The organism is Aliivibrio sifiae, from assembly GCF_002954715.1.
GTDB lineage: Bacteria > Pseudomonadota > Gammaproteobacteria > Enterobacterales > Vibrionaceae > Aliivibrio > Aliivibrio sifiae.
In genome coordinates, this window is the sequence record NZ_MSCP01000002.1 from 483,970 (window position 1) to 541,640 (window position 57,671).

At 38.2% G+C, this 57,671-nt stretch carries 53 protein-coding genes and 1 riboswitch (2 of these 54 only partly in view); of the genes, 27 read left to right on the plus strand and 26 right to left on the minus strand.

What is annotated here, in order from left to right; translation table 11 throughout:
* Positions 1-83, plus strand: partial view of a pyrimidine 5'-nucleotidase gene (gene yjjG, locus BTO23_RS13480; RefSeq protein ID WP_061003750.1) — the 3' portion only. The gene continues 598 nt to the left of window position 1, outside the view; the window shows 83 of its 681 coding nt (coding positions 599-681); its start codon lies off the left edge, out of view; the stop codon is at positions 81-83.
* Between the two features lie 99 nt (positions 84-182).
* Here the strand turns inward: yjjG and BTO23_RS13485 are convergent, their stop codons facing one another.
* On the minus strand, positions 183-371 hold the full coding sequence (locus BTO23_RS13485) for a DUF2986 domain-containing protein (protein ID WP_060992253.1): 189 nt from the start codon (positions 369-371) through the stop codon (positions 183-185).
* A 4-nt stretch (positions 372-375) separates the two neighbouring features.
* Positions 376-894: a DUF2058 domain-containing protein gene (locus tag BTO23_RS13490; protein ID WP_060992254.1), complete on the minus strand. Its 519-nt coding sequence runs from the start codon at positions 892-894 to the stop codon at positions 376-378.
* An 87-nt stretch (positions 895-981) separates the two neighbouring features.
* On the opposite strand from BTO23_RS13490, the gene BTO23_RS13495 reads away from it, so the two are divergent.
* The 8 genes from BTO23_RS13495 to BTO23_RS21365 all read left to right on the plus strand — a co-directional run bounded on the left by BTO23_RS13495 (position 982) and on the right by BTO23_RS21365 (position 12,113).
* On the plus strand, positions 982-1,290 hold the full coding sequence (locus tag BTO23_RS13495) for a cysteine-rich CWC family protein (RefSeq protein ID WP_061003752.1): 309 nt from the start codon (positions 982-984) through the stop codon (positions 1,288-1,290).
* Positions 1,291-1,620: 330 nt separating this feature from the next.
* On the plus strand, positions 1,621-1,797 hold the full coding sequence (gene torE / locus BTO23_RS13500; RefSeq protein ID WP_060992256.1) for a trimethylamine N-oxide reductase system protein TorE: 177 nt from the start codon (positions 1,621-1,623) through the stop codon (positions 1,795-1,797).
* Positions 1,798-1,856: 59 nt separating this feature from the next.
* Positions 1,857-3,035 carry a pentaheme c-type cytochrome TorC gene (gene torC / locus BTO23_RS13505; RefSeq protein ID WP_060992257.1) on the plus strand — a complete coding sequence of 393 codons (1,179 nt, stop codon included), beginning with the start codon at positions 1,857-1,859 and terminating at the stop codon, positions 3,033-3,035.
* Positions 3,036-3,058: 23 nt separating this feature from the next.
* Positions 3,059-5,521 carry a trimethylamine-N-oxide reductase TorA gene (gene torA, locus BTO23_RS13510; protein ID WP_061029579.1) on the plus strand — a complete coding sequence of 821 codons (2,463 nt, stop codon included), beginning with the start codon at positions 3,059-3,061 and terminating at the stop codon, positions 5,519-5,521.
* 241 nt (positions 5,522-5,762) lie between these two features.
* On the plus strand, positions 5,763-7,748 hold the full coding sequence (locus tag BTO23_RS13515; RefSeq protein ID WP_061003753.1) for a methyl-accepting chemotaxis protein: 1,986 nt from the start codon (positions 5,763-5,765) through the stop codon (positions 7,746-7,748).
* A gap of 255 nt (positions 7,749-8,003) precedes the next feature.
* Positions 8,004-9,743: a glycoside hydrolase family 36 protein gene (locus tag BTO23_RS13520; protein ID WP_105063767.1), complete on the plus strand. Its 1,740-nt coding sequence runs from the start codon at positions 8,004-8,006 to the stop codon at positions 9,741-9,743.
* Between the two features lie 219 nt (positions 9,744-9,962).
* Positions 9,963-11,933 (plus strand): methyl-accepting chemotaxis protein, encoded by a 1,971-nt coding sequence (locus BTO23_RS13525; RefSeq protein WP_061029575.1) that lies wholly within the window; start codon positions 9,963-9,965, stop codon positions 11,931-11,933.
* A 21-nt stretch (positions 11,934-11,954) separates the two neighbouring features.
* Entirely contained in the window at positions 11,955-12,113 is a 159-nt protein-coding gene (locus BTO23_RS21365) for a hypothetical protein (RefSeq protein ID WP_170066745.1), read from the plus strand.
* Positions 12,114-12,125: 12 nt separating this feature from the next.
* Here the strand turns inward: BTO23_RS21365 and BTO23_RS13530 are convergent, their stop codons facing one another.
* The 7 genes from BTO23_RS13530 to pspF form a co-directional block, all read right to left on the minus strand.
* Positions 12,126-13,247 (minus strand): winged helix-turn-helix domain-containing protein, encoded by a 1,122-nt coding sequence (locus BTO23_RS13530; RefSeq protein WP_105063768.1) that lies wholly within the window; start codon positions 13,245-13,247, stop codon positions 12,126-12,128.
* Positions 13,248-13,256: 9 nt separating this feature from the next.
* Positions 13,257-14,081, minus strand: a complete 825-nt coding sequence (locus tag BTO23_RS13535) for a peptide ABC transporter ATP-binding protein (protein ID WP_060992263.1) — start codon at positions 14,079-14,081, stop codon at positions 13,257-13,259.
* Positions 14,065-15,078, minus strand: a complete 1,014-nt coding sequence (locus BTO23_RS13540) for a peptide ABC transporter ATP-binding protein (protein WP_060992264.1) — start codon at positions 15,076-15,078, stop codon at positions 14,065-14,067. Before BTO23_RS13540 ends, BTO23_RS13535 begins: the two co-directional genes overlap by 17 nt.
* Complete coding sequence (gene sapC, locus BTO23_RS13545; protein ID WP_105063769.1) at positions 15,078-15,965, minus strand: putrescine export ABC transporter permease SapC; 888 nt, start codon at positions 15,963-15,965, stop codon at positions 15,078-15,080. The genes BTO23_RS13540 and sapC overlap by 1 nt, the downstream gene beginning before the upstream one ends.
* The gene (locus BTO23_RS13550) at positions 15,952-16,914 is read right to left on the minus strand and encodes an ABC transporter permease (protein WP_060992266.1); all 963 of its coding nucleotides are present in this window, start codon (positions 16,912-16,914) and stop codon (positions 15,952-15,954) included. Before BTO23_RS13550 ends, sapC begins: the two co-directional genes overlap by 14 nt.
* On the minus strand, positions 16,914-18,539 hold the full coding sequence (sapA, locus tag BTO23_RS13555; RefSeq protein WP_060992267.1) for an ABC transporter substrate-binding protein SapA: 1,626 nt from the start codon (positions 18,537-18,539) through the stop codon (positions 16,914-16,916). The genes BTO23_RS13550 and sapA overlap by 1 nt, the downstream gene beginning before the upstream one ends.
* Positions 18,540-18,623: 84 nt before the next feature.
* Positions 18,624-19,640: a phage shock protein operon transcriptional activator gene (gene pspF, locus BTO23_RS13560; RefSeq protein ID WP_060992268.1), complete on the minus strand. Its 1,017-nt coding sequence runs from the start codon at positions 19,638-19,640 to the stop codon at positions 18,624-18,626.
* Between the two features lie 184 nt (positions 19,641-19,824).
* On the opposite strand from pspF, the gene pspA reads away from it, so the two are divergent.
* The 12 genes from pspA (at position 19,825) to thiE (ending at position 29,515) form a co-directional block, all read left to right on the plus strand.
* Positions 19,825-20,490, plus strand: coding sequence for a phage shock protein PspA (gene pspA / locus BTO23_RS13565; protein ID WP_023603015.1), 666 nt, complete (start codon positions 19,825-19,827; stop codon positions 20,488-20,490).
* A 33-nt stretch (positions 20,491-20,523) separates the two neighbouring features.
* On the plus strand, positions 20,524-20,748 hold the full coding sequence (pspB, locus tag BTO23_RS13570) for an envelope stress response membrane protein PspB (protein ID WP_012551815.1): 225 nt from the start codon (positions 20,524-20,526) through the stop codon (positions 20,746-20,748).
* Positions 20,748-21,134 carry an envelope stress response membrane protein PspC gene (gene pspC / locus BTO23_RS13575; protein WP_017021854.1) on the plus strand — a complete coding sequence of 129 codons (387 nt, stop codon included), beginning with the start codon at positions 20,748-20,750 and terminating at the stop codon, positions 21,132-21,134. The genes pspB and pspC overlap by 1 nt, the downstream gene beginning before the upstream one ends.
* Before the next feature lie 105 nt (positions 21,135-21,239).
* Entirely contained in the window at positions 21,240-22,637 is a 1,398-nt protein-coding gene (locus BTO23_RS13580) for a YcjX family GTP-binding protein (protein WP_105063770.1), read from the plus strand.
* Positions 22,634-23,671 (plus strand): YcjF family protein, encoded by a 1,038-nt coding sequence (locus BTO23_RS13585; protein ID WP_105063771.1) that lies wholly within the window; start codon positions 22,634-22,636, stop codon positions 23,669-23,671. Before BTO23_RS13580 ends, BTO23_RS13585 begins: the two co-directional genes overlap by 4 nt.
* 63 nt (positions 23,672-23,734) lie before the next feature.
* Positions 23,735-23,832: riboswitch (TPP riboswitch) on the plus strand.
* 103 nt (positions 23,833-23,935) lie between these two features.
* The gene (gene thiD / locus BTO23_RS13590; protein ID WP_105063772.1) at positions 23,936-24,790 is read left to right on the plus strand and encodes a bifunctional hydroxymethylpyrimidine kinase/phosphomethylpyrimidine kinase; all 855 of its coding nucleotides are present in this window, start codon (positions 23,936-23,938) and stop codon (positions 24,788-24,790) included.
* Positions 24,791-24,795: 5 nt separating this feature from the next.
* Positions 24,796-25,542, plus strand: coding sequence for an ABC transporter ATP-binding protein (locus BTO23_RS13595; RefSeq protein ID WP_105063773.1), 747 nt, complete (start codon positions 24,796-24,798; stop codon positions 25,540-25,542).
* Positions 25,535-26,353 (plus strand): ABC transporter permease, encoded by an 819-nt coding sequence (locus BTO23_RS13600; protein ID WP_105063774.1) that lies wholly within the window; start codon positions 25,535-25,537, stop codon positions 26,351-26,353. The genes BTO23_RS13595 and BTO23_RS13600 overlap by 8 nt, the downstream gene beginning before the upstream one ends.
* Before the next feature lie 28 nt (positions 26,354-26,381).
* The gene (locus tag BTO23_RS13605) at positions 26,382-27,329 is read left to right on the plus strand and encodes an ABC transporter substrate-binding protein (RefSeq protein ID WP_105063775.1); all 948 of its coding nucleotides are present in this window, start codon (positions 26,382-26,384) and stop codon (positions 27,327-27,329) included.
* 34 nt (positions 27,330-27,363) lie between these two features.
* Positions 27,364-28,026: a thiaminase II gene (gene tenA / locus BTO23_RS13610; protein WP_105063776.1), complete on the plus strand. Its 663-nt coding sequence runs from the start codon at positions 27,364-27,366 to the stop codon at positions 28,024-28,026.
* 54 nt (positions 28,027-28,080) lie between these two features.
* Positions 28,081-28,884: a hydroxyethylthiazole kinase gene (gene thiM / locus BTO23_RS13615; protein WP_081092015.1), complete on the plus strand. Its 804-nt coding sequence runs from the start codon at positions 28,081-28,083 to the stop codon at positions 28,882-28,884.
* A gap of 10 nt (positions 28,885-28,894) precedes the next feature.
* Positions 28,895-29,515, plus strand: coding sequence for a thiamine phosphate synthase (gene thiE, locus BTO23_RS13620; RefSeq protein ID WP_105063777.1), 621 nt, complete (start codon positions 28,895-28,897; stop codon positions 29,513-29,515).
* 18 nt (positions 29,516-29,533) lie between these two features.
* Here the strand turns inward: thiE and BTO23_RS13625 are convergent, their stop codons facing one another.
* Complete coding sequence (locus BTO23_RS13625) at positions 29,534-30,340, minus strand: GGDEF domain-containing protein (RefSeq protein ID WP_105063778.1); 807 nt, start codon at positions 30,338-30,340, stop codon at positions 29,534-29,536.
* A 340-nt stretch (positions 30,341-30,680) separates the two neighbouring features.
* Between BTO23_RS13625 and BTO23_RS13630 the strand changes: the two genes are divergently transcribed.
* Positions 30,681-33,467, plus strand: coding sequence for a bifunctional diguanylate cyclase/phosphodiesterase (locus tag BTO23_RS13630; protein WP_105063779.1), 2,787 nt, complete (start codon positions 30,681-30,683; stop codon positions 33,465-33,467).
* A gap of 54 nt (positions 33,468-33,521) precedes the next feature.
* Here BTO23_RS13630 and BTO23_RS21600 read toward each other — a convergent pair whose 3' ends face one another.
* The 4 genes from BTO23_RS21600 to BTO23_RS13645 form a co-directional block, all read right to left on the minus strand.
* Positions 33,522-33,644, minus strand: coding sequence for a hypothetical protein (locus BTO23_RS21600; RefSeq protein ID WP_281260279.1), 123 nt, complete (start codon positions 33,642-33,644; stop codon positions 33,522-33,524).
* A gap of 9 nt (positions 33,645-33,653) precedes the next feature.
* A complete protein-coding gene (locus BTO23_RS13635; protein ID WP_061003783.1) occupies positions 33,654-34,196 on the minus strand; it encodes a protein disulfide oxidoreductase in 543 nt (180 codons plus the stop codon).
* Entirely contained in the window at positions 34,196-36,214 is a 2,019-nt protein-coding gene (locus BTO23_RS13640; RefSeq protein WP_105064273.1) for a protein-disulfide reductase DsbD family protein, read from the minus strand. Before BTO23_RS13640 ends, BTO23_RS13635 begins: the two co-directional genes overlap by 1 nt.
* Before the next feature lie 147 nt (positions 36,215-36,361).
* A complete protein-coding gene (locus tag BTO23_RS13645) occupies positions 36,362-36,688 on the minus strand; it encodes a hypothetical protein (RefSeq protein WP_245922112.1) in 327 nt (108 codons plus the stop codon).
* 266 nt (positions 36,689-36,954) lie between these two features.
* On the opposite strand from BTO23_RS13645, the gene BTO23_RS13650 reads away from it, so the two are divergent.
* Positions 36,955-38,616: a methyl-accepting chemotaxis protein gene (locus BTO23_RS13650; protein WP_105063780.1), complete on the plus strand. Its 1,662-nt coding sequence runs from the start codon at positions 36,955-36,957 to the stop codon at positions 38,614-38,616.
* A 98-nt stretch (positions 38,617-38,714) separates the two neighbouring features.
* Here the strand turns inward: BTO23_RS13650 and BTO23_RS13655 are convergent, their stop codons facing one another.
* Positions 38,715-39,413, minus strand: coding sequence for a metal-dependent hydrolase (locus BTO23_RS13655; protein WP_061003789.1), 699 nt, complete (start codon positions 39,411-39,413; stop codon positions 38,715-38,717).
* Between the two features lie 56 nt (positions 39,414-39,469).
* Between BTO23_RS13655 and BTO23_RS13660 the strand changes: the two genes are divergently transcribed.
* Positions 39,470-39,640 carry a hypothetical protein gene (locus BTO23_RS13660; protein ID WP_105063781.1) on the plus strand — a complete coding sequence of 57 codons (171 nt, stop codon included), beginning with the start codon at positions 39,470-39,472 and terminating at the stop codon, positions 39,638-39,640.
* 165 nt (positions 39,641-39,805) lie between these two features.
* Here BTO23_RS13660 and BTO23_RS13665 read toward each other — a convergent pair whose 3' ends face one another.
* Entirely contained in the window at positions 39,806-40,474 is a 669-nt protein-coding gene (locus tag BTO23_RS13665; RefSeq protein ID WP_060992284.1) for a YiaD family glycine zipper/OmpA-like lipoprotein, read from the minus strand.
* Between the two features lie 159 nt (positions 40,475-40,633).
* Positions 40,634-41,101: a transcriptional regulator OhrR gene (gene ohrR / locus BTO23_RS13670; protein ID WP_061029547.1), complete on the minus strand. Its 468-nt coding sequence runs from the start codon at positions 41,099-41,101 to the stop codon at positions 40,634-40,636.
* 149 nt (positions 41,102-41,250) lie between these two features.
* On the opposite strand from ohrR, the gene ohr reads away from it, so the two are divergent.
* Both ohr and BTO23_RS13680 read left to right on the plus strand, forming a co-directional pair.
* Complete coding sequence (gene ohr / locus BTO23_RS13675; protein WP_105063782.1) at positions 41,251-41,673, plus strand: organic hydroperoxide reductase Ohr; 423 nt, start codon at positions 41,251-41,253, stop codon at positions 41,671-41,673.
* Between the two features lie 18 nt (positions 41,674-41,691).
* A complete protein-coding gene (locus BTO23_RS13680) occupies positions 41,692-42,084 on the plus strand; it encodes a DoxX family protein (RefSeq protein WP_105063783.1) in 393 nt (130 codons plus the stop codon).
* Between the two features lie 100 nt (positions 42,085-42,184).
* On the opposite strand, the gene ygjK is transcribed toward BTO23_RS13680, so the two are convergent.
* The 3 genes from ygjK to BTO23_RS13695 all read right to left on the minus strand — a co-directional run bounded on the left by ygjK (position 42,185) and on the right by BTO23_RS13695 (position 45,853).
* Positions 42,185-44,569 (minus strand): alpha-glucosidase, encoded by a 2,385-nt coding sequence (ygjK, locus tag BTO23_RS13685; protein WP_061029543.1) that lies wholly within the window; start codon positions 44,567-44,569, stop codon positions 42,185-42,187.
* Between the two features lie 188 nt (positions 44,570-44,757).
* Complete coding sequence (locus tag BTO23_RS13690) at positions 44,758-44,952, minus strand: hypothetical protein (RefSeq protein WP_245922151.1); 195 nt, start codon at positions 44,950-44,952, stop codon at positions 44,758-44,760.
* Between the two features lie 130 nt (positions 44,953-45,082).
* Complete coding sequence (locus BTO23_RS13695; protein WP_105063784.1) at positions 45,083-45,853, minus strand: AraC family transcriptional regulator; 771 nt, start codon at positions 45,851-45,853, stop codon at positions 45,083-45,085.
* A gap of 93 nt (positions 45,854-45,946) precedes the next feature.
* Between BTO23_RS13695 and BTO23_RS13700 the strand changes: the two genes are divergently transcribed.
* Positions 45,947-47,185, plus strand: a complete 1,239-nt coding sequence (locus BTO23_RS13700) for a CynX/NimT family MFS transporter (protein WP_105063785.1) — start codon at positions 45,947-45,949, stop codon at positions 47,183-47,185.
* 97 nt (positions 47,186-47,282) lie between these two features.
* On the opposite strand, the gene BTO23_RS13705 is transcribed toward BTO23_RS13700, so the two are convergent.
* The 6 genes from BTO23_RS13705 to ebgR form a co-directional block, all read right to left on the minus strand.
* Positions 47,283-48,704 (minus strand): amino acid permease, encoded by a 1,422-nt coding sequence (locus BTO23_RS13705; RefSeq protein ID WP_105063786.1) that lies wholly within the window; start codon positions 48,702-48,704, stop codon positions 47,283-47,285.
* A 362-nt stretch (positions 48,705-49,066) separates the two neighbouring features.
* Positions 49,067-51,982 (minus strand): HD domain-containing phosphohydrolase, encoded by a 2,916-nt coding sequence (locus BTO23_RS13710; protein ID WP_245922113.1) that lies wholly within the window; start codon positions 51,980-51,982, stop codon positions 49,067-49,069.
* A 160-nt stretch (positions 51,983-52,142) separates the two neighbouring features.
* Positions 52,143-53,570 carry an amino acid permease gene (locus BTO23_RS13715; protein WP_105063787.1) on the minus strand — a complete coding sequence of 476 codons (1,428 nt, stop codon included), beginning with the start codon at positions 53,568-53,570 and terminating at the stop codon, positions 52,143-52,145.
* Between the two features lie 143 nt (positions 53,571-53,713).
* On the minus strand, positions 53,714-54,166 hold the full coding sequence (locus BTO23_RS13720; protein ID WP_061003797.1) for a beta-galactosidase subunit beta: 453 nt from the start codon (positions 54,164-54,166) through the stop codon (positions 53,714-53,716).
* Positions 54,166-57,267: a beta-galactosidase subunit alpha gene (ebgA, locus tag BTO23_RS13725; protein WP_105063788.1), complete on the minus strand. Its 3,102-nt coding sequence runs from the start codon at positions 57,265-57,267 to the stop codon at positions 54,166-54,168. The genes BTO23_RS13720 and ebgA overlap by 1 nt, the downstream gene beginning before the upstream one ends.
* A gap of 347 nt (positions 57,268-57,614) precedes the next feature.
* On the minus strand, positions 57,615-57,671 hold the 3' portion of the coding sequence (ebgR, locus tag BTO23_RS13730) for a transcriptional regulator EbgR (RefSeq protein WP_105063789.1). The gene runs 939 nt beyond the window's last position; the window shows 57 of its 996 coding nt (coding positions 940-996); its start codon lies beyond the right edge, outside the window; it ends in the stop codon at positions 57,615-57,617.

Genomic DNA, 57,671 nt, shown 5'->3' on the forward strand with positions numbered 1-57,671 from the left:
AACAAGCATGTCCTGAAGGTGTTGAACCAACATATACCGTTAAGACACTTAATGATTTGCAAGAACTGCTACATAGTGCTTAGAAGTCTTTTTATGCAGTAAATTTGCTGTGCTGCTATTATAAAAAAGCCTCATTGTTTATTATAACAATGAGGCTTTTTTGTATCACTTGACCAGAAATATTATTCTTCTGATGGTGTTACTTGTTCTGTGTTTTCAGACTCTACCGTTACTTGCTCTGCTTCAAGTGCCATTTTTTCACGATCAGCTTTACTGATGTATTTGGGCTTGTTATGCGAACGGCTGTTTTTAGTTTGGGTTCTGCGGTGTTTCTTTAAAAGAGTCTCTTTAACTTTGTTTTTACGGCTCATTGTATTACCACATTAGATCATCAGGAATAACGAATTCCGCATACGGGTCGTCTTCATCCTGTGCATCTTCCGCTATTACGTTGTTAAGCACAACAACTGATTCATCACGTAAGGTAATCTTATCAGCAACACCAGCAGGAACAATTTCATAATCGTCGTTGAAATGAACAATCGCTAGGCGACCTGCAACCAATTGAGTTTGCATTGTTTTATCAACATACATTTTTTTGACTAGCGTACCATCGGTAAAGTTATAACCAATGTCACCATGAGTACGATCAAGTTTATTTGCTGTGATCAATTGTTTGATTTGAGCTGTTAATTCTTTTTGATCTTTCTCGGCTTTGTGTTTCAAGCTTAGTTCTTTGTCTTTTTCAGCTTGAGCTGCTTTGTTCAATTCAACGGCCGCTTTTGCTTCACGATTTTGAACACGAGATTTTTTTGAAGCTTTTTTTGCTTTTGCTACTTTCTTTTGGTTCACTAACCCAGCTTTTAGCATTTGCTCTTGTAAGCTTAGTGCCATAAATAATTCCTAATAATAACGATGTCGAATTCCGACGATTATCCCATGAGTTGTATGGGATTTAAAGGACAATAGAGAGAAGTAAAGATGAAAACACCTTGTATTGCGGCTTGTAAAAACGAAGGCGGTATCTGTATTGGCTGTAAACGTACAATCACTGAAATAATTGAGTGGAAATCAATGACGGATATTCAGAGAGAAAACGTGATGGATCGATTATCAGGAAAAACATCCACTCATACTTGTCCAGAATGTGAACAACCAGCCCAATGTGATATCAAAATGGGCAAAGAGACGTGCTGGTGTTTTGAGGTTGAAACTCGTGATGTAGGTATCATTTCTGAGAACTCAGAGTGTTTATGTCAGCATTGTTTATCAAAGAAACCGATAGCGTAGTTTTTACGTGCTACTTTATAAAATAAGCTGCTAAAATTGATGTAGATCAATTAGTAAAGTTACCAAGTTGACCTATCCTTTAGGGGTATTTAACATTATTAACAATTTTCACATAAAATTAATTTGTCACAAATGTTAATATTTTTATACATTATTTTTCAATTAAATACATCTCTGGATGAACGCAAAAAACTAGTAGATAAAAGGGTTTATCTTGAAAATTTAATTGAAGCACTATTTGTGAGGGATTAAAATCTATGTCAGATAGGTTCGACAACTTGTTAACATTTTCTATATTTATAAAGTAGAAAGATAACTAGGAATAAAATTATGAGCAATGCAATAAAGCAAAACGATGGAGCTGAACGTTCATCTGAATGGAAAGCCTTTTTCTTCATCACAGTTGTTCTTTTCCCAATTCTAAGTGTGGGTGTGGTTGGTGCGTACGGTTTTTCTGTGTGGTTAATGCAGGCACTGTTTTTTGGTATGCCAGGTCACGGTGGTTAATTCTTTTTAAGAATCCTGCTGCTACAACAAATTAGAATTAGATAAAAAGAGAAGCAATTATGATGTCATTACTTAAAAGAGCTTGGGCGGTTTTTGCTCGTCCGAGTGTACATATCAGCTTGGGTGTTTTAACCCTTGGTGGTTTCATCGCAGGTGTTATTTTCTGGGGTGGCTTTAACGTTGCGTTAGAAGCAACAAATACAGAAGAATTCTGTGTTAGCTGTCACGCAGATAACATCCAACCTGAATACGCAGGAACTATTCACGATAAAAACCGTTCAGGTGTTCGTGCTACTTGTCCTGACTGTCACGTTCCACATGAATGGACTTCTAAAATTGCTCGTAAGATGCAAGCAAGTAAAGAAGTATTTGCTCACGTATTTGGTTTTATCGATACGCCTGAGAAATTTGAAGAGCGTCGTATCGTTTTAGCCCAGCATGAATGGGACCGTTTTAGCGCAAACAAATCTCTTGAATGTCGTAACTGTCATGACTATGACGGAATGGATTTCTCTAAAATGCAACCAACGGCTCGTATTCAAATGCAAGGCGCGAAAGAACGTGACCAAAGTTGTGTAGATTGTCATAAAGGTATTGCTCATAGTCTTCCTGCAAACATGGATAGCTCTGGCGGCATGGTGAGTGAATTAACTCAACTAGCAGGCAACACTAAATATGAAGACGGTCAAACTTATGTTTCTGTTCGTCACCTTCCTATGTATGAAGATGCGAAACTGACTGTTGAAGCGGGTCTATTAAACCCTGCCTCTCAAGTAACTGTACTTGAAGAGAAAGGCGATGCAATGAAAGTTGCTATTGAAGGCTGGCGTAAAGTTAAAGGTTTCGGTCGTGTTATCCAAGAAGATTTTGGTATGAACATTGCGGTTGGTGCTTTACTTAAAGATGCAGCTCAAAACGATAAATTTGTTCAGAAATTTGAAACGAAAGAAGATGACCTAACCGGTCTACCTTGGCAGCGTGTGACTGTAAGTTTATGGATGAAGAAAGAAGATTTCTTACCTGACTACACGACAGTTTGGCAGAAAGCGGAAGAGTCATACAAAACTAACTGTTCTGTATGTCACACTCAACCAGCAGAAGCACACTTCGATTCTAACACATGGCCTGGTATGTTTGACGGTATGATGGCATTCGTTAACTTCGATACAGACAGCAAATCACTTGTATTGAAATACCTACAAAAACACTCTTCAGATTTTTCTGACGAAAAACACTAAGAATTAATGGAGTAGATAGAATTATGTCTATTAGCAGAAGAAGTTTTCTAAAAGGTGTTGCAACAACAAGTGCAGTATCTTTAGTAGGTCCAAGCCTACTAATGTCTTCAAAAGCAAACGCCGCTGAAACTACTGGCACATGGCGTATGTCTGGCTCACACTGGGGTGCGTTCCGTGCGCACATCTATGGTGGCAAAGTACAAGAAATTAAAGCGCTAGAAATGGATAAGCATCCAACAGATATGTTGAATGGTATCAAAGGGATTATTTACAGCCCAAGCCGTGTTCGTTACCCAATGGTACGTCTAGACTGGCTGAAAAAGCATAAGTACTCAGCAGAGACTCGTGGTAACAACCGTTTTGTTCGTGTAACTTGGGATGAAGCGTTAGATTTATTCTACCGTGAGCTTGAGCGTGTTCAAAAAGACTACGGTCCATGGGCGCTTCATGCAGGTCAAACAGGTTGGAACCAAACAGGTTCTTTCCACAACTGTACTGCTCAAATGCAACGTGCTGTTGGTATGCATGGTAACTTCATCAAGAAAGTAGGTGACTACTCGACGGGTGCAGGTCAAACAATCATGCCTTACGTTCTTGGTTCTACAGAAGTATACGCACAAGGTACTTCTTGGTCTGAGATCATCGAGCATTCAGATAACATTATCTTATGGGCAACGGATCCAGTTAAAAACCTACAAGTAGGTTGGAACTGTGAGACTCATGAATCTTATGCTTACCTTGAGAAGCTAAAAGAAAAAGTGGCAGCAGGTAAAGTAAATGTACTTTCTGTTGACCCAGTGAAAAACAAAACACAGCGTTTCTTACAAAACGACCACATGTATTTGAATCCACAAACTGATGTGGCGTTCATGTTGGCTGTGGCTTACACGTTATACACTGAGAACTTGTACGACAAAGCATTCATTGATACCTACTGCCTAGGCTTTGACGAGTTTATGCAATACGTGCTTGGTGAAACTAAAGATAAAGTAGTTAAAACTCCTGAGTGGGCTGCTGAGATCTGTGGCGTATCACCTGAGCAAATTCGTGAGTTCGCGAAAATGATGGCAACTGGTCGTACACAAATCCTATTTGGATGGTGTATTCAGCGTCAACAACACGGTGAGCAACCATACTGGATGGGTACGGTTCTATCTGCAATGACTGGTCAAATCGGTCTTGCTGGTGGTGGTGTATCTTACAGCCACCACTACTCAAGTGTTGGTGTTCCTTCTACTGGTTTTGCAGGCCCTGGTGGTTTCCCTCGTAACGTAGACCAAGGTCATGAGCCTAAGTGGAATAACAACGACTTCAATGGTTACAGCAATACTATTCCTGTAGCGCGTTGGATTGACTGTCTATTAGAACCAGGTAAAGAAATCCGTTATAACGGTAATAAAGTTGTATTACCTGATTTCAAAATGATGGTTATTTCTGGTAACAACCCTTGGCATCACCACCAAGATCGTAACCGTATGAAGCAAGCGTTCCAAAAACTTCAAACGGTTGTAACGATTGATTTTGCTTGGACAGCAACATGTCGCTTCTCTGATATCGTACTTCCAGCATGTACGCAATGGGAACGTAACGATATTGACCAATATGGTTCATACTCTGCGCGTGGCTTAATTGCAATGCACAAGCTTGTAGATCCTCTATACCAATCAAGATCTGATTTTGAGATCATGACTGAACTGACACGTCGTTTTGGCCGTCATAAAGAATATACTCGCGGTATGGATGAGATGGAGTGGGTTCGTTCACTTTATGCTGAATGTCGCACAGCAAACGAAGGCAAATTTGATATGCCTGAATTTGATGTATTCTGGGAAAAAGGCGTTCTAGACTTCGGTGAAGGTAAACCATGGGTTCGTCACGCTGACTTCCGTAAAGATCCTGAAGTTAATGCACTAGGTACACCTTCTGGTTTCATTGAAATCACAAGCCGTAAGATTGCGCGCTTTGGTTATGAAGAGTGTCAAGGACACCCAATGTGGTTCGAGAAATCTGAACGTTCACATGGCGGTCCTGGTTCTAAAGAACACCCATTCTGGATGCAATCTTGTCACCCTGACAAGCGTCTGCATTCACAAATGTGTGAGTCTGAAGAGTTCCGTGCAACTTACGCTGTTCAAGGTCGTGAGCCTGTATACATTAACCCTCTGGATGCTAAAGAAAAAGGCATTAAGAGTGGCGATCTAGTTCGCGTATTTAATGGTCGTGGTCAGCTTCTTGCTGGTGCAGTTCTTACTGATAGTTACCCTCGTGGTGTTATCCGTATCGAAGAAGGTGCATGGTACGGTCCATTGAATGAAAAAGTGGGCGCAATCTGTACTTATGGCGATCCAAATACACTGACGCAAGATATTCCATCATCTGAGCTTGCTCAGGCGACATCTGCGAATACATGTTTAGTTAACTTTGAGAAATTCAAAGGTAAAGTTCCACCAGTAACTTCGTTCGGTGGTCCAATTATTATTGAATAAGACAATAAAAGTTAATTAATTAAAAAAGCACCTATATTTAGGTGCTTTTTTTATATATATCATTCATATTTTAACGGCCAATTATCATAAAATTCTATTATATTCAGGTATATATATTTAGTATTTTTATGACTCATTATTTTTATCAAAACTCCTACTATTTTGCTATGAGAATCTCAATATCTGTATTATTCTCTCGCCGAAAATTTCACACAGGTGAAATGCTTAGAGTAGAGCCAGAATGCTGCAAAAATCACTAATAAATCTAAAAACAAAATACCAAATTTTAGTTCCAGTTTTAGCAACTATCATTGTTATGATGATCGCTATATTTTTAGTTAATGAAAAATTAGAATCAACAAATCGTAATGTACAAATCTCAGAACACAGAAGTACTCAATTGAGTAATGTCTCTGTTGCTGAATCACGCCTGCTTTTCTTAAGATTAAGCGTTTCTGCAAGCTTTACTGATCTTGGGTTATTAAAAACGATAGATTTTGATGGGATCTCATCAGAGTTGCGTTCAAATTTCACAAGCATGGTTGAGCAACAACGAATCCTTCAAGAGCTTGGTGCGGCTGCTAAATCCCCTGATGTTTTACAACAAGAAGTGGATGAAATTTTATCTCAAATTAACGAGTATAAAAAACTAGCAAATAATATTGTTCAAAATAATGATACCAAAGTTGAAGAATGGGGGAACTCTATTTATTTGACGACGCCAATTCAACAGGCAAGTGAACTAATATCGGCATCAAGTGTAAGTGAAGAAGCGAAAGCTTATTGGGATAAGGTATTACCAGAGGTATATAACAGCGCTGGTAGTATTGAAATTCAAATGACGTCTTTATTTAATGAAGATTTATATACTTCAGTAAGCAAATCTTCAAGAATTGATATTGTTAATCGAGAATTTGAAACGCTAGCTAATCTTATTGCTCCTTTAGAACACGATGGCGCAAAAAAAGTAATGGCAGATGCATTTAAATCTCAATCAGATATGAATGCCATTCTATGGGATGCAACTACAAGTATTAACCAATATAAACAAGAAATGGTTAAACTTGGTAGCAACATTTATGAAGAGCTAAATAAAGAAAAAGAACGCTTGTCATCAATGAACCAGAAAATTTCATTAATGAACATGAATTTGATTTCAGAAAGTCAAAACTTACTGTTTATTTCGATAGCGGTTACCGTAATCGTGTCATTGATTATTGGTGTAATTATTGCTCAAATTGTTACTAAGCCTATCTTGATTCTTCAAGAGCAAATGTCTGATATTTCAAATGGTCGTTTAGATTCGTTAAATAACCAATCAAACGAAAATGAAATTGGTGAACTGTGTAAAAACACAGACAGTACTGTTATTCGTCTGCAAGAAATGATCAGTAGCCTGCGTAATGTTGGCGAGGAAGTGTCTTCTTCTTCAACTGAATTAGCGGCAATAATGGTACAAAGTGAAGCCAACGCTTCTGATCAAAAATCACAAGTTGATTTAATCGCTGCTGCGATCACAGAATTAGCAGCTTCTGCAAATCAGGTAGATGAATCTGCAAATCAAGCGGATATGAAAGCAAGAGAAGTACTTGGAATGAGTCGTGACGGTGCTAAATCAGCATCTGAAGGAGTTAAGTTAAGTAAAGATCTGGCTGTTCAAATGGACGGTACATCAAGCGAAGTGATGATTCTTAAAGATCAGACAGATCGTATTAGTGAAGTTATTACTGTTATCGACTCTATCTCAGAGCAAACAAACTTATTAGCATTAAATGCGGCTATTGAAGCTGCACGTGCAGGTGAGAGTGGTCGAGGCTTTGCTGTAGTTGCTGATGAAGTGCGTGTTCTTGCTGCTAAAACACAGCAATCAACACAAAATATTCAGAACATTATTAATGACTTACAACAGAAGTCATTAAATGTGGTTGATGCTGTAAATCAGTCGATTGAGATGATTCATAAAACTGCTCAAATGAGCATTGATACGAACAATCAGCTATTAAATATTTCAGATTCGATAGAATCAATTTCTCAGACAAACTCAGAAATGGCAACTGCCGCGAATGAGCAAAACAGAGCCATTGAATCTATCAGCGAAAACGTTAATGTCATCACTGAAAGTATCAATCAGAACGTTGAAGGCATTAGAGAGTCAACTCAAGCCAGTCAACATCTATCTGAATTATCAGAGAACCAAAGAGAACAGCTGTTGTTTTTCAAACTATAAGCTATAAGTAATAAACAATTAAAGAGGTGGGTATGCAAATACCTGCCTCTGTTTCTTCTTACTTTCCTCGCCTAAACTCTCGCCTTTTCTCTGTTAGTATTGATTGTCTCCTTAATCGTAGTATTCTATGTAAATTACAGCGTTAACTGGTTGAGTTAGCGTGGAAAGTAATACCAATGCCAGTAATTAGGCGATCTATTTAGCTAGTAATAATGAACAGATAATTACTAGAATTGGTATAACAATAGGAAGTACATGATGAACCCATTATTTTTCTTATGTGGACAAGAAGCCATTCCTGTCCAAACTGATTTAGTTTATGAGTTACAGAGCGATCAAATTAGCATGCGCTTTGCTGGTATTCATAATTCCCCTATTAATGATCATTTCCTAGTCTTACAATTTCCGACTCAACTTGAGCATGATGCTAAAATTTTAGGCGATGGCTTTCAAATGCTAGCTCAAACAGCGGGTCAAGTTGATGCACCTAAAGACGTTGGTCGCTGCCCTGATAATAATTCAAGCTATCGTTTATACCCTGAAAATGCGAAGAAACGATTCTATAACTATTTAGTTGTTGAGCAATCAGATGGTTTTACTTTGTTTGGTTTTACCTCGTGCTATCGCTTTGCAGGATACTTTGAAATCCATGAATACCAAGGTGATATGAATGTGATGGCTTTTCTTGATGGTGAACATACACGACCACAAGATTGGGCAAGTAACCAAATGGAAGCAATCACAGTTGTTAGTGCTGATTCCCTTGCTGAGCTTTATGAGCTTTATGCCGTGAAAATTCAAGAACAACATCCAATTAGACCGGGGGTTAAGCATAATGCACCAGTAGGGTGGTGTTCTTGGTATGCATACTATGCAGAGGTTACCGAAAAGAATGTACTCGATAACGTAGAAGTGATGTGTACAGAGCAACAAGATTTTGAATGGGTGCTATTAGATGATGGTTATCAAGCATTCATGGGAGATTGGTTAACACCATCAGAGAAATTCCCAAACGGCATTAAAGCATTACTTAAAGAGATTAAAGATAAAGGTAAGAAGCCTGCTATTTGGATCGCTCCATTTATTGCTCAGCCTGAATCTGAGTTATTTAAAAACCACCCAGATTGGTTTGTACGCCATGATAACGGTCGTTTACTAAAAGCTGAAGACGTAACGTATGGGGGTTGGCGTTGCACTCCTTGGTACATCCTGGACACTTCAAAACCGGAAGTTCAGAGACACCTAACTGATGTGATTCATACCATGGAAGAAGAGTGGGGTGTTGAGCTGTTTAAATTGGATGCAAACTTTTGGGGGTGTTTAAAAGGACATCGAGTTCAATCCGGAATTACAGGTATAGAAGCCTATCGCCTAGGTATGCAGGCTATTATTAATGGGGCAGGAGAAGCCTTAATTCTTGGCTGTAATGCACCAATGTGGCCATCTCTTGGACTTGTTGATGCAATGCGAATCTCAGATGATGTTGAACGTAACCCTGAACGCTTTGAACAGATCGCCAAAGAGACATTTTATCGTAGTTGGCAACATCGTAAGCTGTGGCAAATAGACCCTGATTGTTTAACGTTAACGTCTTTGTCGAATCAAGGTACGGAAAGAAAATATTATGAGTTTCATCGAAATGTCATTCTTGCCTCTGGAGGACTCGCATTATCGGGCGATCCATTACCTGAGTTAAATCATTTTGCCAAAAAGACATGGAAGAACTTGCTTTCACGCCTGCGATTAACTCAAGATTCTGCACAATTTAAATCGTTATCAAATCGTCATTGTACTTTACGACTAAATCATCAGCATGAGCTTCATTGTGTATTTAATTATGATGATGAACCGATGGAGCATACATTAGTCGCTGATCAGCCATCAATTTGGCGTGATTTTTGGACTGGTGAACAGTTAAATGAAGAACCAATGCAAATGTTATTGCTTACATTAGAGAATGGGTTAAGTAGCCGAGCTATTTTGGTTTCTAATTAAACGTTCTCATATAATTTGAAATTAAGGGTGTTATTTCCAATGTCAGGAATTAGCATCCTTTTTTTATAAAAAGATCTAAAATATCCAAGAATATCGTGATTTAAAGTCATGAAATATAGAGGTTAATTTTTATTATCACGTTTTTTGTCATTTGAAATTAATAATACGGGTTCATATACTTCAACGCCATTTCCAATGAACAGGTTTACAAAGTAGTTTATGAGCAGCATTAATCGTTTTTTATTAAATATCCCCCTAAGATTTCAGATCCTTTTTCCCCCGCTATTTGCCATTATTGTCATGATTGCATCAATGATGATTATTTCCTCTGCAATGAATCAATCGGTAAATAATTCTGAGGTATTGAATGTACGTTTAAAGGAAATGACTTACTTATCTAGTGGAGAGATGAAGATCCTTGAAATATTTAGTGAAGTAAATCGTTCATTATCTAACCCAGAAGCATTGAAAAATATTGACCAATCAATTTTTAATAAGATGCAGAGTATTAATCAAGACTTTAGTGATATAGCAACAGAGCACGAGAAAATTAAGAATGAAAAGCATACAACACAGCAATTAATCACTGATTTAAGTTACATCACTGATTTATTAAAACGTATTGCTTTTATTATTAAAGACAACCAAAAAATTTCAGATGAAATGCAAATGTCTTGGTCTAAATTACCTTATTTAAGCGATTCTATTGAGCTATTAAGTAAACAAGGAAAAGGTTCAAATATTGTTACACATCAGCATGAATGGTTAGAAATAGAGGAGGCTTTATATTCTTCATCAGAAGTGCTTCAAATGAAGTTAAGCTCTCTCTACAACTTTAACAGTAGTGAAGGGGATAATGATATTATTCGTGAAGAGTTTAAAAAGTTTAATGTAAATATCTCAAAGCTCAATGAAAGTGAATCTAAAATGATCATTAAGCAAAGAATTGACCATCTATATTCAATATATACTCTTTTTTCAAACTTAAGAGCAAACTTAGATAACAATACAAACGAACTGTATAACCTTGAAAACGATATTAATTTAGTAATAAAAACACAAGTATCTCGAATTAATACAATCAGTCGAAATTTATCAAAAGACAGTATTGAGCTTATCTTCTCGAGTAAAAAACTGATAATGATGTCGATGATTTGCTTTACGTTATTGACGATGTTAATCACTTGGATAACGATAAAAACAATTGTAAATCCAATCAGAGTTTTAAAAAACCAGATTGAGTCACTTTCTCAAGGCGAATTAAACAACCTTAATTCTTTAACTGGAAGTAATGAGATTGCAGACCTATGCCAGAATACCGATAAGACAGTGAATCATTTGCATAAAATCGTTGAAGTATTGAGAGGCGTTGCTTCTGAAGTATCTTCATCATCATCAAATTTAAATGTATTAATGAGCGTTAATGAAAAAAACATCTTAGAAGAAAAATGTCAGATTGATCTTATTGCGGCGGCAATTACGGAGTTATCAGCAGCTGCAACTCAAGTTGATCATGTTGCAATGAATGCGGATGAAAGAGCTAAAGAAGTACTTAATTTAAGCCGTTCTGGAGCTGAAACTGCATCTATTAGTAGTCAGTTAAGTCAAGAGTTAGTGAATCAAATGGGGTTGACAGCAAAAGAAGTTGAATCATTGAAAGTCCAATCAGAGCAGATAAGTGAAGTTATCACTGTTATTGATTCTATTTCGGATCAAACCAATCTACTGGCACTTAATGCTGCAATAGAAGCGGCTAGGGCTGGAGAGAGTGGCAGAGGTTTTGCCGTTGTTGCGGATGAAGTAAGAATGTTGGCTGCAAAAACACAGCAATCGACATTAACGATTCAAGAAGTCATTGATCGTTTACAAAATACGTCCAATGATGTGGTTGAGTCTGTTTCTAAATCAATTGAGATTATTAATGAAACACAGGAAATGACAGATAAAACAAATAGTCAATTAGTTGATATATCAAGAGAAATAGAAGAAATTACTCGTTCAAATACCGAAGTGGCAACAGCTGCCAATGAACAAAATCAAGCCATTATGTCTATTAGTGAAAGTATTAATTTAATGACAGAAAGTATCAACGATAATATTAATGAAATGAATAATATCAGCTCTAACGCAGATGCTTTATCTGAGCTTTCTGTATCACAAGAGAATCAATTAAAATTCTTTTCATTATAAACCCAAGCATTAGAGGTATTTATGAGTCGTAAAGAAACGATAGAGAGTAAAGGGAAATACTCATTATGCACCAAAGGATTAACTCCTGAAGAGAAAACTTTTATTAATGAGATCTTTAATATGAAGACCGTAATAATAACGAATGAACTTAATCAGTCGATAAGAAAGTCTCTTTTATAAAGATGTAAATAATTAATAGTTCTCGTTTACGATAAATGAAAATCCTTCATTTTCGTTGTAAGCGAGGCTATAAGTATCATCGATAATATAGAAGTGCATATAATTATATTTTTTTAATTTTTTGAAGCGCAAGGGAAATATTTTTAACTTTGCAGTTTCTTGAATATACCCATTTTGGATAAGGCTGTCTTGGTCATCTGAGTTAACGAATTCGGCGATTAAAGACGATTTATTAAAATTTACCGTTACATCGCTGTAGTTCGTATAGTTCCCATTGTAACCAGATTCGCTAATATTAATTGACCTATTCACATTGTACTTTTCATGAGACGTTTCTTTAAAGTAAAAGCTATAAGAGACCTTAGCTTGATAGGATTCTTCTTTTATTGAAGATACACTTATATTGCTTTGTAGATTAAAGAACCCATAAGTATCTGAATTATTTATTAATCTTTTTCTTTTCTTTATTTTTACGCTAATAACGTCACTAATAATATTGGTGTAGTTTTCATTTTCACTATCTAGCATTATGAATGTATTAAATGAGTTATTGCATATATCGTCAACAACTAAGCAAGTTGATATTGAAAGGTATTTTTTTTCTTTATTGAAGAAATAAAGATAATCAGGATTAAATTCAATGCCGTTCAAATCAATGTGTTCAGAGGTTGAAAGCATATAAACATTCGTCTGAAGAGGGATGAGGCTTTGCTCTACTGGACCACGACTTTCTTTTTTGTAATAGATAATAAAAAGGACAGCGACAGAAAAAAATAAGAGAGGAAGTAATAGGTAGTAGCGTGATTTTTGAGTGACCGTTTTTAAACGATCACCTGATTTATAGCCTTTTTGTTTAATGGTATCGATGACGACAATATCGTATTTGAGAAACTTCTTCCTCAGTAACGAAATTGTTTGAGTAACAACACTGTTTGAAACAGAAGTGTCTTGCCAACACTCCTGATAAACATCATCTTTGGTATAGATCTTATTTGGGTTGCTATAAAGCAGAAATAATAGATTAGCTTCGTTAAGACTAAGCTTAATTTCATCACCATTTGTTTTTATGAGTACAGTTAAACTCTCATAATCAATGGTCATGTTTGTTGTTTCTATTATTTCTTTTTTATTCATAGGTGTTAATTAGCACTCAATTTTAGGTGTTGCGGCACTGATGCGTTGTTTTCTATCATGTGTAGGTGCATCAAAATGACTTGCTAGCAAACGTTGGGTAATAGAGTGTTGCGGGTTAGCAAAAATATCTTGAGTTACTCCTTTTTCTACAACCTCGCCTTCATGCATTACCATCACTTTATCAGTAATATGTTTTACCACTCCGATATGTTGTGACACATAAATAAATGAAATTGCCATCTCTTGCTGAAGTTCTAAAAACAAATTAATGATCTGAGAACGCATTGCCATATCTAGCCCATTCAATGCTTCATCAGCCACAATGATAGAAGGCTGCAATATTAATGCGCGAGCCAAACATACGCGTTGTTTTTGACCTGTAGCCAGCATTTGTGGGTAAAAGTAAGCATGTTCAGGTAATAAGCCAACACGCTGCAAAGTGTCTTTGACTCGTCGCTCTCGGGCTTCTGGTGACATGCTGGTATTACGCTTCAATGGACCTTCTAAAATTCGACCAATTTGAATTCGAGGGTTTAACGAAGAGTTAGGATCTTGAAAAATCATACGAATAAGCTTACAACGAGTTTTAAAATCTTTGTAATCGAGAACTTCGCCATTCACTTTTATGATTCCAGAAGTTGGTTCTACAACGCCTGCTAGCATACGTGCTAAAGTGGATTTTCCTGAGCCGTTAGCGCCAATAAACCCTAATGTTTGACCTGCTTCTAAAGAAAAACTAACAGGCTTTACCGCCTCTTTAATTTGTTTACGAAACAAGCCTGTACGAAATACGTAGTCTTTTTTAAGATCAGTAACTTCAAGAAGCGCAGTCATTTTTCTTCTCCTCAAAATTTAATGGGAAATGGCAGCTAAATTTATGGTCTTTCACTTTTCGACCTTCAGGAACTTGAACACATTTTCGTTGAGCGTAAGGGCAACGAGGGCCTAAACGACACCCAATAGGTAAATGTTGTAGTGGCGGAATGGTTCCCGGCAACGATTCTAGTTTGGCTTTATGAGGGATCCCATCTTTACTAAAATCAGGCATCGCGCGTAATAATGCATTGGTGTAAGGGTGCTTTGGTGCCTCAAGGATCTCTTTACGACCAGCCGATTCAACCGATTGACCGCAATACATGACGGTAATTCTATCAACCCACTGGGTTAAGGTGATTAAATCATGACTAATCAACAGAATTGTTGTGTTGTTAACCTGATTCATACGGCTTAATAAGCGGAATATTTGTGATTGTGTCACCGCATCCAATTCATCGGTTGGTTCATCAGCAATCAAAATGCGTGGTTTATTGGCAATCGCCATAGCGATCATTACTTTTTGACACTCACCATCAGTAAGTTCATAAGGGTAGCATTTCAGAATGCGTTTATGATCTTTAATCCCCACTTTATGAAGCAATGCAATTGCACCTTTTGTTCGCCAATTCCAACGTTGCCACCAATTACCAGTAAAATATTTAGAAGGGATCGCTTCTTTTAGTTGGTTACCAACTTGTTCTGATGGATCAAGACAGGTTGATGGCTCTTGGAAGATCATTGCCATTTCACGACCAATAACACGGCGTCGTTCTTTTGGAGATAAAGCAAGTAGGTCAATATTACCTAAGCGCATCCTGTCTGCGCTTATCTTCCAGTTATCCTTAGTGATCCCTAAAATCGCTTTTGCAACTAGAGATTTACCTGAGCCGGATTCGCCTACCAAACCACGAATCTCCCCCTCATTAAGGGTCAAACTCATGCGGTCTACCGCTTTTACCATTCCTTGAGGGGTTTCTAACTCAATGGTTAAGTGGCGAATGTCTAATAATGGCATTATTCTGTCCCCGCATTTAATGCGCGTTGAATCCCATCACCAACTAAGTTAATGATAATCACAGTGAAAGTAATGATGATACCCGGCAGCGTTACTGTCCAAGGAGCAATGTAAATAAGTTCGATTGAGTCACCTAAAATCGCTCCCCATTCAGGGCTTGGGGCTTGTGCACCTAATCCAAGAAAACCTAATGCGGTAATGTCTAAAATCGCTACAGAAAGAGCCAAAGTCATTTCAGCGACAATAATAGTTAAAATATTCGGTAATACTGAGTTCCATAATAAATAGAAATCGTTTGCCCCGTCTAAACGAGCCGCTAGAATGTAATCTTTCTCTATTTCACTATGTACTGCGGTATACACAGCTCGAATAAAACGAGGAATAAGAGCAAGCCAGATCGCTAATAAAATATTGAACTCGCCGAAGCCTAAAAATGCCACAAAGATAATCGCAAGCAATAGTGAAGGGATCGATAAAATAGTGTCCAGCAGATGATTCAAGATGCTTGATAATAAGCCTTTTGTCATGCCTGCAAAAATACCAATAACACAACCCACAAAGCCAGAAAGGAGGGCGACGATAACGGCATACCCAAAAGTAAGCTGTGAACCAATAAGCAGGCGAGACAAAATATCACGGCCTAAATCATCAGTACCTAAGAAAAAGGCAACGTCACCTTCAGAGTTCCAAGATGGTGGCATTAATAGATTTTCAGATTGCCATTGCGGATCATACGGACTCAACCATGGAGAAAAAATGGTAATGATAATGATCAATAATAGACACCAAAACCCAAACATTGCTAATGAATTAGCACGGTAACTCAACCAGAAACGCTCCATTTGAGTAGGGATGTGTTCTTCTTGATAAACGCTATTTGAGAGCATAGAACTCTTTCCTTACTAACGGGTTTACAGCTGCACCTAATAAATCCGATAAGATATTAGCTAACAAAATAAATGAAGCTACAGTAATTACGCCTGCTTGGATCGCCACAAAGTCTTGATTAATAATTGCATCAAGTAACCAACGTCCGACCCCTGGCCAGTTAAAAATCGATTCAGTTAAGATTGCAGCGGTAAACAACCCTGATAACTGAATACCAAGTTTTGGAATGATTGGAGGAAGAGCATTACGGATAATATGCTTTACCATGATCTCAAATTTAGATAAGCCCTTAGTATGGGCGACTTTAATGTAGTTTTGAGTAATTACTGTTGAAACGGAAGAACGCATTAAACGGATTACTTCGGTCATAGGTGCAATAGACAATACTAGTGTAGGTAAGATTAAATGCTGAATAATATTTTCTAGCATTTCTGCACGATAAGGAGACTTAGATGCCAATACATCGATAAATACGAACCCAGTTTTGGCGTCGAATTCATACAATAAACTATAACGGCCAGAGACAGGAGTAACGCCTAAATTTAAACTGAAAAACATCAATAGTATTAATGCGATCCAGAACAATGGCATTGAATATCCCAATAATGCAATAGAAGAAACAATGGTATCTGTTGGTTTACCTTGGCGCATACCAGCAATAGTACCAATTGGCGTACCAATGATTAGAGCAATGAAAAAGGCAAAGAAGCACAGCTCAATAGTGGCTGGGAAAACACGCAAAATTTCATCAAGCATGTTTACGCCATATTGATTAACACCGAGATTCCCATTTGCTAATTCACCTAAATAGGTCAGCCAACCTGAGAAAAAAGAGGTTTGAGACCATATTGATGTTGGGTCAAGACGCAAGATATTGAAGCCGATTAAAGTCAGTATCAATAGCGTAATAATGAATAAATTAAAACGTCGAATTGTATAAATCCACATTATTCCGCCTCCTTAATTCTAACTACGTCATGGAAAGAATAGGTGTTAAATGGACTCAAAGTAAACCCTTTTAATGAAGCCTGATTTGCTTGGTATTTAACACCATGAGCAAGAGGAATAATTGGTAACTCTTCGTTCAATAAATTTTGAAGTTGGCGATAAATATTGATGCGATAACGAGGTTGATTGGTTTCTTTTGCAAGATCCAATAACAAATCAAATTCTTCATTACACCAATTAGCAACGCCAAACCCTGCCTGTTTTGCATTACAAGAAAGTAGGGGTCTTAGCATGGAGTCAGGGTCTGAGCTGTTAGCATTCCACCCCGTAAGAACTAAATCAATGTCATGATCAATCAGTTCATTACGACTTAATAAATCACTGGTGATAAGTGTTAAATTAATGCCAATTTTAGAAAAGTCACTCTGTATGATTTCAGCTGATTTTTTAGGGCTAGGATTATAAGAGTTATTGTCCAAAGGAACCCACATTGTCAATTCGAGAGGTGTTTTTATTCCGGCCTCTCGTAACAAACCTTTCGCATAGTTTAAATCATAGCGGATAAAAGAACTGTCATTACCATAAGCCCATGATGCAGGAGGAAGAATTGATTTCGCTTCGATGCCTGAATTGTAATAAACCGAGTTAATTAAGCTTGAACGGTCTATTGATAAATTGAGAGCTTGGCGAATACGCGCATCTTGCAGTAATGGTTTTTGTGTATTCACAGCAATAAAGGCGACATTCGTTGCGGTTTGTGAATACAGAGTTAAGTCATCATTCTCAATAATAACAGGAAGTTGGCTCGAAATTGGATTTACTACAACATCACATTCTTGACGTAGTAATTTAGCAAGAGATCCTGTTCCTCTGCTTGAAATATCAAACACTACTTGCGACATTTTGGCAGGACCCTGCCAGTAGCCATCGTGCCTCTTTAAACGAACTAATTCACTTTTTTGGAATTGATCAAGTTTGAATGGTCCTGTGCCAACAGGCTTAATGTCTATTAATTCTTTCTCATCGATAGAAGCGAGTTTTTGAGAATATTCTAATGAATGAATAACCGCGTATGAAGTTGCAAGAGCAGACAAAAATGTATTATCAGGCGAAGACAGAACAAATTGAACGGTATGTTTATCAATGGCCTTAACGGATTCAACCATATGAGAAAAATTAATACTATCAAACCAAGGGTAATGCCCTGTATTTACTGCATGATAAGGATTTTCTGGATTAAGAATACGATCGAAGCTGAATACGACGTCATTTGCATCCATAGATCTTGTTGGAGTAAAGAGTTCGGTTGAATGAAAAGCAACATCAGGCTGTAATGTGAAAGTATAAACCGTACCTGTCTTATCTACTTGCCAAGATTTGGCTAAATTAGATGAAGGTAATTGTGAAATTGGATCAATGATTAATAATCGGTCATAAATTTGAGCACTAATGGCTTCAAGAATACTATTTTCATCAGAAATCTGTGGATTAAAAAATTCCACACTTCCTGATTCACAATAGATGAATCCTGTTTCCTGAATAGTCTGTTTGATCCCCGCATCATAACAACCAGCAAGATTAAACAATCCCGTGGCAGCGATGAGTATGCGCGTAATAATCTTCATAATGACCGCAGCTTTTATCAATTTTAATTAATGAACCTGTCATTTTATACCCAAGTGACTGGTTCTGCACTTAAATATCTAAGATTATCCTCTGTTTGTGTCTAAGATTTGATGCTTTTTTAATAATCCTCGAAATTGGTGATAGGTAATGCCTAATTCTTCAGCAGCTTTGCGTTGATGGTGTTGTGTTTTAAGTAGTGCCTGTTCTAACAGGTATCTTTCTTGCTCACTTTGAAACTGTTTTAAATTCAAAGGTAATAAAGCAGTATGAGTTTGTTCTTCTTGAGTGTTGATTATAGCTGAAGCTGGCGTTTTCACTTGTTCGCTTTCCCAAGGAGAGATAAAAGGATTAAGTTGGATAGATTCAATTTGTGCTTCTTCATGATTATGTTTAAAGACCGCCCGTTCAATACAGTTTCTTAGTTCTCGGACATTACCCGGCCAATCATAATCTAAAATTTGATGCTGAGCGTAGCGTGAAAAACCAGCAAAATACGCTAAATTCATTTCTTGGCACATCTTGATGGCAAAATGCTCAGCAAGAAGGAGAACATCTTGCTCGCGGTATCGTAGAGGGGGTAAATGAATTACATCAAAAGAGAGTCTATCTAATAAATCGGCTCTGAATTTCTTTTCTGTCACCATCTCTTGCGGATTTTGGTTGGTTGCACAAATCAAGCGCACGTCTGCCTTGAGAGTTTGAGACCCACCCACGCGTTCATATTCACCATACTCAATCACACGAAGCAGTTTTTCTTGCACAGTTAATGGGGCAGTAGTTAACTCATCTAAAAATAGAGAACCGCCATCAGCTCGTTCAAATCGACCTTGATGACGCTGTTTTGCTCCAGTAAAAGAGCCAGCATCATGACCGAACAACTCTGAATCTAAAGTGCCTGAACTTAGCGCTGCACAGTTTAAACTGACTAAAGGTTCATCCCAGCGCTTTGACAGAAAGTGAAGGCGTTGAGCGATTAACTCTTTCCCTGTTCCTCGTTCGCCAAGAATAAGAATCGGTCTATCAATTGTGGCTAATTGAGAGGCATGATCTAATGCAGATAAAAACGCGTCAGACTCACCAATTAAACTGTCTTTTCTCATACCTCACCTTTTGAGCTGTGGTCAAAATGACTAAATTATGGTTATTTTAATCATAACTTAAAAGTGTTATGCCGTCGATTTTCTGTAACTTATTGATTTGTAATGTGTGAAAACTTGGCATGCATTATGTAATAGTCATAATAGGTTTAGAACAAATGAATTTGGATTAAAAGAGGAATAAATTATGGGTATTTTTTCACGCTTTGCAGACATAGTTAATGCTAACGTTACTTCATTATTGGATAAGGCTGAAAATCCAGAAAAGATGATCCGTTTGATCATTCAAGAAATGGAAGACACATTAGTAGAAGTTCGTACTGCATCAGCAAAAGCAATTGCAGATAAAAAAGAGCTAACACGTAAAATTGGTTCAATTGAAGCACAAGTCACCGATTGGCAAGAAAAAGCAAGTTTAGCTTTGATTAAACAACGCGAAGATTTAGCGCGCTCAGCTCTGATAGAAAAACAGAAAGTTCAAGATGTGCTATCAAGCTTAAAAACAGAATTTATTCTTGTAGAAGAAAGCATTGAGAAGTTGACCACAGAATTAACCGAGCTAGAGACTAAACTGACAGAAACACGTGCTCGCCAACAAGCATTAGTGATCCGTCAACAAACTGCGCAACATCGTAACGACATTAAAGCGCATACGCATTCTGGTAAAACAGAACGTGCAATGGCAAAGTTTGAACAATATGAGCGTCGTATTGACGAATTGGATGCAAAGGCAGACACTTATTCAATGGGTAAAGCGAACTCACTAGAACAAGAATTCGCAGAGCTGCAAGCGCAAGATGAAATTGAAAAAGAATTAGAGCGCCTAAAAGAACAAATGAAAAAAGACGCATAATCTGACTGAACATAAATTACTAAGGAGAAAACAATGAGCGGCTTTTTTGCTTTCCCATTGGTTATATTTTTTATTTTTGTTGCACCGTTATGGTTGTTTTTGCATTACCGAAGCAAAGGTAAAACAGCACAAGGTTTATCGCATGAAGACACACAGTTACTTAAAACAATGACAGAACGTGCGGATAAAATGCAGCGTCGTGTTGAAACATTAGAGAAAATTCTGGATGCAGAATCTCCGAGTTGGAGGGAGCGCTAATGTCAAAAGAACTGTATAGAGACACTCGAAACGGAAAGATTGGTGGTGTGTGTGCTGGTATCGCCCAGTACTTTGGTATCGAACCTTGGATAGTGCGTATCTTAGTGGTATCGGCTGCTTTATTTAGTGCAGGCTTTCTTGTCATGTTGGCGTACTTTGCTGCTATGTTGTTTTTAGATAAAGCACCCGTTGAAATGTATTACCGAACAGAAGAGAAGCGTGAACACACGGTAAAAAGTAAGCCGTGGCAAGCGGGGCAATCACCATCAGAAGTGATTAAACGAGTCGATAAAGACATGGCGAGAATGGAAGAGAAAATTCGTCGAATGGAAGGGTATGTAACGTCTTCTGAATATAAAGTTCGCCGCGAATTTCGTAATCTTTAACTAAATAGTCATCAATTAAGACTTTGTTCATGGGGTGTTCAGATTCAGTTCTGTACACTCCATTTGTTGTTTGTAGTCATTTGAAAAACACAAAGCGAGAAGAAAATGAGTAGATTAACCAAAGAAATGAATAAATTAGTCAGTCGCAGTATGGATCGTCACGTCAAACTGGCAGTTACGGGGTTATCGCGTGCAGGTAAGACGGCGTTTATTACCTCTTTGGTTAATCAATGCTTACATGCTGCTTCAAGTGATAAGTTGCCTTTGTTGTCGGTGACTCGTGAAGGTCGAATGATAGGGGCAAAACGCATTCCTCAATCAAACCTTTCTATTCCTAGCTTTACTTATGATGAAGGAATGGACTCGCTACTTTCTGAGCCTCCAGTATGGCCAGAACCAACTCGAGATGTGAGTGAATTACGTTTAGCCATAAAATTTAAACTCAAATCAGGGTTACTAAAACACTTACAAGACAGTGCAACGTTGCATGTTGATATTGTTGATTATCCGGGAGAATGGTTATTAGATTTACCGCTTTTGGATATGGATTATTTAGCGTGGTCTAAACAGCAGCAGTCGAATCTTACAGGCCATAGAAAGGTATTGTCTGAAGCGTGGCTACAAGAAGCGAAAAAGCTCGACCCTTTGGCGCCAGTTGATGAAAAGCAACTGGCTCATATTGCGGATCTGTTTACTCAGTATCTGCATGATTGTAAAGATTCTCAAGGATTACATTGGGTACAGCCGGGTCGATTTGTATTACCAGGAGAGTTGGCTGGCGCGCCTGTATTACAGTTTTTTCCATTTATGTTCTTACATAAATACACCGAAGATGAATTATCAAAGGCAAGTAAAGATTCGAATATTGCAGTGTTAAAAAAACGCTATAAACATTATCAACAACATGTGGTGAAGAAGTTTTATAACGAACACTTTAGACACTTTGATCGTCAAATCGTATTGGTCGATTGTTTACAGCCATTAAATGCTGGTGAGCAATCGTTTAATGATATGCGTCAAGCGGTTGATCAGCTGATGCACAGTTTTCAATATGGCAAAAGCTCAATGCTTAAGCGTCTGTTTTCACCGAGAATTGATAAAGTATTATTTGCGGCAACTAAGGCAGATCATGTTACTCCTGAACAGCATCCAAATATGGTGTCTTTATTACAGCAGATGATCCATCAAACATGGCAAGAAACCGCTTACGAAGGTATTAAAATGGAATGCATGAGTATTGCTTCAATTCAAGCAACTACTGCGGGAATGATTGAGGACGAGGGTGAATTGTTTTCTGCAATATCAGGGATCACCGCCGATCAAAAACCGATGATGATGTTTCCGGGTGAGGTGCCTAAACGTATTCCAAGTAAAGCGTATTGGGAAACAAAACCTTTTAATTTCATGAGTTTTCAGCCGTTAGAAAGTGAGACTGACAAACCGCTACAACACATCCGTATGGATAAGGCGATGCAGTTTTTATTAGGAGACAAATTAGTATGAGTGAATTAAAAAAACAGCGCGTATTTCAATCTGAGCCTCAATTTACAGAAAGTGAGCAGACAACAGAATCGCTGAATACTCAAAAACTGTTCGAAGAAAAACAAACTTTTATTCCTCAAGCCATTGAAGACGAAAGTGAATTGAATGATCTTGATATTGAAACGCCATTAGTGAAAAAGAAAACCCATTGGAGTATTAAAACACTGATTGGTGGATTCCTTGGATTAACAGTATGGCAAAGTGTCGATCATGTTATTACCGCGATTCAAACCGCCGATTTCTTATCATTGGGTTGGGCGGGATTAATCAGTTTAGCGGCGTTAATGGGGGTGACGGCCATTGGTCGTGAACTATGGACGCTACGTAAACTTAAACACCGTGCCGAGATCCAACATCAAGCCACCGAATTGATGGAAGGCAATGGAATTGGTCAGGCAAAACCATTCTGTGAAGCCCTAGCTCAAAAAGGTTCAGCCACTCATACCGCCGAGTACACTCGTTGGCAGAACAGCATTGAATCACACCATAACAACGCTGAAGTGTTTGAAATGTACGACAGCATGGTTGTGGTCGAGCAAGATAAACGAGCAAAAGCCTTAATCAGCAAGCATGCTGGTGAATCAGCGTTAATGGTGGCATTAAGCCCATTAGCGGTGGTGGATATGTTATTAGTAGCGTGGCGTAATATTCGATTAATCGAACAAGTTTCTCAAGTTTATGGGGTAGAACTTGGCTATTGGGGCCGTTTACGTTTGTTTAAAATGGTTCTGCAAAACATGGCGTTTGCCGGAGCAACAGAAATGGTGACGGACGTTGGTGTTGATATGTTATCGACTGGCCTTGCCGGTAAACTATCAACCAGAGCTGCACAGGGCTTAGGTATTGGTTTATTAACGGCTCGTTTTGGATTAAGAACCATGAACTTAATGCGTCCATTACCATGGCAAGTAGGAGAAGCGCCAAAGCTTTCTGATATGCGTAAAACAATAGTTGCTCAATTAGCATCCAAATTGAGTTCACAAGATAAGAATTAACTAACACAGTTAGCATTCTCATAAAAAAGCATACTATTTACAAATCGATTAGTGATAGTATGACGCCATTAGTCGGGGAGCCAATAGGCTGAGATCGCAATAGCGAACCCGTTGAACCTGATTCAGTTAGTACTGACGTAGGGAACTAATGGTCCTCTTGATACGATCTTTCAATTAGATCTGTTTCTTTTGGTGAGATCTACGTCTATACGTACTTGTTCTCACTCGACTGTTTTTCCTGACCGTTAGTTAGGGAAAATAAGTATGCCTTCGTTACACACTACCGCACTTTTATCGACATTATCTGCAACAACACCGATTGTATTAACCATTGCTGGGTCTGACAGTGGTGGTGGTGCTGGCATCCAAGCCGATATCAAAGCGATTTCTGCAACTGGCAGCTATGCTTGCTCTGTGATTACAGCTCTAACCGCTCAAAATACGCAAGGCGTTTCTGGTATTTATCCAATCAGCAGTGAGTTTGTTGAGCAGCAACTTGATGCTGTTTTCTCTGATTTAAATGTCGTAGCCGTTAAAGTGGGCATGCTGAGTGACTCTAATATCATTCACTCTGTTGCGAAAAAAATAGAACAGTACACACCACAATATTTAGTTGTTGATCCTGTGATGGTTGCAACCAGCGGTGATCTTCTTCTGCAATCCTCTGCTATTGAAAGCCTTAAATCTGAGCTACTTCCCCTTGCGGATGTTATCACGCCAAATTTACCTGAAGCGGCGGCACTCATTAACGCTAAAGTTCCCGAAAGTGAAACTGAAATGACCGCAATGATCGATGAACTTCGTCAATTAGGTGCTAAGTCAGTATTGTTAAAAGGTGGGCATTTAGAAAAAGATGAAAACAGTACTGATTTGCTGATTTTATCTGATTCCATAGAGCGATTATCGACACCCCGAATTGAAACTCGCAATACACATGGCACGGGCTGTACGTTATCGTCAGCGATTGCTTCGTATTTAGCGCAAGGTCATGAATTACTGGCTGCGGTGGCGTTAGGTAAGCAATACATTACTCAATCCATTATCCATGCCGATGAACTGAATATTGGTCAGGGACATGGCCCTGTGAATCACTTTTTTGCTTTACATACTCCAGAGTAATGGGGATGAATAATCGCATTGGTGCCGTCATTTCTAATGGGGCGTTACAGTATAAAGACAGCGAACACCCTATTATTTTCAATCTAAATATGACGATCCCTAAAGGAAAATGGACCGCCATATTAGGAAAAAGTGGTTGTGGAAAAACGTCGATATTGCGTTATTTAGCTGGGTTACTGTCAGATAAAGTGGTGTGGGCGGGTGATATTCATATTGAAGGAAAAGAAAGCTTAGAAGGCAATATTGCTTATATGGCTCAACAAGATTTATTAATGCCATGGCTGAATGTGATTGATAACGTTTGTTTTGCTGATAAGTTTTCTTCTGTTCCTAATAACGACAGATCTCGTGCCATAGAGTTACTTGAACGTGTTGGTTTAGAAGGCCATGAGCAAAGCATGCCGTCACAACTATCAGGTGGAATGCGTCAGCGTGTGGCGTTAGCTCGAACATTAATGCAAGACAAGCCAATGGTATTAATGGATGAACCTTTCTCTGCGTTAGACGCGGTGACTCGTTATCGACTGCAAGATCTTGCTGCTCAAGTGCTAGAAGATAAAACTGTTTTATTGATCACTCATGATCCACAAGAAGCATTAAGATTGAGTGACGCGGTTTATATTATGCAGGGCCAACCAGCTTCAGCGGTCTCTTTAGCGGTACCAAGTTCGCAGATACCTCGCAAGATAAATGCAGAACTGGCTGCGCTTCAGCAACAAATAATTGATACGTTAGAGGTCGATTATGTCTAAATCTATTCTGATAAATCAAACGTCATTAACGACCAATACTATTACCGTAAAACCGTTGCAACAAAGTATTAGCTCTATGATAAGAGTCTTGATTAGTGTGGTTATTATCCTCGGTTTATGGCAACTCATTGTGGTGGTTTTTGCTTTACCTAGTTTCATTTTACCTAGCCCATTGGCTGTCTTTAGTAAATTAATAGAGCGATACGATGTACTACTTACTCATTCATGGATAACGGCTCAAGAGATTTTATTTGGTCTTGGCTTGGGTCTTTCTATGGGTTTGTTATTTGCGCTTCAAATGCTGTTGTTTGATCCACTTAGACGTTGGTTATTGCCTATTTTAATTGCAAGCCAAGCTATTCCGGTATTTGCTATCGCGCCTATTTTGATGCTGTGGTTGGGTTATGGTATCGCGTCAAAAGTCGTGATGGCTGCACTGATTATCTTCTTTCCTGTTACAACCTGCTGTTATGACGGGCTGCGAAATACCCCAAGTGGTTATCTCGATTTAGCTCAGACGATGGGTGCCTCTAAGTGGCAAGCCCTAAGATACGTTCGCTTACCCGCGGCTTTACCTGCATTGGCTTCTGGTATTCGTGTCGCTGTCGTGGTGGCACCTATTGGGGCGGTAGTTGGTGAGTGGGTAGGTTCAAGTGAAGGACTTGGTTATTTAATGCTGCAAGCGAACGCTCGAATGATGATTGATGAAATGTTTGCTGCGCTATTCATTCTCGCAGCGCTCTCGGTCAGCTTGTATTTTCTTGCAGACGTATTAATAAAAAAACTCATACCGTGGCAACACGACAAATAATTTATAAGTAAAAAGGACTCAACGAAAAATGAAAAAGGCATTAATTAAAGGAGCAGCGGCTCTTATCCTTTCAAGCTACTCCATGATGGTAAGTGCGGAAGATAAAGCAATGACACTTATGTTGGATTGGTTTGTAAACCCAAACCATGGGCCAGTGGTTATTGCGCAGCAAAAGGGCTATTTCAAAGATGAAGGTTTAAATGTCACGATTCAAGAACCTGCAGACCCAAGCATGCCTGCGAAATTAGTGGCGGCAAATAATATTGATTTAGCGATTTCGTACCAAACTAGCTTAACCATCGATGTTGCTGCAGGCTTACCGTTAATTCGTTCTGCCACCCTGATTGCCACCCCTTTAAATACCTTAATGGTGTTGGATAACGGTAAGGTTAACTCTTTAGCTGATTTAAAAGGTAAGAAAATAGGTATTGCGATTGCGGGTAATGAAGAAGCCACTATTGGAACCATGCTAAAAACAGAAGGTGTGGACTTTTCAGAGGTCAATATTATCAATGTCGGTTGGGCGCTTTCTTCGTCGTTAGCTTCAGGAAAAGTAGATGCGATTTGGGGAGGATTACGTAATTTTGAAACCAATCAATTAGCACTAGAAGGGTATAAAGCGAAATCCTTCTTCCCAGAAGAACATGGAGTGCCGTCATATGATGAATTAGTGTTTGTTGCAAACGCAAAAACGTACGATGCAGAAGCATTAAAGAAATTTAATCATGCGATTGAAAAAGCGACGCAATTTATAGTGAACCACCCTGATGAATCATGGAAAACCTTTGTTTCTTACGCACCAGATACTCTAAACAATGAATTAAATAAACGCGCATGGAATGACACGCTAACGCGTTTTGCATTACGTCCATCTGCGGTGGATTTAGAGCGTTACAATCGCTTTTCTGAGTTCATGTACCAACATAAAATCATAAAAACACAGCCTAAAGCACAAGATTTTGTGCCGGTGTTGTAAGCCATTTTTCCTGTTTATTTTTTAGAGAGTCAGTATGAATCATCAAGATTTAATTCAAGCATGTAAAAGCGAGTGGGTTGAATACACCGAGCACAGTTTCGTTCAACAATTAGCGCTTGGAGAGTTAGCACATTCGTCATTTCTACATTATTTAAAACAAGACTTTCTGTTTTTAAAGCAATACACCAGAGCGTATGCCTTAGCGATTTATAAAGCGAGAACGTTAGCGGAAATGCGAATGGCGTTACCGAGTGTACAAGCATTATTGAGTTCAGAAATTGCACACCATGTGACTTATTGTGGTGAGTGGGGCGTGTCAGAAGTAGAGATGGAAGCAGAGCCAGAAGCCTTTGGCACGGTAGCCTACACGCGTTTTGTATTAGATACAGGTATGTCTGGTGATGTCATTGATTTATATGCAGCATTAGCGCCGTGTTCGATTGGTTATGGTGTGATTGGCGCGCAGCTACTAGCAAGAGAATCAACTAAGCTTGAAGGCAATTCGTATGCGAATTGGATCAAGATGTATGGTGGTGAAGAGTTTCAATCAGGCGTGCAAAAAAGCATTACACAGCTAGATGAATTGCTTGTCGATATCGACCTTGATAGCCAGCGTGGGCAGCGTTTGTGTCATATTTTTAAAACGGCGACTCGTATGGAAGTGGCGTTTTGGCAGCAAGGATTAGATGAAGCCTAATTGTTGATGATTAGTACTCAATTAATGAATAAGCGAACGAATTAAGGAAGAACAATGACGATCATGAACACGCAAAAGATTATTGACGCATTAGCGGTATTACGCGAGAAAAAACCATTAGTTGTGAATATTACCAACTATGTTGTGATGAACAACACCGCGAATGCTTTATTGGCGTTAGGTGCGTCACCAATCATGGCGCACAGCCAACAAGAAATGGCAGAGATGATGAGTTTCTCTGGTGCCTTGGTGATCAACATCGGTACATTAGACAGTGTATGGACACCAAGAATGCATTTCGCGGTAGAGCAAGCAAACCTTAATAATAAAGTGGTGGTGCTTGATCCGGTGGGCTGTGGTGCAAGTCAACTTCGTACCCAAACCGCTCGTCAAATCGCGGAAGCCGCGAATACACTGATTGTTCGAGGGAACGCCTCTGAGATCATCGCTTTAGCGGGTGAGAACGCGCAGAGCAAAGGCGTAGATGCATTAGACAGCAGTGATTCTGCGTTAGGTGCGGCTTGTTATGTCGCGCAGCAGTATCAATGTAGCGTCGTTATTTCGGGTGAAACTGATTATGTAGTTACGAAAGATGCGCAGTACCAATTGAATAATGGCCATGCGATGATGCCTTTTGTTACGGGAATGGGTTGCACACATACTGCATTAACGGGTGCTTTTGCTGGAATAGGTGAGCATTCAGGGGTTGCTGCTACCGCTATTTTAGGCGTTGCAGGTGAAATCGCCGCAGAGCAATCAGCAGGTCCAGGTAGCTTACAAATGAACCTATTAGATTCACTTTATCAGCTAGATGAAGAAACGATTACACGTCGTTTGAAATTAACGATTAATGCATAGGTTTCGTAATATGAATAACCCTTATACATTATATTTAGTGACTGACGATCAACAAGATATTGATACGTTGTGCTACGTTGTTGCAGAGGCAATAAAAGGCGGCGTAACCATGGTGCAGATCCGTGAAAAACATGGTGATGTACGTGCTTTTATTGAACGCTCACTAGCGATAAAAAAAGTATTAAAAGACAGTGGTGTACCATTAATCATAAATGATCGTGTTGATGTGGCATTAGCGGTTCAAGCGGATGGGGTTCATTTAGGTCAATCGGATATGCCTGCAAATCTTGCTCGTCAATTGATAGGACCTGATATGATTTTAGGGCTGTCTGTTGAAAATGAAACGCAATTGCGTGAAGCGCAAGATTTGCCAGTTGATTATCTGGGTATTAGTGCAATATTTTCTACGCCAACTAAGACTAATATTATTAAAGAGTGGGGCATTGACGGTTTAACGAAAGCAGTTAAAGAAAGCAAACTTCCTCTTGTCGCTATAGGTGGCATTAACGAAACGAACATTAAGCAGATAGCAGATACTCAAGTGGATGGGATTGCTTTAGTGTCGGCAATTTGTCATGCAACATCACCAAAGCAGGCAAGTGAAGGGTTGCTTGAGTTGATGGGCCGCTAGTTGAGCTTTTTTATGAGATTAGCGATATAAAATCTGAGCACTTGAGGTGCTCTTTTTTTGGGCTTTTTTCATGGTATACATAGCTTTATCTGAACGAATGAGGGCTTCATCGAAGTTTTCTTTTGTTGCTTTTTCAATGCCATATGAAAATGAAATAGATTCATTCAATAGAGAAGCATGAACTGAATTGATGTAGGTTATTGCTCTTTCTGGTTCAACAGTGACAATGAACTCATCCCCGCCGACTCTAAATGCCATTTCTTCTCTTAAACAGTGCTCTTTTAAAGCTTGGGCGAAACGAATGATCATTAAATCACCCACAGCGTGCCCTTTAATATCATTTACTTGCTTTAATCCATTTAAATCAAAATAGATAAGATCAAAAGAAGGTAGTTTGATTTCAGGGAATTTTTTTCGGTTATAGAGGCGTGTTAAATCATCCTTCATTCCTTCTCTTATTATGCTTTTTACTATGGCTGTGACGCCGACAGCAATAAGAAAGAAAGCGACTAATAGCGTCCCATCATCAAGAAGGGTATCTATAACTTCATACTTATCAGAATAGTTTTCAATGAATGGAACTTCGGTTAATAAATCGTAAAATTTATTGAATAAAAGAAGGTAAGCACCAATCATGATTTTTGAATAGGGAATAAGGTGAGTTTTAAGGGTGAGAAACATATACCCAAGTAAAATGAGTGTAGTACCTTCGAAAAAAACGTCTGAAATGGAATCAAAACCCACGTAGTGGCTAGCTGCAATGATAGTAGCTAAAAGAGATGCTGAGATACCTGTGGCGATTACAGGAACATTAGATTCGGTCATATTTATTTAATCGACTGTTGTTCTGTGTATGTTAAGGTTACTTAATTTTTTTCAAAAAACAAGTGAGAAGTTTAAATAAAAATGCAATAAAAATAGAAAATTAATTAAATAATAGGTGAAACCTTTGTTTTTATAAATACGTCTTGTTAGCTAGGTGTGTGTAGGTATTATTACCCGTAGCATGATACGTAGATTTGAGCTTGAAATATTTTTATACATAGTGAAGATCTAGTGATTGCTAGTGATTGATAAATGTTCTATTTTAATTGGTAACTGTATAAAATTTAATTAAAAATCACATAAATTAACTATCGACTTAATTTTAAGGATAAGAATATTCGTGCAGCTTTATCACTCACTTAAAACCAAACTTTGGCTTATTATTCTGTTCTCATTCATTCCAGCTAGTGTCATCATCTTCTCTAATATGTTTTATGAGTATAGAGCAGCTAAGGAAGAAGTTGAAATTGAAGCGCTGCAAATTGCGAGTAGCTTAGCGAGTGAGCAGTTTACAATTATTAAAGAAGCAAAAGAATTTCTCATTCAATTGAGTCAAATTGATAATGTAAAAAATCCCGGCTCTCTACAGTGTAAACAAATTGTCCAGCAAGCTCTTAAGTTAAATACACATTATGTAAATATCGCGATTGCAGGCTTAGATGGTTCTTTTGATTGCTCTGCATTAAGCTCAAACTCTGTGATTAATATTGCCGATCGACCTTATTTTAAAAAGACAGTGAGTAATCAAGTCTTTTCTATTAGTGGCTTCCAGATTGACCGTATTATAAAGAGAGACACCATTAATTTTGCATATCCGGTGTATGGTCTAGAGAGCACTCTTGTTGGGGCCGCCGTCGCTGTTATTTCTTTAGATTGGTGGAGTAAAAGACTTGCTGAATTTAGTTTACCCGAAAACACGATTGCTGTTTTAGTCGATAATAATGGCAATGTACTCACCTCTAATAATAACATAATCACTCATTATGATGGGAAAGTCCCCGCGGTTGTTAAGCAGAAAATGTACACCAAAAAACCATTTGTATTTGAAGTGAAAAATGGAAAAGGGGTGCCTCTTCTTGCTGCCAGTGTTCCTTTATTTCCTCATGATATTAAAAACTATAGTCAGATGATTATTGCCTTGCCCCTTGATGATGCTTATCAAGGTGTTATGACGACACTTATTAGAAGTGTGAGCCTGTTTGTCATTAGTACCATATTGTTCTTACTGATTTTATTATTAGGTTTTAATCGAAGTGTAATCCAACCAATACAAACGTTACTGTCCTCTACGCAGAAATATGTCGAAAAAAAGAGAGGCTCTAAATTTTCTGGTGGGAATGAATTATCAAATCTTTCTGAAAATTTTGATTGGGTTGTTCAAGAGCAAGGTTTTATTGAAAAGGAATTGATAGATAAAGAGTTACGACTTAATCGAGCTTATACCCGCATTAATAACTTATTAGATAATTCAACGTACGGTGTTGTTGAATGGGGACCGAATTTAACAATCCGCCGTTGGTCTCAATCATGTCAGCATTGGTTTCGATTGCATGCTGATGAACTATTAGACCAAGATATCACTTTACGTCCGGGTATTATTGGTAACTACTTTTCTCAAATGACTCATGAATTAGAGAAGATGCGAGAAGGGCATTCTGAACATGCTGAATGCGAAATTCCATTTATTAAAGAAGATAATACAGTCATTATATTAATTTGGAAATTATCTGCGCTTTATGATGGAAATGACTTAATTGGTATTCTAGGTTTGGTTGATGACATAACAAAGCAAGTTGAATATCAACAAGAGATAGAACATCAAGCTTATTTCGATGGGCTAACAGGCTTGCCAAACCGTTATGCTTTATTGAATAGTATGAATTCTTATCTTTCTATTCAGCAGCCTTTTACTATTTTACATATTGATATTAAAGGATTTAAATTTATAAATGATCATTATGGGCATTTATATGGTGATGAGCTGCTAGTTGAGCTGTCTTTACGTATTAATGAAGAAGTGTCTAAGGGAGAGTTTTTCGCGCGTTTAGGAGGAAATGAATTCATATACCTTGTTTCATCTCACGATAAAGAAGCGTTATCTCTGCGTATAAAAGAGCTTAGAGTCATTATTAATGCCCCAATACAGATCAAAGAATCAAATCATATTACTCATGTTAATCTTGGCATCGCAACATGTGATTTATGTGGTAAGGATGCAGAGGAACTACTTCGTCAAGCTGGCGTAGCTTTACATTATGCTAAAAGACATTCGTTGCTTGATGTATTTTATTATTCTTCCGAAATGGAAAATAAAGAGCGCATGCGTTTTAATCTCGAAAGCGATTTACGTAATGCTCTAGAGCGACAAGAGTTCGAGCTGTATTACCAACCGATTTTAAATCAAAGAACAAGCATGTTTGACTCAGCAGAAGCTCTTATCCGTTGGAATCACCCTCATAAAGGACTTGTTTCTCCGAATGAGTTTATTCCTTTAGCTGAGGAAACAGGTTTAATACATCAATTGGGTTATTGGGTATTATTTGAGTCGATAAGACAGCTCAAAGAATGGCAAGAGAATGCAACAGGAGTTAATAAGGTTTCTGTAAATATGTCAGCAATTCAACTGAGTGATGTTGATATCGTTGATAAAATGAAACATGTAATTTCTTATTATAATGTAGAGCCTAATTCTATCGTCATTGAAGTAACTGAAAGTGCTTTACTGGACAGTGCTGGTGAAGTTCTTGAACGAATAAAATTGATTAAAGATCTTGGGGTATTAATCGCTTTAGATGATTTTGGTACTGGCTATTCAAGTTTAAGTTATTTATCAAATTTACCACTTAACCGATTAAAAATAGACCGTTCATTTGTCAATAGAATCGGCAGTACCCGTGATGAAGTGTTGATTAATGCGATTATTTCTATTGCTCATGGGATGAACTTATCGGTTGTTGCTGAAGGGATTGAAACTAATGAGCATCTTGAATTCTTAATGGGGAAAGGGTGTGAATATGGACAAGGGTTCTTATTTAGTAAGCCTTTGTCTGTTACTGAGTTTGAAGCGTTTATTAAACTCCACTCTTTTCATAAAGAAATAATAGATTTAGAGCCTAAGTTTATGTAATAAAAAGCAGCTATCTTTAACCAATAGCTGCTTTTTTGTATTACAGGAAATGAATTACAACTGTTTAGCTATTATTTCTTCTAAATCGTCTTGAGCTAAAGTAATGTTTTGTGCAGGAACCAATGGTGATAACAGAAGGCTGGCAATAATTGATACTGATAATAGTAATGATTTCATGAGATAACCTTAAGCGAAAAATAAACGTAACCACAAACCAATAGGAGTCGTAGCGCCGGTTGTGATAGAAGAAACTTTGCCATTATTAATAATGACGATTGAAGGAGTCGCAGTAACTCCCCATTCCTTACTTATGTTTCCTGTTGAGTCATTGATTACAGGAAAGTTATATTTTTTGTAATTCATGAATTGTGACAAGCGTTTATTATCACCAGACGTAACGGCAACTGAAACGACTTGATGATCATTTGCAAGCCAAGAAACACTAGGGCTTACGATATTGCAAATAGAGCACCATGTTCCCCAAAAATACAGTAAAACGGGCTTTTCGTAGCTCATTTTTTCTACATCAACCCAGTTGCCATCAATTGTATTGATAGATAAGGGGGGTATTGATTCTGATGGCATATCTTTACTGCGCCAAAAATCGACAGCAGAGACTAATAAGATAATAAAGAAAGCCAATTTCAGTATTTCTTTAGTGAACTTAATCACATCGGCTTTCGAGTTTTTACTCTTTACCGTTTTATTTTTCTTTGATTCTGAAGGCATTATGGCGTTCTCCCCGCATGTTCTAATACTTGAATAACATCATCGCTGTTTAATAGAACAGGAAGTGCAATTCCTTGAGGGGCATTAGGTCCATAAATAACGGTTAAAGGAACACCAAATCGCTGGTGACTTTTTAAATAATTAGTGATTTTTGTGCTTGGGTGAGTCCAATCACCTTTCATCGTAATTACGTTATTTCGTTGCAATGCAGGGTAGACGGGGTCTTGTAAAATAACGCCGATTTTATTGGCTTTACATGTGATACACCAATCAGCAGTCACATCGACAAATACAGTTTTCCCTTGTTTAACGTATTCATCAATGGCGTGTTCATTTAATGGTTGCCAAGCAAGGTTATCTTCAATTGGCGTTGCCCAGTGTTTGGTTGTCATACTTCCAATGATAAGAGCTGCACTGCTTGTAAATACAAGGACCGCGATAATAGTAATCACTGTGTTTTTTCCTTGGATCTGCCCAACGCGATACAGCAAATAAATACTCAATAATAAACCGATACTAAACGTAGAAAAGCCACCAATGAATGGTGATAATAAGCTCAATAACCATAGCGTTGTGATAAACATCATTAAGCCAAAGATCACTTTGACTTTATTCATCCATGCGCCAGATTTTGGCATTAATGTGACAAGATTAGGAAACAGAGCAAACAAAAGCCATGGCGATGCCATTCCTAACCCTAAGAAGGTAAACACCATTAACATTTCTATTGTGCTTGCTCCTAAAGCAAACGCGACCGCTGTTCCTAAGAAAGGAGCGCTGCATGGCGTTGCAAGTAAGGTAGCAAACATACCCTGTATGAAATGACCTAGTGTAGAGTCGCTGCCTTTATTTGCGATAGATGTTGAAAAACGGCTCGGTAGTTGGATTTCAAATAACCCTAGTAGATTCGCTGTAAATAGTGCGGTAATTGTAACCATAAAGCCGATAAAAATAGGGCTTTGAAATTGAATTCCCCACCCAATAGCGTTGCCCGTGAATTTTAAGGCAAGTAGTCCCATGGCAATTAGCCAAAACGAAGTGATGATCCCCGCAGCAGAAGCCAAAAACTGTAATCGAATAGAGCGTTTGGTTGATTGAGATGAAGCTAGCATACTATTTAGTTTCATTCCTAAAACAGGCAGTACACATGGCATTATGTTTAAGATTAAGCCGCCTAATAAAGCAAAACCAATAATCGTTAGTAAACTCGCTGATGAGCTTTCTACAAATGGTTTGTTATCTATAATTGCACTCAATTCGTGAGAGAAAAGGGCATCAGAAACCGTAATTTCAATCGACTTTCCTACAAGATCAGTTTTGCCTAACCAGTTGGTTACTTTGTAGGTTGCTGTTGCGATGGAACCATCGATAGCGATAGATGGCAGTGCGAAGTAATCGTCTGTAACGTCTTTGCCATCAACTAAAATTTGCGGGTTATCCCAACCGTCAGCGTACTCTAGTTGCAACTGTAGTTGCTGCGATTCATGGTTAAATGATGCGCTAATTACACGAGTTAAATCGCTTTGTGTTGGAACATTTGAAATTCCCTGTTGATATAAGTGCTGAGCTTCAGGATTTGCCTCAGTGTCAGCAAGAGCAATAGGGGCTAATTCCAAATCATATTCAGTTAAAACACAGATATTGGTACAGGTTGGTAGCGTCAATTTTCCTGAAAAATGGACAGGTTTATTAATATCATCAAACGTAAGGTCCATAGGGAAAATAACATCGTGCTTATAGCCTAATGTCATGATGCCAGATTGCTCATAGTAAGCAGGGGTTGGCCAATGCCATTTCAGGTTAGATACGTTATTGGATTTACTCCAATCAAGAACAGGAGAGACTCCTGCTTCACCTGGTGAGCGCCAATATGTTTTCCATTCACCATCAAGCTTAACTTCAAGTAAGCCTCTGGCTTGGTTATTTACTTTATCCACTTCGCCTGTAAGCATAAAACGAACTTGGGCGGGTGGATGATCAGGATGAGTTAACCAACCGGTAGATAATGATTGCGCCATTGTAGGCACAGCAAAGAGTGATAGCAGTAACGTTACCGTCAATGTTATCGCTAAATGTAATCGATCGATGGGGTTGATCTTTTGAATCGTAGACACAGTAATACTCCGAAAATAATTATATTAAAGATATAAGTACTTACGTTGTGTTTATTCTTGAAAGGTACAAAACGCCAAATGCCGCCGCACACCATAATAGGTGATAGGTTCGTTTAAAAGATAGGTTGCTCCTGCTTGTTTAAGAATAGCGGCCAAAACAATAAGGGCCAAGATAAACATAGGAATAGCAAAATCGAGATGAATAGTATGCGCGTTAACTAAATGCTCACTGTTATGACATTGGGAAGCAGCATCACTAGAAACTTGAGAGGTTGAGGAATGTTGTAATTGCTCAGTCGTCTCAGATGTTGGTGCTAATGAGCAAGATAAAGATAAGCCTGAGTTTTGAGAAAAACAAACAACTAGTACAATACTCACTAAAATTAGTGACCACGAAGCGAGCTTTTGGCGCTTGTATTGTAGTAGTGAAAATCTCAAAGAAATTAACCTGATCTTAAATGATAACTATTGTCGATATTCTATGGATAAATATAAAAAGGTCAATGAAGTTCTCACTCAAACTAAACTCTCTATTTGTTTGTTGAATAAATGGCACGAAAATTGATATCTATTATGAATAAAAATAATAATTTTTTGGCAAATACTGTATCTCAAGATTAGCTTGAGCCTTTAGAGAGAATAAAATGAACCTATCAATAAAAGCGAGATTGTATTTACTTGCAATTTTACCTATCGTTTTGACAGCAATATTGATCATGGCGATGACTTATAAAGAAGCAAGTGCACTAAACCAAGCTCAGACGGACATGACTCGTTCGCAAATGATGCAAATGAAACGAGTGGAACTTAAATCTTATTTAGATATTGTATCGTCAGAGCTAAAACATCTTGAAAAACAAGGTGAAACAAAAGAAGACGTTCTTAAATCGTTAAAGTTAGTTGAATTTGCAGATACTGGGTATTTATTTGGTTTTCAATCAAATGGTGTTCGTATTCTACAAGGAAATACGAGCGACGTAGGCAATAATATGTGGAGTGCGCAAGATAAAAGAGGCAATTACTTCATTCAAGATATCATTGCCGCAGCAAAAAATAGTTCTGGATATGTAACATATTACTATCCTAAATTGAACGAAACGGTTGCTCTCCCAAAATTAGCTTACAGTGTATATTTTCCTAAGTGGGATTTAATCGTTGGTACTGGTTTCTATACCGATGATGTTGATGCTGTGATTAATGATATGAAAGCATTGAGCGATGAACAGTTATCAGACAGCATGCAAACTATTGTTTTATTTACCCTTGTCATTATTGCGGTGGTTGCAGTACTTGGTTCATTTATTAATAAAAGTATTATGACGCCAATTCAACAATTTGATGCGTCAATTAAATCATTTGCTTCAGGTGATGCTGATTTAACTGCTCGTATGCCTGATTTTACGGTTCCAGAATTTAACCAGTTAAGTAAGAATTTCAACTCGTTTGTTAGTTCGCTACACCAGATTATTAGTAATGTTTCTTCTGTTAGCCAAGAAGTCGTTGCTGAAACGACCAATATGTCAGAGCGTTCAGCTCAAGTTAATGCAGTTGTTACGAATCAACGTTCAGAGACTGAACAAATTGCTACAGCGATGACAGAGTTAACCACTTCATCTCATGAGATTTCATCAAATGCAGAGCAAGCAGCAAACTCAGCTCAAGATGCAGATAATAATGCACAAGTTGCTATGCGTACTGTTAATGAAGCTTCAGAATCAGTAAAAACATTAGCAGCAGAGCTAGATGAAGCAAGCAATGTTATTTCTAAGCTTGAAGGTGATGTGCAAAATATCGCAAGTACTTTATCGGTAATTCAAGATATTGCAGAGCAAACTAATTTACTTGCCTTAAATGCAGCTATCGAAGCGGCAAGGGCTGGTGAACAAGGGCGTGGTTTTGCCGTTGTTGCTGATGAAGTACGTAAACTGGCAAGTCGTACTCAAGAAAGTACAGCGCAGATCCACCAACGTATTGAAGCGTTAAAATCAGGATCTGATTCAGCAGTTCAAGTAATGGCTGCGAGTAAGAACTTTAGTACATTAACGGTAAATAAAGCGGTAGCGGCTTCTGAATCTCTAGGACAAATTCTAGTATCAGTAAATACGATCATGGAAATGAACTCATTGATCGCAACAGCAACTCAAGAGCAGAGTCTTGTTGGACAAGAGATATCAGAACGTATTGTCTCGGTATCTGATCAAAGCTCTGAATCAGCTGAACTAGCAAGTCAAAACCGCGCTGGTGGTGTGTTGTTAAATCAAAAAGCGAATGAATTATCCGAGTTAGTAGAGCGTTTTACCCTATAGGTAATAGATCGTCACTATTATAAATAATAAAAATAAAGCACAAGATCATTTCGTTCTTGTGCTTTTTTATTACGTGCATTTAAAGGCTAATCGATTTATCACCATAATTTGAAGAATTGCCAGTCACTTAAAGTCGTCAGTGTCGATTCAATAGGGGGAGCGAGCCAAAAGAGAACGGCGGTAATGATAAGGAAAAAACTCGATAAAGTAAGATTAGAAAAATCAGTCAACTTCAATGCCGAGCCAAAAGATCGTTTTATACGAACATTGGCGAGATCCACACTGTATATCTCATCTAATAATAAATGAATGAATCCACCACCAAAGACAAACATACCAGAAAGCCAGCCAATTAAATCTGCACCTTGTAGCTTAGTATTTAAAATAAACATGGTTATGTTTGTGGTTAGTAATCCACAAAATAGAAGAAATAACAATGAATGACATATTCCACGATGTATTGTTTGCCACTCAAAGATATTACGAATACCGTATTTGATAAAAATATGAATGACGACAGGTAGACCGATTAAAAGTAAAAATTGCCTTTCATTAATGGCATCACTGGTAAAGTAGCGAATACTGAGTAAGACAATACAAATAGTGAAAAGATTAAAGATAATATCTAAAGATGTAGAATTATCTGAATCGATATCGGGTAATAGTCCACCAATTGTACCTAAAAACCAAAGCCATAATGCTGTGTTTAGTTCAATGTGGTTTGCTGAGAGCAGAGCTGCAGAAGCTGCGCCTGAGACTAAAGCGGCGCTGTTAAAATGAGTACTAAAATTTGCCATAGGTTTTTAAAGAATTCTTTTGTAAGATATACGCTGAATTAATAGAGAAAATAATCATGTTTAAAGTATTTGCATTACTGTTCATCGCTCTTGGGATTTATATTGGAATGAATTATGGCGATGAAGTTCAAAATGTTATGGATTCAGATGCCTTTGAAAAAGTACAAGACACCTTCGTTGATGGTAAAGATCTTGTGCTTGAAAAAATTGAGGATGCGACTCAATAGTTTATCGTTAGCTGTATTGCTTTGAGTTATACGCTTAATTGGAAACAAAAATCCCCCGTGATGGCAGCATCGTGGGGGATTTTTCATTCTATAACAGCAAATAATAAAAACCAATAGTTAACTGTGTTTATATACAGTTAATTTGGGTTTTATATTATGTGGTGCTTATTTAAGCGGTAGAATAGTGATTTCTACACGGCGATTACACGCACGGCCTTGTGATGTTGAGTTATCACAAACAGGGTAGCGCTCACCGTAGCCACGGGCATGAACACGTCCAGCGGCAACTTTTTGTTTAATTAGGTAGGTGCGAACAGAATCAGCACGTTGCTCCGACAGAGTTTGGTTTTTAGTATCGTTACCAGAACTATCTGTATGACCATCAATTTGAAGGGCGGTGTCTGGGTATTCAACAAGAATACGAGCAACGCCATTTAATGTGTTGTAAATGCTAGCATCTAATTGATAAGAGCTAGATTGGAAGCCAACACCATTGTCCATAATAAGTTTTAACTCATTATCACCAACACGTTCCACTTGTACACCAGAGCTTTTTAATTCATTACGTAATGCTTCTTCTTGGCTATCAAAATAATAACCAACACCGCCACCAACAGCACCACCAGCTGCCGCACCAATAAGAGCGTTTTTACGACGTTCTTTTGCGTTATCGCCGCTAGCAAGACCAATAGCAACACCAGCTAGAACACCAGCAAGAGCCCCTTTAGTTGCAGAGTTTGTTTCTGTTTCACCAGTTGTTGCATTTTGGCGTTGAGTAGCCTGACAACCAGTTAAAGTGATAAGTAATGCAAGCGCAATAGTGATTTTTTTCATTTTTTGTCTCTAGTTATATACATCTGTGCCGCGCAGTGTACTCCTAGAAGATCAAAAATCAATGCCTTAAGAGAATCTTTATTGATAGAAATGCCTATAGTTATGTGGAATAGGTCACCTTATATTTAGGTGGGGATAAGCTATTTCTGATGTCTTAAATTATTTTTCGAGATTAGCTAACAGCTTTTCACAAGTAGCTTTTAATTGCTGTAGTTCTTCAATTTCTAATTGGCTTTTACAAAAAATCCCATTAGGTACAGAAAGCGCTTTGTTTTTTAATTCTGTTCCTTGTTTAGTTAAAAAAACCAACCGAATGCGCTCGTCTTCACTGCTGCGTTCTCTTGTGATAAAGCCCTTTGTTTCTAACCGCTTAAGTAAAGGCGTCAAAGTACCTGAGTCTAAATGAAGATCGTGACCAAGATCTTTTACGTTAATGCCATTTTTTTCCCAAATAACCATCATCGCAAGGTATTGGGGATAAGTAAGATCAAGTTCACTCAACAGTGGACGGTAAGCTCTTATCATCGCGTTTGCTGCGCTGTAAAGAGAAAAGCAAACTTGATTTTTAAGTAATAATTGAGGTGTTTCCACATTATTTTGATTGTATTTTTCAGTTGAGGTAGTCATCTCAATACTCTGTATAAAAATAGATTGTGCACAATATACTTGTATTTTATCTAAGAATCGAATTATACTCACTGAAAATGAATTGCGCGCAATCTAATTGTTAGCAATTTAATTAACATTGAAGCATATTTAGAATTAAGGACATCACTATGACAACATTATATACAACAACAGCAACCGCATCAGCAGGACGTAATGGCCAAGTAACAACTGACGATAATATGCTTGATCTTGCTCTAAGTTACCCAAAAGAGATGGGCGGGACAGGTGAAGCAACAAATCCTGAGCAATTGTTTGCGGCGGGTTATTCTGCGTGTTTCTCAAATGCGATTCTGCACGTGGCTCGTGAAATGAAAATCAAGTTAACTCAAGCACCAGTATCGGCTGAAGTAGGTATTGGTCCAAATGAAACGGGTGGTTTTGCACTAACGGTTGCATTGGCAGTGACATTAGAGCTAGAAGAAGGGCAAGCTCAACAATTAGTGAAAACAGCACACCAAGTTTGTCCATATTCAAATGCAGTGAAAGGCAATATTGATGTGAAATTATCAGTAAATGGTAATGTACTTTAAGTCATAGGGATTGATTAAATGAATACTCTATTACTAACCGTAGGTCGTGTACTTTTAGCGCTGTATTTCTTAGTTCCAGGACTAATGAAATTTGTGTCGTGGGATATGCATATCCAATTAATGGAAAAGCATGACATGCCATTTGTCCCTGTCTTACTGGGACTTGCTGGTATCTTCCAAATTGGTGCTGCTCTTTTACTAATGGTAAACCGTTTTACATGGTTAATTGCCTTGTTACTGGCAGGATTAGTACTCGTTATTAACGTGTCATTGCATGATTTCTGGAATTATTCAGGTTTAGAAGGAGCGCACGAGATGCAAAACTTCATTAAAAACCTAGGGATCTTTGCTGGTTTATTAGTACTTTCAGGTCACGCAATGCCTGAATGCTGTAAGGCAAAAGACAAATAGTTAAAGTGATTATTGTTTAGTGCTAAAACACAAAAGGGATATGAAGTTAATCATATCCCTTTTTTCTATTTGTTATTTAAAATTGCTATTTAAAAATCTATTACTTTTCAGCAGTAAAGAAATCATTATAAAGCATGTAAAGGTGAGCTGAACTCCAAGAGAAGTTTGGTGCGCCTTGTTGATCGCCAGTGAGTGGATTGTAGTTTTCACGGATAGGACCGTCACCAACTAAACCATCAGCATGATCAAAGAATGCCCCTGCCATTTCTACCGCGTCATCACGGTAACCGTAGCTTTCCATTCCTTTTAGGCCAAAGTAAAATTGGTCAACCCAAACACGACCACGCCAGTAGATATCAGGACCAAATGCAGGGCTTGATAATGCTGCCGTGCCTAGTGGAATGTAAGTATTGAATTCAGATGTATCTTTCATTACTTTAACAACTGCATCAGCATTTGCTTGGGTTGCCGCTTTGTTGAAAAGTGGTGACCAACCTTCTGGGCCTTTTCCACGCTCAACAATTGGTTTACCCGCACAGCCGTTTGCTAATGGTTTATCTTCTATACGGATATCGTAGAAGAAACCAGTACCTTCATCAAACATACAAGTATTGATATAAGTTGCTAATTTATCAGCTTTTTCACGGAACTCTTTTGCATCAGTATCTTTACCTAGGATATCAGCCATTTGAGCTAGATATTGGTTGTCACTGAACATGTAGCTTGCTTGGTCAACGGATTCTTGTAATAACGAGTACCCTAATAGTGTACCGTCTTTATCTCGATTTTGTGCGAATTTCACTTCCCAATCCGAGCGTTTACCACCATTAGCAACATAAGCGTCTAGTTGATCTTTATCGATAAAACCAAAGGCTGCCGCATCATCACGACCCGACTCCCAAGAGGCTGCTGTTTGTGCCGGGATCTCAATGTGGTCATAGTCCCCAGATTTTATGATCTCTTGATACTTATCTAAGCCTGCAAGCTCTTCTTTCTTATCTCCACGTTCAACTGTAAATAACATATCGCCACTGTCTGTATTGTGTGCTTTATCGCGTGAAGCACCATACTCAGGAACGCCGTTGCCATTGTTATCACGATTACGTAACCACCAATTATGATAAGCGACCAATTTAGGGTACATTTCTTCTAACCACGCTTTATCTTCAGTGGTTTTGTACACTTCCATTACTGCCCATGCAGCAAGACTTGGTTTGGTATTTCGCTCATTCCAGTTGCCACCGTCACCGCCACGCTCTGGGCTTGTGTTGTAGGCTAATAAATCAGGAATAAAACCAGCATCCCAAGGGCGAACTTTATCATCTGCTTGAATTTGATAAGCAAACATAGCTCGAATATTATCTTTTGCTACTTCAGGGTTGAAGTGTGCCATTGCGTAGGCTTGTTTCCATGTATCCCACGGCCATGTTTGGTTACCTGAGAACCAACGAGCGGTTACAGATGGTGTTACTGAGTCAAACTCCATTGCACCAGCAGCACCACGCCAGTTGCCATTAAGCGTTTCCATTGCTTTTACTGCAACACGTTCTTGTTCTGGTGTCGCATTTGGGTTGGTTAAGCCTTTATCAAGGTATTCTTCCCAACGCTTTTCTGTTGCGACTAAATATTGATTTGGATTTGCTAGAATGTCTGTGATTTTAGCTTGTTCTGCTTGGTTTTCTTCAGCGGTTAACACATGAGAATAAGTCGTGTAGATGGTGGTGGATTGCTCAATGTTAGCCGTAGATTTAAAACGTAAACCATCAGTCGTTGTTGCTGTTGGAATTGATTTATGAATTTGGTATTCAGAATCACCCGATGTCAGTAAAGACCAAGTGGCGCGTACCTCACCAAAAGTCACTTTTAGACCATCATCTGTTGCTTCAATTTGACGATCATAATCAGGGTATGCTTCAGCAATTGTTTTATCTGATTGAGATTTTTCTTCTTTTGCGTGATTTCCTTCAATTAGCTCACCATCCCAAACAAGCTCAACAGGAGAGTCAGTTGTGATTTTAGTTTCAACTAAAGAAGTGCGGTTTGTTGCAAAGCGCAGTGTCATTTCGACTTTTACGTCATCAGAGCTTAATATTTGAACTAATGCGCCAGGAAGGCTGTACGCCTCCATAATGAATTCAACTTTCTTGCCATCTTTAAATACACTTAGGCGATCGAAATTGTTTGCCATGAAATTAATGTATTCTTCGGTAAGTAGAGCTGTTCCTGGGAAACCACCCATACCATCATCGTTGTCTGGTAGCAGATGACCGTGCCAAGAGCCCATGTCAAAGAATGGGTTAAAACGTTGGTGATCATCAAAATCGTAATCACGCATATATTCAGGGGAACCTGTGCGATCAATCACGTCTTTAAATTGTGCCGCTTTAAGTTCATTAGAGTTAAGGTCTGTAGGTGATGTTTGTGCGCAGCCGACAGCAAAAAGGGCAGTAGCAACAGCAAGTGCCGAAAGTTTAAATTTTATCATTAGATTCTTATTCTCGGTTAAGTAAAATTTTACTAAATTTAACTATTTGCATAGTAGTTATAAAGTAGGGGAATGTCAGTGAAGCCAGTCTCATTTAATTAGGCTAGCTTCATAGATAATGTGACTTACTTACCAATAGTAATATTGCATGATAAAGATTTCGTTTGCAGAGTCTGACGTGTCGTTTTTCATAAAAACGTAGTATCAATCGCGGTTGCCAATTTACCTTCGGCAATATCATACTGAACATAACCATTTACAAAGGCCGCGTAGCTGTATTTATCTGCGTATTCATCGTATCTACTAAAATGAACTAGTGCATCATCTTCAGAGAAATCAGACTCAGGAGCAGCAGAAACACTGTAACACCCCCCCAACTTCATTATTGATAACTGTCTCTAATTACTAATTACTAATTAATATGGAGTAAGTTATCAATAAAGGAAGGATAGCGAGATAATAAGTGTCAGAGTAGATTTAGGGAGGATAACAGTGAGCTATAGATAACGATTTTTACTTAATTTTCATGTATTGCTTTGGGGAGCGGCCTAATGTTTTTTTGAAAAAAGAGATAAAGGCACTAACTGATTCATAACCTAAATCTTCAGCAATACGTTGAACTGCATCTCCAGAAGAGAGCTTTTGCAATGCTAAAACAATGTGCAGTTGACTACGCCAATGCCCAAATGTCATTCCTAATTCTTGTTTCACTAGTCTCGATAATGTTCTTTCACTCATTGCAAAACGCTTTGCCCATCCACCTACAGTACAGCGATTACTTGGATCATCGTACATTTCTTTGGCTATTTTATGTAAGCGCGGTTCTGAGGGAATTGGGAAGTCAAAATGTTCTGTTGGCATTACCGCTAATTCGTCGAGCAGTACTTCAACTAATCTTGCGGTTCGTCCTTCCGTTTCATAATGTTGATCGACTGACGATAAGGCAATAATAGATTCTCGCAATAAAGGGGATATAGATAGAGTACAGCTTTTCTCTGGAATGCCGTTGATATCAGGGGAAATAAAAAGCATGCATACATCTGAACCTGATGAAATTCGATTACTATGAATCACTTGGCTTGGGATCCATACCGCACAGTTGGCAGGAACCATCCAGATAGCGTCGGCAATAGTGCAGGTGACAAACCCACTCAATGGCATCACTAATTGCCCCTTTTGGTGTTGATGAAAAGTCGTTTCCTCTTCTTGATTAATACGAAGAGCAGTCACTTTCTGAGGGTATTCATCAGAATCAAAATGATAAAATATAGAATCGTTAGACATGCTTTGACCGTTTATCGTTATTTATTGTCAATATACATAAATTCGGATGAGAAGGTAAGGTATATCATGGCTCCTTGATTTGAGGAGATTGATATGTCAGATAAAAATAAGATCAAAAAGTTAGCGCAACCAGGGCTTGTTATCGTCGGTATTCTACTTATAGCGAGTAACCTTCGAAGTCCAATTACAGGGCTCGGTCCAATTTTGGATTTCATATCAAAAGATTTAGGCTTAACAGCAACACAAGCAGGAATGATAACAACTGTGCCTCTGTTAGCTTTTGCTTTTTTTTCTCCATTATCATCAAGCTTAGCTCGTAAAGTAGGATTAGAATCCTCATTAATGATAGCTCTTATTGCGATTACAATCGGTATTGCTATTCGTTCGCTTGGCTCAACTCAAATGCTATTTTTAGGGACGAGTGTTATTGGCGTCGGCATTGCAATTGGTAACGTATTGTTGCCTAGCTTATTAAAGCGAGATTTTCCAAAGCAAGTGACCACATTAACCGCAATCTATGTATTAGTCATGGGAGTTGGATCGAGTATAAGCTCAAGCATTGCGATTCCAATGTTGCATTTCGCTGAATCTTTACACATCACAGCGATACCAAATTGGGCGATATCATTAGCATCAATCGTTATATTTCCGATTATTGCGATGGTAATTTGGTTACCACAGTTAAAAAACCGTACTGCACCAACAGCAGATACCGCTGAGATTGATAGCCATAGTTATATTTGGAGAGCTCCTGCAGCATGGCAAGTAACGATTTTTTTAGGTCTTAACTCGTTTATTATGTATATCTTTATTGCTTGGTTACCCAGTATTCTTGTTGATAGTGGATATTCAGAGCATCAAGCCGGTTATTTACATGGAATGCTACAGCTTTCAACTGCTGTTCCTGCGTTGGTTTTGATTCCGTTGATGGCAAAACTTAAAGATAAACGTCTACTCAGTGGTGGAATGGGAGTTTTATCTTTTGTTGGAATTGGTGGCTTGTTGTTATTTCCTCAATTTGCCGCTATTTGGATTATCATGTTTGGCTTTAGTTGTGGTGGTGGATTTATCTTGGGATTGTCATTCGTGGGAATTCGTACGCATGATGCACACCAAGCTGCTGCTCTTTCTGGAATGGCTCAATGTATGGGTTACCTTCTTGCTGCTGCAGGTCCAATTTGTTTTGGTTTATTACATCAAGCTACGGGAAGTTGGGAGCTTCCATTAATCATGTGCTTGGTTGTTTGTGTTGCTTGGGCTGGGATATCAATGTTTGCGGGCTTACCACATATCATTGATAAGAAAGGAAAAGCGCATCTTGCTTTTAAGTAACTCTTTATAAAGTAGTACATTGAATGTAAAAAAGGCACTGGGGGTATCAGTGCCTTTTGTCTTATTTAGAGAAATTAAACGCTAATTTGATTTCTACCTATTTTGCTGATGCTATTTTTAATTCAGCGGCTTTTTCTTGTTTCTTCTCAAAGCGGGAGATCCACCAATAAGCAAGAGCAGAGAATACCATTGTCATAAATACGTTGATGAAGAAGGCTTCAACTAAATCTACGCCAGTTGGGAAAGCAGATGCTGCCATACTTACCACAAAGATAGTAATCAGAACCGAAACTACACCCATACCCATTTTACGTGAACCCATACGGAAATCACGAGGAGTATCATCATGCTTCAAACGGAAAATAAAGTAAGCCACCATAATAAAGATAGGAGGTAGCATCGCAGTACCGGCCGTTAGATTAATTGCCGTATTCATCATATCTTGTACTGATTCAGAGCCAAAGCCATTCACGATTAACATCACAACTACAAAAGCAAACTGCCACCAAGCTGCGCGAACAGGAACACCGTGTTCGTTTAGTTCTGTTGTTTTTTCACCGTAAACACCTTGAGGAATTTCAGAGAAGTGAATTTTAACGGGGGCAGCAGTCCACATCATCATTGAACCAAACATAGCAATGAACAGAACGATACCAACGAAACGACCAACCAGTGATTCTGATACATTGAAGTATTGAGCCATACCAGTAAAGATTTCAACCATGCCACCTGCATAAGTTAAAGAGTCACGGGCAACAAAGACGTTTACTAATAAAGAACCTACAGCGTACATAGCGCCGATAAGCACACCTGCTGCGATGATTACTTTAATGAAGGTTTTCTGACCGCCTTTTACATCTTTCAAGTAAGCTGCTGCAGTTTCTGCACCACCAGCGGCTTGGAAAATCCAACACATGATCCCCAGTGTTGCCCAGTTGATTGTTGGTGTCATCGCTTCTAATGTTATTGGTTCTACTGGAGTGTGGTCGCCACTAAGAGCCATAAAAGCACCAATAACGTAAACAGCAAACAGAGCAAATACCCCATAAGCAACCATCTCAGAGATTTTACCTAACCATGATGCGCCTTTGGTTGAAATGTGTGTTGCTGCTGCAAATAGAACAATAGAGATAACAGATGTAACAATAGGAGAGAAAGCATATTCATAACCAAGCATTGCATAAGAGGCATAAGCAATAACGTTAGGTAATAGAGACACAAACCAGAATAGATTTACAAACCAATACAGGAAAGAGCCTAAATAGGCCATCTTGGTGCCAAGAGGTTGTTTTAACCAATCATACATGCCTGATTCAGAGTTTTTATTTGCAGATACAAATTCAGCAATGATGAATACGAATGGAATAAAATAAACTAAAGTAGCGAATAAAAAGATGGGGGCGGAGCTTAGCCCAAGTTCAATGTTGTTATTTACAATGTTACGAACGTTAAAAACTGCCGCCATTGTCATCGACAGCAAGGCAAATTTGCCTATTGTCCCTCGTAAAGAATCAGACATAGTAATGGTATCCCTATATGTTTGCGTTTGGATAATGAATTTATTATTTTAGTTAATTTGTTTAGGTAACTTTTAGTAAAATTATAGTAATTATTTTTACTAAAGGTTACTGTGAGATATGTCATTAAATAGGGATTAAGAAAAGAGTAAAACGTGACGATGATCTACGCGTATGTGATTAATATTGAATTGGATTGAAATTAAGAGAGGCTTTGCTAACCGTTTTTTTGAGAAATAAAAAATGGTGACATAGTAAAATACATAAGATTATTTAAATATCAAACCTAGATAAGCTAGATAAGCTAGATAAGCTAGATAAGCTAGATAAGCTAGATAAGCTAGGTTTGATATGTTATTTAGTTTTAGCTTATGTAGTCGTTGATATCTACATTGTCACGTTGCTCTGGTTTTAAGTATGCTTCAGCGTATTTGTTATAAAGCCCAGAGGTCAAAAATAAGTTAAACAAATCTTTATCGATATGCTTATCTTTAACCATAAAACTCATGATTTTTAGAGATTCCGTTAATGTCTTTGCTTTCTTATATGGTCGGTCATGACTGGTAAGCGCTTCAAAGATATCTGCTATAGCCATTACTCGTGCGGTGAGCGGCATTTCTTCCGCTTTTAAGCCCATAGGATAGCCAGTTCCATCGACTTTTTCATGATGGCCACCAGCAATTTGGGGAATATTTTTCATTGTTCGGGGAAATGGGAGAGCCTCTAACATGTGGATTGTTTGAATAATATGGTCATTGATAATAAATCGTTCTTCATTATTTAAAGTACCGCGTTGAATGGACAAATTATAGATTTCTCCAATGTTATTTTTGTACTCAGGTACTTGTAATATAAAACGTTTATCATGATTTATAGGGCCTGAATTAGGGATTAAATGAGATTGATTGTTTTGTAATAAAGTCACCGTTATAGGGAGCTGGGGTTCACTAAGGCTATTCAAACGGGCTTTTTCTTCCCAAGCAAGGCCTAAACTGTTGTCTAGTGTTTGCTCCCATGTTTGTTGACCAATTTTCTGTATTTGTTTTACATCTTGTTCTGATAAGAATTCATCGCCGACATTCACTCTTGCAATAAGAGCAAACTCTTCATTTAATCGTTGCCATTCTTGTTCCAATTCTTTTTGATATTCATCAGGCAGTGGGTTATTAAACGCTTGTTTCCATTGTTTGATTTCAGCATCACGTTTTAATACTTCAAATCGAGTTCTTATTTCATGTATTCGATTGTAAATAGTTTCTAGTTTTGTTGCTTTATCAACAACGTATTCTGGAGTCGTGATTTTTCCGCAATCATGTAACCATGAAGCAATTCTTAATTCTTCTCTTTGTATTTCATCTAGTTTGAAATCTTTGAATTCTGGTTCTGTAGAGTTACTGGCACTCTCGGCAAGCCATTGAGTTAGTATAGGTACTTTTTGACAATGGTTTCCTGTGTATGGTGATTTAGTATCAATCGAACTTGCCATGACTTGAATAAAAGAGTCGAGTAAATCCTTTTGATTCTGTAGCATTTTTCGTCCTTCGAGAGCTACGGAGGTATAATTCATTAATGACTCGAAGTAGCTGAATTGAGTATTACGAACGTACTCACTATTCTTCACATCAAACACTAATACCATCGCTCCTATGATTTGCTTTTCTCTAGAAAATAAAGGAAAAGTGATAGACCATATTTGCTCGCTGTTTAAACCCAATTTATTTTGTTCTTGTTCGTCGAGCTGATTAATATTCAGATTTTCAAAGGGTTCTTTCTTAATCATTATATGCTCAATGGTTTTCGCTATTTTTTTATCATCTAAAGCAAAGCTTTCTAATTTACTAATGTCTTCGCTTTGTGTGCTAGCTCGCCATGCAAACTGAGGTTCTATGTGTGTTTCTTTATCATTGATAAGGTAAAGATAAGCTGCGGAGGCTTTAGTTGCCTCTGCAGTACTGCGTCCAATCAGTTTTATTGATTCATCAAAATCATTTTCTTTTGATATTGAGTCCGTTAGATTGAAGTAATTTTCTATTGCTGATTTCATACTGGAAATCGATCGGGTTAGATTTGCTATTTCAAGTATTTTAGTCGATGTGTGATCGATAGATGAAAAGTCAAATGTAGATATTAATCGTGCTTGCTCAGTGGCTTGGCGTATTGGTTTTGATATTCTTTGTGAGATGAAATAAACACAAGGAATAGAGATAAGCAGTATCCCTAAAGACCACAAGATAGTTTGTTGACGAATGAGGTATGCGCTAGAGAGCAATTCAGAAGTCTTTACGGCAATTAGTAAATTTAATGAACGCTCTGAATTAATTGGTGCGGAAAAGATCTTTCCGTACCAATCTTCTCCTTTATGTTGATATCGTTGGATTTCTTGATCTAAATTGATTTTTTCAATGGTACTCACTATCTCTGAACTAAATAAGTCATTTAAGTTAATAACTTTACTGTCTTTGTCTTTGTTTTTGATTAAGGCAAGGTTAGGAGAATTACTGGCATAAATAATATTTTCTTCATCATAAAGCACTCTAAGTGATGACGGATGGATAGAGGTACTTTTTAATACGTGGCTAATGTTTTGCATTAAAATATCAGCACTAACCACTACATCATTAGCTGATTTCTGATGGATAGATAAGCCGAATTGTTGTAATCCAGAAAAATAGCGAGGCTTAGATAAGAGGACTTTTTCTTTAATCGATTGCTTAAACCAAGTCTCTTTTCTTGGGTCGTACTGAAGGTCGGTTAGTAGTTGTGATTTTATGAGACGAGCTTCAATATCATAGAAAAAAATAGTGGTGTCATCTGCTTTTTCAGCGGTGTGATGAAGAAAAAAATAATAGGTGTTATCTGGTGTATTTAACCTTTCCCTAAATAGAGAGTTTCCTAATATGCCAATACCAAACCAATCACCATTTGGAAAAGTGATGCGGTAGGTCGAGACATGTTTGTGTAAATCTAACAACATCGCAAATTCGTTAAAATAAGCACTGCGCTGCGCTAACGTTTTTGTGTTTATTATGTCTCTTTTGGTGAGTATAGAGATGGTTCTAAAAGCAGGCCTATATTCACTGCGCATAGAAGATCTTGTTTCTACTGATATTCGATCAAAAATGGTTGAATTCGCATTAAGTAACAGGTTATTTATACTTTTATGTGTCAGTAGTATTTGGATTGAACAAATGATGACTATCATAACGATAAACAACGTCGAAATATGAACATGTAATGGGAAGATTAATTTATCTTTTATTTTTATTATTAGAGAGTTCATATCGCACCAATTATTTTTATTATCTAGAATAAACGTAGTTTACAAATAGGAAAAAATCGATGGCGAATAACGGATAAAGCATTAATTAAAATAAAAAAACCGAGAGGATAGATACTCTCGGTTTTTTCGGTTTAGTTTTATTTAATTAAAAAACCATAAATTATTGAACGGCAGGTTTTGATTCTTCAAGACGCTGCTCTTTGCTTAATGACTGCTCATACTTGTTGTATTTCCACCAAGCGTAGCCAAGGAAGATAACAATACCACCCACGTTATAGAAGATGATTGTCATGATGTCGCCACCTGTTGGGAAGGTTGACGCAAAGAAACCAACCGTGAAGATACCAATCAGAATTGAAACTACAGTGATACCGGTAAAGCGAGATCCCATTTTAAAGTCACGCTCTAGATGGTCCAGCTTAATGCGTAAGTTTAAGTAAGCAATCATAATAAACAATGGTGGTAGCATAGAAGCTGCTGCCGTCATGTTGATGATAGTACTCATTAAATCTTGCACCGTATCAGACGCTAATGTAGGGATGAACATTAGTGGAATCACGATTAAGAATTGAATCCATGCAGCACGTACTGGTACGCCTTGCTTGTTTAGTGCTACTGTTTTTTCACCAAAAATACCTTTTGGAATTTCAGAGAAGAAGATTTTAACTGGTGTTGCTGTCCACATCAGTAATGAACCAAGCATTGCAGTAAACGATACAATACCTACAAAGCGGTTCATGATAATTTCAGATAAACCAAAGTGTCTTGCCATACCTTCAAATACTTGAACAGAGCCGCCTGTAAATTTAAGTTCTTCACGAGAGACAAAGACGTTGGCAACAATTGAACCAACAGAATAAAGCACACCGATAAAGATACCTGCAACGATGATAACTTTAACGAATGATTTGTGACCGCCTTTGATGTCGTTTACATAAACAGCAACTGATTCAGCACCGCCTGCCGCCATGAAGATCCATGTGATAACCCCTAGGAATGCCCAGTTAAATGTTGGGGTCATTGCTTCAATTGTAATCGGGTCTGCTGGTTCAATACCACCTAGAAGTGCGCCACCTGATAGAAGAATGTAAGACAAAGTGAGTAGCAACATTAGAGATGAGGTAATAGAGGTAATTGGACCTAGTAATTTCGCACCATTGTTTGATACATGAGTCGCTACCGCAAAGAGTAGGGTACTTAATACTGCCGTAGTTAATGGCGTGAATATGTACTCAAAACCTAAGAAAGCATAAGACGCATAAGCAATGATTCTTGGCAGTAAAGAGGTAAAGAAGAATAGATTAACAAACCAGTAAGTATACGCGGTTATGAATGCCCAACGGCCACCTAACGAACTTTTTACCCATGCGTAAACACCGGCTTCAGAGTTTTTATTTAGCGATACAAATTCGGCAACAATTAAACAGAATGGAACAAAATAGAACAGAGTTGCAAGGAAGAACATAGGTGCAGAAGATAGACCGATTTCAATATTATTATTGATGATATTATTGAAGCTATAAACTGCAGCAAAAGTCATAGACAGTAAGGCGAACTTGCCTATCGTGCCACGAGTTGATGTAGACATAAGGTACTCCGATGAATCACATATTGTAGGTATGATGGGAGAGATTTAGTCGCGGTTTACGATCCAATCTCTCCCTATTATTTGGCTCTGAATATATTTCCAGATGCCATTTATTATTGTTTTCTAGTACTTATTTTGATTTATTATTTATTCAGGAAGTAACCGTCTTCGATAGTGACTTTTAGAACCACTTTACGAACACGATTATCGCCATGGAATTTGTACGCTTTGCTGTTATCAAATACAGCCACTTGGCCTTCACAAAGTTGATGTATTTGACCGTTGCCATTTAGGTGTTCGCGGTCAGTTTCATCTGAATAGGCTTGCACACTTTCTAGGTTAGACTTATCAGCCACTTCAACGGTTTCACGGCCTTCTAGGTAATAGTGGATGTCGAAATAACGACGATTACCTACAAAGTTTTCGGTGTTTTTGGCAACGCCATCTTCAATCATATAAACCAAAGAATCGCCAATCGAATACATAACCCCATCTCTAAGATTGCCAATGTTTTCAATTGCTTCTACACAACGGTTCCATTTACGGCCGTCACGATATACCACTTTAAATTGCTCTAGGTTGTCTAAAATGATCATTACTTTTCTCCGCCTTCAACTGTTGTATTTGAAGTGAATGTCGTATTTGAGGTAAATGTGTGATTTGCCAATGCTTTTGGTGAGCAACCACCTTGTTGGAATGGAACCAAAGTCAGTGCGTACTGGAATTTATCCATGTAAACACGGTATGAATCTAATACTTCAGAGCCCCAAGAGTTTGAACCTAATCCCATCAGTTTGTGGTCAAGGTTTAGCGTAATGTAGCCACTCTTCTCAAGCTCAATCGTGTGCTGTGCTTCATGGATATTTTGGTTGGTGTAGAACCAAGCACTGAAGTTAATCTCTTGCTCAGGCTTAACAAATAGACCAGAGCCGTGACGATTAGCTAGTGATGCCCAACGAACGTGCTGACGGTTACCGTTATTTTGTGGGAACGGGTAGTTCTCAAACATATTAGCTACAGTTGTTTGGTATACATCAATCATGTTTGCTTGTTGGCTGTCTTGGTAGTTTTCTTCAGGACCACGACCGTAGTATTGCACTTGGTCAAACTCATTGTTGATACCAAGATCTAAACCAATCACAGGGATAACATGAGGGTAATCACCGTAACGTTCACCTGAGAGTTGAATGTTTAGTTGACCTTCTTTGCTGATTTCGTAAATGTAAGTACAACGCATACCAAAATCAAACACAGGCGGCGCAATAATGCTGGTTACCGTGAAAGTAGCTTTACCATTTGATGCATCAAGTTCGATAGAGCGAAAGTGCTCTTGCATGATTTGAAGATGCGCAGGCTCCCACAGACCTTCATGCTCTTGCTTATGGTTATCAACCATCGGCTTGAAGAAGTTTAGTTTTGGCGAGCTTGCAATTAATTCTTCGCCATTCACTAACCATGAGGTTAATTTACCGTTCACTTTTGAGAAAGTAAGCGCAAAGTTCAACCCTTTTACGACATAATCTAAACGAGATGCTGTGATATCAAGAGCAATCGCATTGCTGTTAGAGAACACTGGCAGTTGCTCTGTGTTTTCTTTTAACTGAACTTGGTAAATCGCAATGTCATGATTCGCTTCGCTATACAGAGTGCGAGAGTCTTTACGTACAGTGAAGTTAATGAAGGCTTCACGGCCGTCTAGCTCTGGCAGTGCGATTTCAATATCACGGCTTGAGTTTTCAGCTAAGCCTTCTACTTTAAGCGTGGTGCTTTGCAGTGTTTCGCCTTCAGCACGGATCTCAGCGGTAATGGTGTAGTCATCAAGGTTTGAGAACCACAGTTTGTTATCTACCGTGAAAATGCCGTTTGCTGCGTCTTTTTCTTGGATCTTAACTGGCGCGATAACTTGCTTGTACTCTTTCAGGCCAGGACCTGGAGTTTGATCTGAGTAAACTAAGCCATCCATACAGAAGTTGTAGTTGTTTGGATAATCGCCGTAATCGCCACCGTATTTTAAGAACTCAGTGCCATTTTCGTCTTTAGCAAGAATGCCGTGATCACACCATTCCCAAACATAATGACCTTGGATTGAGTCATGCTTATAGAACACATTTTGGTATTCAGTTAACCCACCAGGGCCATTACCCATTGCGTGTGCGTATTCACAAATGATGCGTGGTTTATTATGAGGATGTTCACCAAAAGCATTCATTAGTTGAGCACGAGAGTACATAGTACTAATGATATCAACCACTTCAGCATCACGGTCTTCTTCGTAATGAACTAGGCGTGTGTCATCAATCGCTTTTGCAGCATCGTACATTGATTTGATATTACAGCCGTAACCAGATTCATTACCTAAAGACCACATGATGATAGATGCGTGGTTTTTCTGTGCGTGAATGTGACGCTCAATACGTTCAACAAATACGTGTTCCCATACAGGATCATTGGTGATGCGGCTTAAATCTCCAACGTTAGCAAAGCCGTGTGTTTCTACATCGGTTTCACCCATAACAAATAAGCCGTAAACGTCACACAGTTCATAGAAACGAGGATCGTTAGGGTAGTGAGCAGTACGTACAGAGTTAATGTTGTGTTGTTTCATCAATACGATGTCTTTCTCAACACGATCCATACCCACAGCACGACCTTTTAAGTGATCGTTATCATGACGGTTTACGCCATGCAGCATTACGTATTTGTTGTTGATGTAGAACAGACCATCGCGCACTTTAATGTCGCGGAAACCAACGCGGTTTGGGATGATTTCTAGTGTTTTACCGTTTTCATCTTTTAGAGTCAGAACCAATTGGTATAGGTAAGGATTTTCTGCCGTCCAATGCGTTGGGTTTTCCATATCGATAGTAACGTTCACATCAAGAGTCGAATCAAAAGACAATGAATCGATAGAGCCCTGAGCTACGTTTGTTGCACCATCAAATAATGCGTATTCAAGTGAATAGTTAGAGATTGAGCTGTTTGTTAGGTTTTCTAATTCAGCTTTACAAGACAATGTAGCACTTTGATAGTTTTTATCAAAATCAGTGCGAATAGTAATGTCTTGAACATGAACTTGCTCTTTACCAACTAGGTAAACATCACGGAAGATACCGCCAGTCCACCACATATCTTGGTCTTCTATGTAAGTAGAATCAGCCCATTGCATTACACGAACAGAAAGCAGGTTTTCACCTTGTTGTGCAAATTCAGAGATATCAAATTCAGCAGTTAAACGGCTACCTTTACTAAAACCAACGTAGCTACCGTTTACGTACACTTCAAAGTAAGTTTCTACGCCATCAAACTTGATAATAGTTTGTTTGTCGTTCCACGTTTCACCTAGTGTGAATGTGCGTTGGTAAGCGCCTGTTGGGTTATCGCTTGGTACAAAAGGAACATCGATAGGGAAAGGAAAGCCTTCATCTGTGTATTGAAGATCGCCATGACCTTCCATTTGCCACATGTTAGGAACAGTAATACTGCCCCAATCGCTCATGTGTTGAGAGTAGAACTCGTCAGGCACAAGCAATGGGTTAATGAAGAAGTTGAAAGTCCATTGGCCACTTAATAGCTGGTAGTGGCTGCTTAATTCACGTTGGAATGTCTTTGCAGTCTGAACAGAGTCGTATGAGAAGAAATAAGCGCGTGGTGCCATGCGGTTCTCATTTAAACGGAAGAAGTTTTCCCAATTGTTCACGTGTAGCCTCCCGGTCGATGCCGATAGTTCTTATATAAGGTAAATAAGTAATAAATTAACTCTCTGGTAAAAGATATTAACTAAAGTTTTAGTAAAATAAATTGGTAAATTGTTTTACTTTTAACTTGGTCACATATTGAACTGAGCTTTGTGAGCTTGATAACGTTAATAAGAGTTGTAGAAACAATTCATTAACCTTAATTGATTAATAAATAGATAAAATAATCGTAAAGTGATGGTGTATTGCGCAGAAATAGAAAAGAGTAAAGTAAATCGTTAAAATTTAGGTGTAAAAAAAGCAGCGAGGTAAACGCTGCTTATAATCAGAAATAAAAGTATTTGGCTATTTATTTTTTAGTGGTGTCACGTAAACGTAATTTACTTGGAATGTAGACGCGGACTGG

Bases quoted from the DNA above. Each gene is read 5' to 3' on its own strand.
- BTO23_RS13720 (WP_061003797.1), bottom strand. From the start codon at position 54,166: ATGATCATTTTAGACAACCTAGAGCAATTTAAAGTGGTATATCGTGAC.
- BTO23_RS13660 (WP_105063781.1), top strand. From the start codon at position 39,470: ATGTTTAAAGTATTTGCATTACTGTTCATCGCTCTTGGGATTTATATT.
- BTO23_RS13605 (WP_105063775.1), top strand. From the start codon at position 26,382: ATGAAAAAGGCATTAATTAAAGGAGCAGCGGCTCTTATCCTTTCAAGC.
- BTO23_RS13705 (WP_105063786.1), bottom strand. From the start codon at position 48,704: ATGTCTGATTCTTTACGAGGGACAATAGGCAAATTTGCCTTGCTGTCG.
- pspB (WP_012551815.1), top strand. From the start codon at position 20,524: ATGAGCGGCTTTTTTGCTTTCCCATTGGTTATATTTTTTATTTTTGTT.
- BTO23_RS13600 (WP_105063774.1), top strand. From the start codon at position 25,535: ATGTCTAAATCTATTCTGATAAATCAAACGTCATTAACGACCAATACT.
- thiE (WP_105063777.1), top strand. From the start codon at position 28,895: ATGAATAACCCTTATACATTATATTTAGTGACTGACGATCAACAAGAT.
- torC (WP_060992257.1), top strand. From the start codon at position 1,857: ATGATGTCATTACTTAAAAGAGCTTGGGCGGTTTTTGCTCGTCCGAGT.
- BTO23_RS13650 (WP_105063780.1), top strand. From the start codon at position 36,955: ATGAACCTATCAATAAAAGCGAGATTGTATTTACTTGCAATTTTACCT.
- BTO23_RS13635 (WP_061003783.1), bottom strand. From the start codon at position 34,196: ATGCCTTCAGAATCAAAGAAAAATAAAACGGTAAAGAGTAAAAACTCG.
- BTO23_RS13680 (WP_105063783.1), top strand. From the start codon at position 41,692: ATGAATACTCTATTACTAACCGTAGGTCGTGTACTTTTAGCGCTGTAT.
- BTO23_RS13700 (WP_105063785.1), top strand. From the start codon at position 45,947: ATGTCAGATAAAAATAAGATCAAAAAGTTAGCGCAACCAGGGCTTGTT.
- BTO23_RS13665 (WP_060992284.1), bottom strand. From the start codon at position 40,474: ATGAAAAAAATCACTATTGCGCTTGCATTACTTATCACTTTAACTGGT.
- thiD (WP_105063772.1), top strand. From the start codon at position 23,936: ATGCCTTCGTTACACACTACCGCACTTTTATCGACATTATCTGCAACA.
- ygjK (WP_061029543.1), bottom strand. From the start codon at position 44,569: ATGATAAAATTTAAACTTTCGGCACTTGCTGTTGCTACTGCCCTTTTT.
- BTO23_RS13515 (WP_061003753.1), top strand. From the start codon at position 5,763: ATGCTGCAAAAATCACTAATAAATCTAAAAACAAAATACCAAATTTTA.
- BTO23_RS13550 (WP_060992266.1), bottom strand. From the start codon at position 16,914: ATGTGGATTTATACAATTCGACGTTTTAATTTATTCATTATTACGCTA.
- BTO23_RS13490 (WP_060992254.1), bottom strand. From the start codon at position 894: ATGGCACTAAGCTTACAAGAGCAAATGCTAAAAGCTGGGTTAGTGAAC.
- BTO23_RS13535 (WP_060992263.1), bottom strand. From the start codon at position 14,081: ATGACTGCGCTTCTTGAAGTTACTGATCTTAAAAAAGACTACGTATTT.
- BTO23_RS13640 (WP_105064273.1), bottom strand. From the start codon at position 36,214: ATGGCGCAATCATTATCTACCGGTTGGTTAACTCATCCTGATCATCCA.
- sapC (WP_105063769.1), bottom strand. From the start codon at position 15,965: ATGCTCTCAAATAGCGTTTATCAAGAAGAACACATCCCTACTCAAATG.
- BTO23_RS13655 (WP_061003789.1), bottom strand. From the start codon at position 39,413: ATGGCAAATTTTAGTACTCATTTTAACAGCGCCGCTTTAGTCTCAGGC.
- torE (WP_060992256.1), top strand. From the start codon at position 1,621: ATGAGCAATGCAATAAAGCAAAACGATGGAGCTGAACGTTCATCTGAA.
- BTO23_RS13710 (WP_245922113.1), bottom strand. From the start codon at position 51,982: ATGAACTCTCTAATAATAAAAATAAAAGATAAATTAATCTTCCCATTA.
- pspF (WP_060992268.1), bottom strand. From the start codon at position 19,640: ATGAGAAAAGACAGTTTAATTGGTGAGTCTGACGCGTTTTTATCTGCA.
- pspC (WP_017021854.1), top strand. From the start codon at position 20,748: ATGTCAAAAGAACTGTATAGAGACACTCGAAACGGAAAGATTGGTGGT.
- BTO23_RS13625 (WP_105063778.1), bottom strand. From the start codon at position 30,340: ATGACCGAATCTAATGTTCCTGTAATCGCCACAGGTATCTCAGCATCT.
- BTO23_RS13585 (WP_105063771.1), top strand. From the start codon at position 22,634: ATGAGTGAATTAAAAAAACAGCGCGTATTTCAATCTGAGCCTCAATTT.
- BTO23_RS13525 (WP_061029575.1), top strand. From the start codon at position 9,963: ATGAGCAGCATTAATCGTTTTTTATTAAATATCCCCCTAAGATTTCAG.
- BTO23_RS13715 (WP_105063787.1), bottom strand. From the start codon at position 53,570: ATGTCTACATCAACTCGTGGCACGATAGGCAAGTTCGCCTTACTGTCT.
- BTO23_RS13520 (WP_105063767.1), top strand. From the start codon at position 8,004: ATGATGAACCCATTATTTTTCTTATGTGGACAAGAAGCCATTCCTGTC.
- thiM (WP_081092015.1), top strand. From the start codon at position 28,081: ATGACGATCATGAACACGCAAAAGATTATTGACGCATTAGCGGTATTA.
- BTO23_RS13690 (WP_245922151.1), bottom strand. From the start codon at position 44,952: ATGAAGTTGGGGGGGTGTTACAGTGTTTCTGCTGCTCCTGAGTCTGAT.
- BTO23_RS13495 (WP_061003752.1), top strand. From the start codon at position 982: ATGAAAACACCTTGTATTGCGGCTTGTAAAAACGAAGGCGGTATCTGT.
- pspA (WP_023603015.1), top strand. From the start codon at position 19,825: ATGGGTATTTTTTCACGCTTTGCAGACATAGTTAATGCTAACGTTACT.
- BTO23_RS13580 (WP_105063770.1), top strand. From the start codon at position 21,240: ATGAGTAGATTAACCAAAGAAATGAATAAATTAGTCAGTCGCAGTATG.
- torA (WP_061029579.1), top strand. From the start codon at position 3,059: ATGTCTATTAGCAGAAGAAGTTTTCTAAAAGGTGTTGCAACAACAAGT.
- ohr (WP_105063782.1), top strand. From the start codon at position 41,251: ATGACAACATTATATACAACAACAGCAACCGCATCAGCAGGACGTAAT.
- tenA (WP_105063776.1), top strand. From the start codon at position 27,364: ATGAATCATCAAGATTTAATTCAAGCATGTAAAAGCGAGTGGGTTGAA.
- sapA (WP_060992267.1), bottom strand. From the start codon at position 18,539: ATGAAGATTATTACGCGCATACTCATCGCTGCCACGGGATTGTTTAAT.
- BTO23_RS13485 (WP_060992253.1), bottom strand. From the start codon at position 371: ATGAGCCGTAAAAACAAAGTTAAAGAGACTCTTTTAAAGAAACACCGC.
- ohrR (WP_061029547.1), bottom strand. From the start codon at position 41,101: ATGACTACCTCAACTGAAAAATACAATCAAAATAATGTGGAAACACCT.
- BTO23_RS13595 (WP_105063773.1), top strand. From the start codon at position 24,796: ATGAATAATCGCATTGGTGCCGTCATTTCTAATGGGGCGTTACAGTAT.
- BTO23_RS13695 (WP_105063784.1), bottom strand. From the start codon at position 45,853: ATGTCTAACGATTCTATATTTTATCATTTTGATTCTGATGAATACCCT.
- BTO23_RS21365 (WP_170066745.1), top strand. From the start codon at position 11,955: ATGAGTCGTAAAGAAACGATAGAGAGTAAAGGGAAATACTCATTATGC.
- BTO23_RS13540 (WP_060992264.1), bottom strand. From the start codon at position 15,078: ATGCCATTATTAGACATTCGCCACTTAACCATTGAGTTAGAAACCCCT.
- BTO23_RS13530 (WP_105063768.1), bottom strand. From the start codon at position 13,247: ATGAATAAAAAAGAAATAATAGAAACAACAAACATGACCATTGATTAT.
- BTO23_RS21600 (WP_281260279.1), bottom strand. From the start codon at position 33,644: ATGAAATCATTACTATTATCAGTATCAATTATTGCCAGCCTTCTGTTA.